The following is a 55,055-nucleotide window of genomic DNA, read 5'->3' on the forward strand; positions in this document are numbered from 1 at the left end:
ATCACGTAGATGTTGTCGCCCCGGTCCTGCATCTCCTTGAGCTCGGCCGCCGTGATGGTCGAGCCGGCCGCGGCCTGCTGGGCCTCGTCGGAGATCGTGCCGCAGAACGCCTCGTAGTCGATCAGCTCGGTGATCGTGGGGTTCTTGCCGCACAGCGGGCACTCCGGATCCTTGCGGACCTTGACGTCGCGGTACTTCATCTCCAGCGCGTCGTAGATCATCAGACGCCCGACGAGCGGCTCGCCGATGCCGGTGATGAGCTTGATGGCCTCGTTGACCTGGATGGAGCCGATCGAGGCGCACAGCACGCCGAGGACGCCGCCCTCAGCGCAGCTGGGAACCATGCCGGGAGGCGGGGGCTCCGGGTAGAGGCAGCGGTAGCAGGGGCCGTGCTCGGACCAGAACACGCTCGCCTGGCCGTCGAAACGGTAGATCGAGCCCCAGACGTACGGCTTGCCGAGGAGGACGGCCGCGTCGTTCACCATGTAGCGGGTGGCGAAGTTGTCCGTCCCGTCCACGATCAGGTCGTAGACGGAGAAGATGTCCATCACGTTGTCCGTGGTGAGGGCCACGTTGTGGATCACCACGTTGACGTTGGGGTTGACCTCGCGGACGCTGGCCGCGGCCGACTCGGCCTTGAGACGGCCGACGTCGGACTGGCCGTGAATGATCTGGCGCTGCAGGTTCGACTCGTCCACGATGTCGAAGTCGACGATGCCGAGGGTTCCCACCCCGGCCGCGGCGAGGTACAGCAGCGCGGGTGAGCCCAGACCGCCCGCGCCCACACACAGGACCTTGGCGTTCTTCAGCCGCTTCTGCCCCGCCATGCCCACGTCAGGGATGATCAGGTGGCGTGAGTAGCGGCGCACCTCGTCGACCGTCAGCTCAGCTGCCGGCTCTACCAGCGGTGGCAACGACACAGTTCCACTCCCGTTTTCGCGCCAATGGTCGCGCTCGGCTCCATGGGCCCATCACAAGCTCTTCTCACAACCTAACCGGGGTATCCCGCATTCCCCAATCATGCTGTCCGAACAGCGGACAGTCGCGGAGCGGCCGTCTCTGCGATGAGCCGGCGCGCCTCCCTGGCGACGGCCTCGGGGAATTCCATCTGCGCGACGTGCGCCGCGTGGGCCAGGGTGACGAGCCTGACGTTCGGGAACGCGCGGCCCGCGCGCACGGCCATCCGGGAGTCGACGAGCCGGTCTCTGCGGCCGTAGATGACCAGCGTGGGGGCCGTGACCTTGGCCGCCTGCCGCCACAGGTTGCCGGGCCCGACGCGGAAGTACTCGTTCACGATCGCCCGGGCGCACCCCACCATCGCAGCCGCCGCGTACGGCAGGCCGTCGCGGCGGCGCAACTCCTCCTCCGCTTCCCGGAGCCGCTGGGGGTGGACCCGGCTCCCGTCGGCGTAACACCAGCTGAGGGTCGCCTGGACCCGCCTGCCGACGGGAACTCCGTTGAGCTTTCTGACCGCGAGCTCGCCCAGGCGCGGAGCGGCCGACATGGCGACCCTGGCCGGGCCGAACCGGGGCAACAGGTCCGGCAGGGCCGGTGAGATCAGCGTCAGCGACCTGACAAGGTCGGGCCGCGTCGCGGCCACCCGGACGGAGATCGCCCCGCCCATGGAGTTGCCGAACAGGTGGACCGGGCCGCCGACCCGCTCGATCAGCCCGGCCACGGCGTTCACGTGGCCGTCCACCGAGTAGTCGCCGTCCGGGGGCTCGGGCGAGTAGCCGGCGCCCGGCAGGTCGACGGCGTATCCCCTGACGTCCGTCGCGAGCTCGCCCATGAGATCGGTCCAATTGGTGGCCGAACCGGCCAGACCGTGGACGAACACCGCGGTCTCGCCGGGCCCCGCGGGAGTGGACCGCACGTGCAGCCGCGCGTCACCCGCCTCGATCAGCTCTCCCGGCCACGACGGAATCGGCTCGACACCCACACGTCCTCCCCTGTTCGCCTCGTGTTTCGACGATAGCCCCCTGCCGTACGGCAAGGCCATGGGTCACGCCTGGCCCGTACGGCCAGGGGAACGCGCCAAATCGGCCGAGACCAAAGCAGTAAATATCGCTCATATCAGGGCATTTCAAATCCGACATAAATGACATTTCAGATGAAAATGATCAGAAATAGTTCAACGTCGTCAATAAAGAGATAAGCAGATGGCAAAAGCCGCCGATCGCCGTTTGTCGCTCGGGCGGCGCGGAAAACAAGACAATGCAGGGATGACCCACCAAGGGTCACCAGAAGCCATTTTCCAAGCTATTTGGAGAATGTCAGCGCATATAGGACGTAAGTCCTTCAAGGGGGAACAGAAATGCCCAACTTCAAGAGCCTCGTCGGGGTCCTCGCCATCAGCACCGCGCTGACCGGCGGGGCCGTCGCCCTCGGCACCGCTGTCACCGCCGGCACCGCGAACGCCACCACCGTCATGGGCTGCGGCGGCGGCTGCGGCGGCGGCGGCTGGGGCCGTGGCCACCGGAACCACAACCGGAACCACAACCGCAACCACCAGTGGCAGCACGAGCGTCAGCACCAGCACCAGCGTCAGCACCTGCTGCGTGACTTCACCCTGGTCGTGACGCCGTTCCAGAAGAGCGACAACGACGCCACCCCGTGGCAGAAGCAGAACAACGACTCCGACGCCAAGGCCGAGGCCGAGCACTACTACGGCCCGGGCGCGGGTGCTGCTCCCGCGCCTAGCACCGTCGGCTAGTACGTCGCCGTATCGCGCGGACGTCCTGACCTGATGGTCGGAACGTGAGTGCCGTAGGAAACCGTGCCCGTGCCCGCCGGCGTCGAGGTTCGCCTTTTTCCGGTGACCATTGAACGCCCGTCGGGCGCGGGCACAGCCGAAAGCGCATCATCACCGGCGGATTCGCCGCCTGAAACAAGGGCGACCGCCGGTTCTCCGCTCACCGCATTCTTGTGACCCCGCCACGACGAACCGCCCACAAAGGCGTGAGGTGTATTCGCGTAGCGGGCCACCGCATTCATCAAGGGGAAACAAAATGTCCAAGCTCGGCAACATCATGGGCGTTCTCGCCGCCAGCGCTGCGCTGACCGGTGGCGCTCTCGTTCTCGGCACTGCCACCGCCGCGAGCGCGTCCGTCGTCATGGGCGGCGTTCCCGCCCCGGCTCCGGCTCCGGTCTCCGTCTCGCGGCCGACGTGCCACAAGACGGTCTGCTTCCGCGAGGGGCGTAACCACAACCGCAACCACAACTGGAGCCACAACCGGCAGCGTCAGCACGCTCGCCAGTTCGAGTTCCAGCGTCAGCACCTGCTGCGTGACTTCACGCTGGTCGTGACGCCGTTCCAGTCGTCCGAGAACGACGCCACCCCGTGGCAGAGGCAGGAAGACGACTCCCAGGCCAAGGCGGAGGCCGAGTGATCTAGGTCCAGGCCTCGATCCAGGTCCGCGAGGGACAGGTGCCCGCGCCGCCCGGCCAAGGGACTTCACCGAAGATGCCGTGCTCGCTGACATCTCGGTTCCCGCGAGGAGCCGCGGTCACTGAGCGAGCACAGGCACCTCCCGGGCGTTACGGGCCGCCCCGTCATCCGTCTCCATACGGAGGGCGGATCGATCGGATCGCTCACCACTTGTGCCGGTCCTCCGGCCCAGTGAGCTCCGCTCGACGCGGAAGCACCGCAGCAACGGATCAGCTTCATCCGAAGGGAAACGAAAATGTCCAAGTTGAGCAACCTCGTGGGGATCCTCGCCGTCAGCACCGCGCTGACCGGTGGGGCCGTCGCCCTCGGCACCGCTGTCACCAGCACCTCCGCCAGCGCCACCACCGTCATGGGCTGCGGCGGCGGCTGCGGCGGCGGCTCCGGCTGGGGTCGCGGGCACCGCAACCACAACCGCAACTGGAACAGGAACCACGAGCGGCAGCACGCGCGTGAGCACCAGCACCAGCGTCAGCACCTGCTGCGTGACTTCTCGCTGATCATCACCCCTTTCCAGAAGTCGGACAACCAGGCGTTCCCGCAGCAGAAGCAGGACACCGACTCAAAGGCGAAGGCCGAGGCCGAGGGCTACTACGGGACGCCCGCTCCGGCCGTCACCACCGTCTCGTAGCCCGGACGTCCGACGCACATCAAGCAGGAAATCGATCCCGCGCCGGCAGGGACATCGTGGTTCTGATGAAGTTCGGCCAGCCGGGACGGGCCAAACCAGGGAGAGGACACGGCGGCCGCCACGGCCGTACGTGACCGCATGGATCTGGAACCGCAATCCAGGTGCCTTCTGTCCGCAGCGCCTTCCTGGCCGCGTCATGCGGTCCAGGGAGTGCATTCCATATTCCGACACGAGCGAGGGCTCCGCGGCATCGTCCGCGGAGCCCTCCTCCGTTTTCCCGCCCCGCCCCACGGCCCGCGGTTTCCGCTGTCGGCCGCCTCCGCGATCCGCTGTATCGGGCCTCCGTCCCCCCCATACTCCTCACACCCGGCCCCTCGTCGCGACTTCAAATCGGACATAAGCGACATTTCCACCGTAATGAGTCTAAGGCCGTTCACAGCCTGCCAATAAGCACTTAAAGGCACCAGATCGTCGTTTGTGGGGTGCCAATGCTGGAAATCTAGACAGCGCAGGACGATAGCCACTTAAGAGGCTGTCAGCGACATTGTTTCTCGTTTCAGAAATTGTCGCAAATAAGGGCAACCGATCCTTTCAAGGGGGACACCCAATGCCCAAGCTCAAGAACGTCATGGCCGGTCTCGCCATCAGCACGGCGCTTGCCGGCGGTGCCATCGCGCTGGGCGCCACCTCCGCGAGCGCTGCCACCACCGGCTGGGACAACGACCGTCACTGCTTCCAGGACGAGGACTTCACCAACTTCACCGTCGGCGCCGGCAAGGCCTTCGTCAACTTCTCGGAGTTCGACAAGGACTGCCACAAGTTCGACAACAACCGGTGGCACCGCTAAGCCGAGCGCGTTCGGGATCAGCTTCGGCGACGGCACTGACGAGCCCGTGAGCGGCACGCCCGTGTTCGCCCGGATCATTTGATATCGATTCACGATATAGCGGTGAAGCGACGGCCTCACTGACGCGGCCTCGCGGAACGGCTTTCAATCGAATATCCGAGCTCGATCTCAGGCACCCAGAGGCGGGGGCTCCGGTGGATTTCGCATCCATCGGAGCCCTCGCTTTTTGGCGTGTGCAGGTTCACCGTGAAGTCGACTCGCCCCCGCGCCTTGAGCGTCCCAGGGAGGCGGAAGGCCGTTCAGCCCTCCCTGGTGCCCGCGAAGCCGTACGAATGGCTCAGCGAGCCACTCAGCCCCGCGAAGCGTGTTCGCCCGCCTTTCCTCTTGATGGATACGGCCCTAATGGATACGGCCCTGATGGACGGCGCGGCCCACGACTCCGAACCCGTTCGACCTGCATAGTCGAATCGGACATTTCGTGACAAAAACGTCATTAACAGTCTATGCTTGGTTATAAAGAGACAATAAGCCATCAAAAGCGCTCAATCGTCGTTTGTAGGGCGAGCTCCCCGGCAATTAACCCATTGCACGAAAGATAGTCCATTAGGGGCTATCAGGGGCATTTTCTGATTCGCATGAAAATGCGCCCATTAAGGGCAATCGAATCCTTTCAAGGGGGACACGCAATGCCCAAGTACAAGAACGTCATCGCAGGGCTCGCGATCAGCACGGCGCTGACCGGTGGGGCCGTCGCGCTCGGCGCCGCCACCACCACCACGACCGCGAGCGCGAGCACTGCCACGATCGCCAGCTGGGGCGGCGGCGGCGGCTGCGGCGGCGGGCGCGGCTTCTGGCGTGGCGGCAACCGCTGCGGCGGCGGCGGCTGCCACCGCGGCTTCTGGCGCTGCGGCCACAACCGGATGCGCATTCACAACAGCAACCACCGCACGTGGAACAACGTCCGCCTGGACCGCAACGCGCGCGGCAACGACGTCGTCATCGGCTGACCGCGCAGCCCGTCGCGATGAGCTCCGCGCCCAGAGCTGAGGGGTGGGGAGACCGGGGCCGCCCGGTAACACGGACACCTGGTCTCATGACGCATCGACCTCTCATGGGCCGCTCCTCAGCGGAACTGGAGGTTGCTCCAGGGGCGTAGAGGCGAGGGCTCCGGTGGATCACTTCCACCGGAGCCCTCACAAACGAGACACGGCACGACGAGAACGCGCAGCACGAGCACACGGCACACCGCACGACAAGGCCCCGCGTCGGACAGCCCCGCGTCGGACAGGGTCACAGCCGGCCGGGAAAGGAGTTCCCGGCTCAGGCCGAGCGGCGGGTCCTCCGCTTCGCGGGCGCCTTCTCCTCGGCGCTCTCGGCGGACTTCTCCCCCGCCTTCCCCGAACCCGACGCCTTCCCCGAACCCGAGCCCTTCCCCGAGGCCGTCTTCTTGGCGGCGGGCGCCTCCCGGCCCGTCTCCCGCTCCTTCTTCGCGGCCTCGACGCTGGCGCGCAGCGCGGCCATCAGGTCGACCGCCGGTCCGGCCTCGGCCGGAGCCTCGGCGGCGACGACCTCCTTGCCCTCGATCTTGGCCTCGATGACCTGCTGGAGCGCCTCCCGATAGGCGTCGTGATACTCATCCGGATCGAAGTCGGCGACCATGGTCTCGATCAGCGACTCGGCCATCTTGAGCTCCTGGGGCCGGACGTCGACGTCCTCCTCCAGGAACGGGAACTCGACCTCGCGCACCTCGTCCGGCCAGAGCATCGTCTCCAGCACGAAGATCCCCTCACGGACCCGGAGCGTCGCGAGAGCCTCCCGCTGGCGCAGCGCCACCTTCACGATGGCCACCTGCCCGGACCGCTCGAGCGCGTCGCGGAGCAGCACGTACGGCTTGGCCCCCTGGGCGTCGGGTTCGAGATAGTAGGACTTGGCGAAGTAGATCGGGTCGATCTGCTCGGCGGGGCTGAACTGCAGCACGTCGATCCGCCGCGAGGTGGACAGCGGCAGGTCGGCGAAGTCCTCGTCGGTCAGCACCACGATCTCGCCCGTGGCCAGCTCGTACCCCTTGGCGATGTCGGAGTACGGCACCTCCTCGCCGTCCACGGTGCAGACCCGCCGGTACTTGATGCGCCCGCCGTCCGTCCGATGCACCTGGTGGAAGGCGACGTCCTTCTGCTCGGTCGCCGAGTACAGCTTCACAGGGATGGTGACCAGTCCGAACGAGATGGCGCCTTTCCAGATGCTGCGCATAACCACATTCTCGTCTCTGTGTTCGAATACCACCATGGGGGATTCAAGGGACTTACCTGATGGGCAGGTACCCACTATGGCAATGCCGTATCCGGTCGAGCCCATGCTCGCGGTCGCCGGCGAACTCCCCCTCGATCGTTCCGCGTACGCCCTGGAAGTGAAGTGGGACGGCATCCGCGCGATCGTCTACGTCGACGGCGGGGTCCGCGCCACCGGCCGCAAGGGCACCGACTGCACCTCCCGATACCCCGAGATCGCACGAGTCGTCGCCCCCCTCGCCGGGCGCAGCGCCGTCCTCGACGGCGAGGTCGTCGCCTTCGACGCCCTCGGTCGGCCCAGCTTCGAACTGCTCCAGCGGCGCATGCACGTGGCCGACCCCGCGGCCGCCGGGCTCCTGTCGCTCGTGCCCGTCACCTACATGCCCTTCGACCTGCTCTATCTGGACGGCCACGCGCTGTTCGACCTGCCCTACCGCGACCGGAGGGAGTTGCTGGACTCGCTCGGCCTCGAGGCCCCGCCGTACCTGCCCTGCGACCCCGACGTGCTGGAGGCCACCCGCCTGCAGGGCCTCGAGGGAGTCGTGGCCAAGCGACTCGACTCGCCGTACCGGCCGGGACGGCGGGCGGAGTGGTGGGTGAAGGTCAAGAACCTCGACACCGCGGACGTCGTCGTCGGCGGCTGGCGGCCGGGCAAGGGCCGCCGCGAGGGCGGCGTCGGCTCACTGCTCCTCGGCATGTACGCGGGACCGTCCCCGGGCCCGAAGCAGTTCCTTTTCGTCGGGCATGTCGGCACGGGGTTCACCGATGCGATGCTGGATGACGTGCACCGGCTGCTGAAGCCTCTCGAAATCGACCGGAACGCCTTCTCCGCGGCGCTTCCCCGGGAGATCAGCAGGGACGCGCGCTGGGTCAGGCCCGAGATCGTCGGCGAGGTCGCCTTCACGATGTGGACGCAGGAGGGGCGCCTGCGCCATCCCGTGTGGCGCGGCGTCAGGGCCGACAGGGTTCCCGCGGACGTACGGCGAGAGGAGCAGGGGTGACGGAGAAGGTGCTGGTGCGGGTCGACGGCCGCGAACTGTCCCTGAGCAACCTGTCCAAGGTCCTCTATCCCGCCGCCGGCTTCACCAAGGCCGAGGTCATCGACTACTACACCCGGATCGCCCCGGTCATGCTCCCCTCCCTGCGCGGCCGGCCGCTCACCGTGAAGCGGTTCCCCAACGGCGTCGAGCGCCCGTCGTTCTTCGAGAAGAACGCCCCCTCGCACACGCCGGCGTGGGTCCGCAGGGTCACCCTGCCCGTCCCTGGCAGCACGAAGAACCGCGAGAAGATCGACTTCGCCGTCGTGGACGACCTGCCGGCGCTCGTCTACTACGCGAACCTGGCGGCCATCGAGTTCCACGTCCCGATGTGGCGGGTGACGGACGAGGGCGACCCGCTGCCGCCCGACACGCTCGTGTTCGACCTGGATCCCGGAGCTCCGGCGACGATCGTCGAATGCTGCCGGGTCGCCGTCCTGATCCGCGATGAGCTCGAGCGGGACGGCCTGGAATGCCTCCCCAAGACCAGCGGCAACAAGGGCATGCAGCTCTACGCGCGCTGGGACCGCGGCCCCGGCACCACCGAATACGCGAAGGCGCTCGCGCAACGCCTCGAGAACGCCCATCCCCTGGTGACGAGCGTGATGGCCCGCAAGGTGCGCCCCGGCCGGGTCTTCATCGACTGGAGCCAGAACAACCCGGCCAAGACCACGGTGGCGCCCTACTCCCTGCGGGCGAACCGGCTGCCCACCGTGTCGGCCCCCCTGCTCTGGGACGAGGTCGACAAATGCGAGGAGCCCGAGCAGTTGGTGTTCACCGCCGCGGAGGCGCTGGCCCGCGTCGACGAGCACGGCGACCTGTTCGGGCCCTCCGAGCCCGCGCCGTAGTGTGGAAACTGCCGCAGCAGACCCCTCTGACGAGAGGACGCGCACATGTCCGAGATGGACTCACTCGACGACGACTCACTCGACGACATCGCCGACGAGCTCTCGATCGAGGCTCCGGAGGCGGACGCCGTGGAGCAGCACCAGGCGGCCCGGTCATCCGGCGACGATCAATGGCCCGAGCACGTCCCCTTCGACGCCGACCCCGCGGACGTCGCGGAACAGCGGCGCGCGGTGGACGTCGGCGACGATGAGGAATATCGCTGACCTGGCTACCCGCCCCGTAGGATGGGACGCTGGGGCGGCGAGGCCCCTCGTATCAAGGAGACTGCCGTGACGACACCCCCGGACGCCAAGCCCCGGGGCACCCGGCTGCCCCGGTTGGCCCGCCGCCGCCAGCTGCTGAGCGCCGCGCAGGAAGTCTTCGTGGAGAACGGCTATCACGCGGCCGCCATGGACGAGATCGCCGAGCGCGCCGGCGTCAGCAAGCCGGTCCTCTACCAGCACTTCCCGGGCAAGCTGGAGCTCTACCTGGCCCTGCTCGACCTCCACGTGGACGACGTGGTGAGCCGCTGTCGCCAGGCCCTCGCCTCCACCACCGACAACAAACAGCGGGTCCAGGCCGCCATCGGCGCGTTCTTCGACTTCGTCTCCAGCCAGGGAGAGGCCTTCCGGCTCGTCTTCGAGTCCGATCTGCGCAACGCGGCCCCCGTGCGCCAGCGCATAGAGAGGTCGCTCAGGGAGAGCGCCGAGGCGATCAGCCAGGTCATCCAGGAGGACACCGGCTGCTCGAGCGACGAGGCCCACCTGCTCGGCGTCGGCCTGGTCGGCATGGCCGAGGTCAGCGCCCGCTACTGGCTGTCCAGCCAGGGCTCGATCCCCAAGGACGCGGCCACCCAGTTGATGGCCCGGCTCGCGTGGCGCGGCATCAGCGGCTTCCCCATGAGCGGCTGACGGCGAAATCCTGTTCGCTTGGCGCGATCAAAGGGCTCACCACGCCGCGAGGCGACGACGATGGGTATCACCAGCCCTCTTGAAAGGGGAGCCCGATGGAAATCAAGATCGGCGTTCAGTCGGTGCACCGAGAGATCATTGTGGAGACCGACCTGTCGGCCGACGCGATCGAGGAGGAGCTCCGCAAGGCGCTCGCCACCGACAAGGGCGTCTTCTCCCTGACCGACACCAAGGGCCGCCGCGTGGTCGTCCCCGTCCAGTCCCTCGGATTCGTCGAGATCGGCGAGGACGAGCAGCGGACGGTCGGCTTCGGCGGAACCCTGTGACCGGCCGGTCCAGGTGACCGGCCGAACCATTTGATCGGCGCGACCGTGTGACTAACGGCCCTCGGCATGGGCGACCATGCGGTCCAGGATGAGGCTCCACCCCGCGGTGTAACTGCCTGGATAGCGGCGGGCGAGGTCGGGCGAGAGGCGTTCCCAGCCACGGTGCTCCAGCTCCACACGGGTCAGTGCGGGGCCGAGCGCCAGGAAGCGCAGCTCGACCTCGGTCACCGCGCCCTCGGGCGACAGCCGTCTTTCCGGCGCCCCGTGCTCGTAGCGGGTGGACTCCCAGGTCATGGCGAACCGTTCCGGCGGTTCCCAGACCAGGATCTTCCCCCAGGAGCACTCCGTGCCGTCCGCGTCGGTCTCGTACACCCGGCCGCCGACATGCCGTTCGACGGTGACGGCCACCACCTCGTCGGCGCCCAGCGAGTGGGACGACGTCGGCCACCACTGCCCGATCTCGCGGACGAACACGTCGAAGACGTGATCACGGTCGCTGCGCACCAGCACCGATCTGTGGACCGGGGGAACGGCCTCGCGCTCAGCCTCTGCCATAACGGCAGCCACGGGGACGGCGGGTGAGGTCGGCGCTGTGAGTGTCACCCCGCCCCTGGCCGACGGTAGGACATCCCTTGCTTCCCCTGCGCAACACCGCACGCGAGGTCCAGCGATTCGGCCCACATCTCGTCAAGGAACTGCCGTAGCGGCGCGAGGCCCTCATGCCACGCACGCTACAACCATTTGGCCGCCGGATCAGCAGACCGGCTCATCTCATCCCGCCTGAGACCGCTGATCGGACACGCCGCGTTCGGCCTCGACGATCCTTCGCGCGAAGTCCAGCGACTCGTCCCACATCTCGTCGAGGAACCGCCGCAGCGGCGCGAGGCCCTCGCGCCGGGCCCGGTACAGCCGTTTGGTGCCCTCCCGCCGTTCGATCAGCAGGCCGGCCTCCTTCAGCACCTGGAGGTGCTGGGAGACCGCGGGCCGGGTCACCTCGAAGTGCTCGGCGATCCGGCCGGCGGGCATCTCCTGGTTCGCGACGAGCCGCAGGATGGCACGGCGGCGCGGCTCCGCTATCGCCCGCAGTGCCTCATCCATCGGCTCGGTCATACGTCGCTCCTGTCAGCGCTTCCAGAGCCCGATCCGGTTGCCCTGGGGGTCGGTGAACTCCGCGAGCGTACCCGTCCCCGGGACCTCGTACGGCGGCACGACGGTCTTGCCGCCGAGCGCCTCGGCCCTGTCGAGGTGTCCCTGCACGTCGTCGACGGCCACCACGATGCTCACACCCCTGGCCGCCCCCTCCCCCGCCGTCCCGATGCCGCCGGGGATGCCGCCCTCGGCGGCGTCGACCATGCCGTACCCCATGGGATTGTCCGCGTCGATGCGCCAGTCGAACAGGTCGGCGTAGAAGCCGAACAGGGACGGCGCGTCCCCGGTCGCGATGTCGAAGAAAACAACAGGCCGAGCCATGGTTGTGCTCCTTTCCTGGAACCGTCTCCAGAAAAGTTAGCCATCACTTTCGTAAGTGTCAACTAACGCTTAGCCGCTCGCGGAGAGGCCGACGGCCGCCATACGCCTGCCGTGCTCCTCGGTCAGCCGGGCGAAGAGCCTGCCGATCTCCGCGAGGTCCTCCCCCTCCTCGCCCACGAGCATCGTGGCCAGATCAGGACGCGCCGCGGCGAGCCGCTGCCCCTGGCTGAGCGCCTCTCCCACCATGCGCCGGGCCCACAGGGCCAGCCGTCCGCTCAACCGGGGGTCGGCCTCGATCGCCGCCCGCACACGCTCGACCGCGAACTCGGATCGGCCCTCGTCGGTCAGCACGTCGTCGACGAGCCGGCGGATGGACTCCTCCGCGTGACGCGCCGCCTCGCGGTAGAAGTCCCCCGCGATGCCCGTGCCGACGTAGGCCTTCACCAGCGCCTCATGCCAGTCCTTCGGCCTGGTCTGCGCGTGCCAGGCGTCGATCGCGTCCACGAACGGGTCCATCGCCTCCTCCGGATCCACCCCGAGCGACGACAGCTTGTCGCGCAGCACCCGGAAGTGGCCGTACTCGGTCGCCGCGACGTCACCCAGAGCGGCCCTGTCGTTCAGGGTCGGCGCCAGCAGGGCGGCGTCCTCAGCCAGCTTGAGGAACGCGGTCAGCTCGGCGTACGCGAGCATGCCCAGAAGGTCCACGACACCCGAGGAGAGTCTGGGAGAGGATTCAGTCATGGGTGCAGCGTACGTGGCCAAGGTCACGTCCCATCAGCACATCGGACACCTCCGGCTCACCGGTGCGATGGAGACGATTGGCCGGAAGAAACAGAAATCGGTTCCCCGTTGTGGTATCGAGTAGACTGCTCAGTGAAAAGTGCGACCGCACTGTGTTGATCCGGGGTTCGGCCCCGGGACCCCCAGTAATTTGGATGTGGCGGTCGCTCATCTCGACGAAGGCGCGATCCGCGAGGACCCGGACCGGGAATGATCTGCCGGCCGGATGGTCAGGAGGCCGCCTTCGCACCGATTTAGGCAGGCCACACTGACAACGACGTTCCGAGACCTGGGAGTGATCCCGGAGATCGCTGATGCCCTCGAGACCGAAGGCATCACTTCACCGTTCCCGATTCAAGAGATGGCGCTCCCGCTGGCACTGGCCGGCCAAGACGTCATCGGACAGGCGCGCACCGGCACGGGCAAGACCTATGCCTTCGGCGTCGCCATGCTGCAACTCGTCGGCAAGCCGAGGAAGAACCGCAAGAAGCCGCGCGGGCTGGTCATCGTGCCGACCCGCGAGCTCGCGCTGCAGGTGACCGAGGACCTGGTCCTCGCGGGGGGCAAGCTCGGCTCGCGGATCCTCACCGTGTACGGCGGGCGCGCGTACGAGCCTCAGATCGAGTCGCTCAAGAACGGCGTCGACGTCGTCGTCGGCACCCCCGGGCGCCTCCTCGACCTCGTCAAGCAGAAGCACCTCGACCTCGGCCAGATCACCATGCTGGTCCTCGACGAGGCCGACCGCATGCTCGATCTCGGCTTCCTGCCGGACATGGAGCGGATCATCAAGCTGGTCCCCGAGCAGCGGCAGACCATGCTGTTCTCGGCCACCATGCCCGGCGAGATCGTGACGCTCTCCCGCCGCTACCTCACCCGGCCCACCCACGTCCGCGCGGAGAACAGCGCCGCCGAGGACGAGGCGCTGCCCAAGACGACCCAGTTCGTCTACCGCACGCACCGCATGGACAAGATCGAGATCCTGGCCCGGCTGCTTCAGAGCACTGGAAACGGTCTCACGATGGTCTTCTGCGAGACCAAGCGCGCGTGCGACATGGTCTCCGAGCAACTGCAGGACAAGGGCTTCGCCGCCGCGGCGGTCCACGGCGACCTCGGCCAGGGACAGCGCGAGCAGGCGCTGCGGGCCTTCCGCAACGGCAAGATCAACGTTCTGGTGGCCACCGACGTGGCCGCGCGCGGCATCGACATCGACGATGTCACCCACGTGGTCAACTACGACTGCCCCCAGGACGAGAAGGCCTACGTCCACCGCATCGGCCGCACCGGCCGGGCCGGTCGCACGGGTGTCGCGGTGACCTTCGTCGAGTGGACCGAGCTGACCCGCTGGAAGGTCATCAACAACGCGCTCGACCTCGACTTCGCCGACCCGGTCGAGACCTACTCCAGCTCGCCGCACCTCTACTCCGACCTGGACATCCCGGAGGGGACCAAGGGCGTGCTGCCGCGCGCCAACCGCTCCCGCGCCGGGCTCGCGGCCGAGGAGATCGAGGACCTGGGCGAGACCGGCCGCGTCCGGACCCGCAAGCAGGGACGAGACCGTGAGCAGGGACGAGACCGTGATCGCGACGACGACGAGCGTCGCAAGCGGCCCACCCGCACCCGCGAACGCCGCCGCACCCGTGGCGGCCGCGCCCAGGCGGAGGCGGACGGCGTGGACGCCGCGGAGACCGCCGTCGGCGCCGAGCCGGTGAGCGCCCCGGCGCCCAGGACCGAGACGGTTCCCACGCTCGAGAGCGCCACGACGACCGAGACCGCTACCACGGCCGAGACCGTCGGCGCGTTCGAGACCGCGACCTCGGTCGAGCAGGCGGGCCTCGTCGAGCAGGCGAGCCCGGTCAAGCCGGTGAAGTCGACCAGGCGGGCGACCTCCGCCAGGCGCGCGGCTGCCGCCGAGGCGACCGCCCCCGTCGAGGCCGCGGTCGAGGCCCCGGTCGAGGCTGCGGTCGAGCCCCTGCCCGCCGTCACCACAGAACCCGCGCGCAGAGCACTGCACGCCGACGTCACCGAGGAGGCGCCGCCCATGCTGCCCCCCGCACAACGTTCCGCCCCTCAGCCCGAGCGGATCGTCCCGGCGAGTCCCTTCGTCGTGGTCTTCCAGTCACCCGACCTCGCGACCGAGGACGACGATCCCGCCCCGTCGGCGGCGACCGAGCGCGCCCACAGCAGGCGCCGGCCGAGCCGTCCGCGGCCTCGCCGTACGACCTGATCGCGGGACGGCCCCGTCCCAGTGGGTATGGACTTCGGCATGAGGCGTGTGCGATGACCAGCCGTAACCTGCATAAGTTTTTCGGCAGTGTCGCGACGAGTTTCGCTCGGTATCGTGATGCCACGTGAGCGAAGCAGCCGACAGGCACAGCAGCCGGTCCCCCGCGGGTAAGCCGTCCCGCCCATCGGTTCCGCGGCTCCTCGGCGGAGCGGAGGAGCCCTCGTGAGCACGCCACGATTCCTCACGCTGCCGCCCGGAGTATCCGTTCTGCAGATCGAGACCGAGTTGGGCTCGTTCACCGCCCTCGAGGCGCTGCCGGTGAGCGGCGTCGCGGAGCGGTGGCCGGCCCTTCTGGTTCCCGGATACACCGGGAGCAAGGAGGACTTCATCGCGGTCCTCCAGACGCTGGCCCAGGCCGGGCGGCGGGTGATCGCGGTCGACATGCGCGGGCAGTACGAGACGCCCGGGCCCGACGACCCCCAGGCCTACACGTGCGCGGCGCTGGGCGCCGACGTCGACGCGATCGCCGCGGTCGTGGGCTCGGGCGAGCCCGTCCACCTTCTCGGCCACTCGTTCGGCGGCCTGGTGACCCGCGAGACGGTGCTGAACGGCTCGACTCAGCTGGCCTCGTTCACACTGATGAGCTCGGGTCCCGCGGGGATCATCGGCCCACGCGAACGGGCGGGGCGGATGATGCTGGCGGAGCTGCCCGAGCACGGTGTGGACTACATGTGGGCCAACCGGATGGAACCCGACGCGCTGCGCGCGGGCGTGCCTGACGACATCGTGGCCTTCCTCCGCAAACGGCTGCTGTCCAACTCTCCCGCCGGCCTGCTGGCGATGGCCGACGAGGTGCTGAACGCCCGCGATCGCGTGGGCGACCTGGCGCGCAGCGGCCTCGACATCCTGGTCCTGTACGGCGAGCACGATGACGGATGGCCGCCCCTCCTGCAGGCCGAGATGGCCAACCGGCTGGAGGCCGACTGCGTGGTCGTCCCCGGCGCCGTCCACAGTCCCGCCGTGGAGGCGCCGGAGACCACCGCCGCCGCCCTGACCAGGTTCTGGAACGCCGCGGAGAGCCGGCTGCTCCAGTACGGCTGAGGCGCGACCGGCATGAGCGGCGCACCCACGGCGCAGCCACCGGAATCGGCCACGTGGCTGGTGCACATCGACAGGTCCATGTGGGTGGGTGGCGTCCGCGGCCTGATGTTGCAGGCGCTCCACCCCATGGCCATGCGCGGGGTCTGGCAGAACTCCAACTTCCAGGAGGACCCGTTCGGGCGGCTGCGCCGTACCGCGGACTTCGTCGGCCGGGTGACCTACGGCAGCCCTGCGGAGGCCGAGGAGATCGGCCGGCGCGTGCGGGGCATCCACCGAGCACTTCGCATCGACGACCCGGAGACGGGGCACCGCCACCGCGTCGACGATCCCGAATTGCTCCTGTGGGTCCACTGCGCCGAGGTGACGTCCTACCTGGAGATCGTCCGCCGGGCCGGGGGGCGGATCTCCGACGACGTGGCCGACCGCTATTTGGACGAGCAGCGGCGGAGCGCGGCCTACGTGGGGCTGCACCCGGAGGACGTGCCCGGCTCGGTCGCCGAGATGGACGCCTACTTCGAACAGATGCGGCCCCGCTTGCGGGCCATCCCCGAGGCGGTGTCGGCGGTGCGGTTCCTGCTGTGGCCCCGCCTGCCGCATGATCTGCGTTTTCTCGCTCCCGGCAAGCCCGTGTACTTCCCGTTCGGTGCGCTGTGCTACTACACGCTGCCCGACTGGGCGCGGCGGATGTACGGCGTGCTGCCCGAGGTGCCGCAGAGTGCGGTCACGGCCGCGCTGAGGGCGTTCCGCACGGTGACGAACTCGCTGCCGGAGTTCGTCCACCAGCGCGCCTTCACCTCTTCGACGCGGGAGATGTTGCAGGGATCGCGCGAACGGCTGGCCGCGGCCGGATATGACGTGAGCAAGGGCCTGCGCGGGCTGGTCGATCCGCGCAGGAGGCCGGGGACGATCGGCTAGAAAGTGTCTGACAAATGCCGCCCGTCGCACAGCAGGGCTTGATTTGTCAGACAGGCCTAGGACGCCGGGGTCGGCGTCGCGGCGTCCGCGCCGGAGTCGACGGCGAGCGCGTCCCACGGAAGGCGGTCGGGAGACGCGGCCCGGCCCTCCGGGCAGTGCCGCCGGAAGTCGCACCACGAGCAGATCGGGCCGGGGTTCGGCCGGAACAGCTCGTCGATCTCGGGCGGCACCTCCGCGGCGCCGCCCGCACGGGCCGGGTCCGTACGGGCCGAGCCCGCTTCAGCCGGGTCCGCACGACCTGGTCCCGTCCGCTTCCGCCCCTCACCGCGGCCCGCCCAGGCCCGGTAGGCCTCATCGGCCGCCGACGCCTCCATGGCGATCTCCTCGGCCCGGCGGAGGTGGCGGGCGAGCGACTCGTCGGTGTGCTCCCACTCGGCCACGGCGCCCGTGGGCAGGTGGTGGAGCTCGACGCGACGGCACGTGCGGTGCATCATGCGCGACGACGCGACGGCGTAGAGGGCCAGGGCGATCGAGGACCGGGCGTCGTCGGCGTCCAGGGGACGGCGGCCGGTCTTGTAGTCGACCACCACGAGTTCGTCGCCCCGCCGGTCGAGACGGTCCACCCGTCCCGACACCGCGATCACGGCCGTGCGCGTGGCCACCGTCCGTTCCACGCCGACCGGGTCGTCCGACGGATCGAGCGTCCTGACGTATCCGGACACCATCTCGCGCGCCCGGTCACGCCATGACGCGGACTGCTCCGCGTCGCGGAAGCCCTCGGTGATCCACCCGTTCGTCACAAGGATGGCCGCCGTCATCGGCGTCCGCCGCTCGTACGGCTCGCGCCACCACGCGGCCAGGGCGTTGTGAACGGACGCGCCGACGCTGTTGTGCGCCCACGGGGGGCCCTTCTGCGGCGCCGGGCGGTCAAGGTAGGTGAAGCGGTACCGGCGGCCGCAGTCGAGCCACGAGTTCAGGCGGGACGGCGTGCACGTGTAGAGCCGCCTCGGCATACCGTCGAGGCCGAGCTGCTCCATGATCCGCTACTCGTCGAGGTCGAGCCTGACACCGGAGACCTTGGTGCCGTCCACGAGGGGCGGCGGCTCCGCGACGTGCTCCTGGGCGGTCAGCGAGCCGGACAGCCACTTGTCGAACTGCGGCTCGAGGTCCCCGATGCTGCTCTCCTCGCCGTGCGCGGGGAGCACCCGGGTCGAGTGCGGGAGCGTGAACAGCCGCTCGCCGATGGAGGTGAGCTGGTCGCTGAGGGCGGGATACTCGCCCGCCAGCTTGCCCGGGCCGTCGATCAGGAGCGTCTTGCCGGTGAACACCGCGTCGAGCTCCTCGGAGTAGAGGGACACGCCGCCGGGCGTCACCCCCGGGGTGGCCAGGACCTCGAGCTCGACGTCGGCGACGGCGAACAGGCCCTCGTCCTCCATCTCGATGTCGGGCCAGGTGTCCTCCCACGTCTGCCGCCACAGGCGCTTGTCCCTGGCGTGCACGGCGATCACGGCCTCGTCGCGCGCGGCCACCTCGATGGCGGCGCCCACGTGGTCGGGCAGGCCGTGGGTGCAGATGACGGCGAGGATCTCGCGATCACCCACCGCCTCCAGGATCTTCTCCGGATCACGCGCGGGGTCGATGACGATCACCTCGTCGTCGTCGCCCACGATCCAGGTGTTGTTCTCGACCTTGTGCTCGACGTCCTCGATCTCGACGAGGCCCGAAGTCACCACTCGTTCGATACGCGCTGTCACAGCTCAGAACCTTACTATCCCTAGCTGATCGTGCCCGCCTTACTGGACGTCGGTGTCCAGCCGGGGCGAGAAGGCGCCGTACGGGAGATCCAGGGCCTGGTCGTGATCGCGTAGATCGCGGAGAGAGAGATCTGCCAGGGCGATGAAGCAGCCGGCGTCCGCGGGCCAGGCGATCGTCCACAACCAGTTGCCGAGGGCCTCGCCGACGTAGGCCGCCCGGTCCTCCGGCACCCGTCCCGCGCACCACAGGGCGGTCGGATGGCCACGGGCGTCGATCTTCACGTGCGGCGGTCCCGCGTCGAACCCGGCGCCGGGATCCGATCCCGGCAGCCCGGCGTAGGCGGCGCCGAGCCCGACCCCCGGCTCCTCGGCGACCAGCAGCAGGTCGGCGGGGCCCGGGGTGATCGAGGGGCCGGAGAGCGCGACGACGCTCGCCCTGATCCCGCTGCGGTCGTCGCCCACTTCCGCGAACCCGGTCACCAGCCAGCCCGGCGGCAGCGGCCACGGGAGCCAGACCGGGACCCGGGAGGCCCCGCGCAGCGCGTCGAGTGCGGCCTGGGAGGGGCGGCGCGGAGGCTGGTAGGGCAGGACGTCGCCGTGCGCGCCGCAGCGCCAGGAGCTCGACCATACGTTCGGCTCGTGCAGCGGCCCGAAACACCGCGGACAGGTGGGCGCGGTTCTCACAATTACTCACGGTGCTGCGGCGTCACGGCTCGCGTCAAGAGTCTGCCTGTTATCCAGCCGTAATCTTGGTCTTGTGCGCCGTGTCAGATGTGTGGGAGCGATCGTGGTGGCCGACGGCAGGCTGCTGCTGGTGCGCCGGGGCCGCCCTCCGGGGCAGGGATTGTGGTCGCTGCCGGGAGGAAGGGTGGAGCCCGGCGAGACCGACGCGGAGGCGCTGCGGCGCGAACTCCTTGAGGAGACCGGGCTGGACGTGATCGCGGGGCCGCTGGCCGGGACCGTGGAGCGGCCCGGGCCCGAGGGCGTCACCTACGAGATCCACGACTACCTGGCGACCTGTGCCCCGGACGGCCGGCTCGTCGCGGGGGACGACGCCGCCGACGCCCGCTGGTGCCGCCCCTCCGATCTCGTACGGCTCCCGCTGACCGACGGCCTCGCCGCTGTGCTGACCGAGTGGGGGGTCATCGACTCCCTGCGGTGAGCGAGCTTCGCCAGATCGTCAGATGATCGTCGGCGTATCCGGTGGACCTGCCGATCGCCAGCACGCGGGTCCCGGAAACGGCCACGGCTCCCAGCCACTGCGTGCCTGCGCCGCCCAGGCCGTCCTGGGTGAGCGCCTGACGGGTCCAGGCGAGGCCGTCCTCGGAGATCCACGCGGCGCTGTCGCCCTCGCCCGCCGGGCCGTGCGAACCGACGGCGACGAGGCCGCCGCCCGCCGCGACGAGGTCGAGCACCACCGCGGTCTCGTCGGCGGGCAGAGTGCCGTACTCCCAGTGGGCGCCGTTGTCGGCCGACACCACGGAGAACGGGCGGACGCCCTCATCGGTGACCGCCGTCCCGATCGCGACGACTCCGGAGCCGGTGGCCACCACCTGCCGCAGTCCGGCCGAACGGGCGCCGTCGGGGATGACCCTGCTCGCCGGCGTCCATCGGAGCCCGTCGGAGGAGACCCAGACGACGCCGGTCTCGAGGTCGGCTCCGCCCGATCCGCCCACGGCCATGAATCCGGACGGCGTGGCGGTGACGGCGGCGAGGCGCACACCCGCTCCCCCGGCAGGCATCCCCGTGGCCGGCACCCGGGTGAACCGCTTGAGATCGGGGCTGAACCAGAGCGCGGGCACCACGCCTGTGGCGCTGCGGTCGTCCCCGGCCAGGACGTATCCCTTGGGCCCGGCCGCGACCAGGCGCGGCGCGACGAGGAAGTGCCCCGCGGGGACCTCGAACTCCGGGCCCGCCTTCCATGACCTGCCGTCGGACGACGTCACCAGCAGCGGCCGGGTGACGGCGGGATCGGTCATCGTGCTGCCGACGGCCAGCCAGCCCTTCGGGCCGTGCGCCACGCTGGTGAGCGCCTGGCGCCCGCGCCCGCCGAGCAGCGCGGAGAGGCGGGCGTCGGTCCAGTTGGCCCCGTTGTTCCCGCTCGTCCAGATGGCGGCGTCGCCGTTGGCCGAGCCGACCGCCACGAACGCGCCGCCGGAGACCGCGACGTCGGCGGTGTCCCTGGCGAGATGGCTGAGCCCGGCGACTGAGCCGAGCGGCACGGACCTGGTGTCCTCGCCGTCCCCCGCCGTCATGAGGACCGGCAGGTTCTCCACGTCGCCGGCGCCGCGTTTGTCCCCGCCCGCGACGACCAGGCCTGCGTCGGTGATCGTCAGCCCGCGCAGCGTGCCGGGGATCTCCCCCAGGTTCGCGGTCTTGGCCCACTTGCGGCCGTCGGCGCCCGTGTAGACGGCGTAGGTCTCCCAGGCGGACTCGACGACGGCCGCGACGCCCGCGGACGATGACGCGAGCCCGCGGACTCCCGTGCCTTCGGAGCCGAGCCCCCCGATGGTGCCGCACTCGCTCCACCGGGTGCCCTCCGGAGAGCAGTAGACGGTCACCTCGCCCGCCGCCGAACGCTGCCGGAGCGGCACGAGGACGAACCCGTCGCCCCCGGTCGCGAGCGCCCCCGGTTCGGGTTGCACACCGGCGAGGGTCGCGGCGGTCCCCGACCACGTCCTGCCTCCGTCGGCCGACCGGAGGATCACAGAACCGGGGTCGCCGGGTCCGGGATCGGCCAGGGCGACGACCTGATCGCCCCGGGCGACGACCGCGCGCATGCCCCGCACCTTGTCGGGCGTGCCGATCTCACCCGCCCTCGTCCAGGTCTTGCCGTCGGGCGACGTCCAGGCGACGGGTCCGATCGTTCCGTTCTTCAGCGCGGCCGAGCCCACGGCGACGAATCCCGCGGTGGTCCTGGCGACGTCCGTGATCCGGTCCTGACCGCCGAATGCCGCGAGTCCCTCGGGGTCCACCGCCGTCCATGCCCGGCCGTCCGCTGAAACCCACATCCCGCGGGCCGCCTGGCCCGCCCAACTCGAGACGTCGGTCCCGACGGCCAGCCAGCGGCCGCCGCCGCCCACGACCCGGCCGACCGCGCCCGCGCCTGCCTCGTAGCCCGCGGGGCCTGCGACGCGTCCAAGGTCCCAGTCGCGGCCGCCGTCCGTGGACACGAGGAACAGGGGGCGCGGCAGCGTGCTCGTGGTGTCGCTGCCCACGGCGACCACGGTCGACCCCACGGAGGCGATCGCGTTGAGTACCTGACTGGAGCCGTTCCCCGGCAGGCCGGGCGCGGCGAAGGCCGCGTCTCCCGACTGGCCGTCGCCGGCGGCGAGGCGCAGCCCGGCGGACTGCGGGGTCCGCGCCCAGTTGACCGCGGCCACTCCGAGCCCCGCGGCCACCAGCAGCACGATCGTCACCACGATCGGGAACACCAGCCTGCCGGGCCCGAAGCGGCGCGGCGGAGTGAGCCGCCGGTGACGGCTGCCGTCTCCGGACCTCGGCGGGCCTATGGCCACCAGCACGTCGGGGCGGGCGGGCCGGCCTCCCGGTGGGCGGCCGATCCGCTCGACCGGCTCCTGAGGGGGCCCGGAGTCCTGCGGATGCGCCGGTTCGGTAACGGGCTGGTACGCGGGTTCGGGACCCGGCTGGTGAACGGGAGGGTCGCCGGGCGACGCGACGGCCTCCGGCTCCGCGGGGATCTCCGGGCCCAGCCGGATGCCGCTCGGAGGAGGAGAGCCGGGGTCGCCCGCCGCCGGGGCGGGGGGCCGGTGCGCGAGAGTGCGGTCGTCCGCCGACGAGTACGGCAGGCGCCGTCCTCTGCGGGGGGCCGCGGCCCCGTCGGGATCTTCGGCGGGGATGTTCGCGCGGGGCGTCCGCGGAGGCCCTGACGCCACCAGTTTGTCGGGGGCGTCCACCAGCCTCCGCCGGGGCGATCCGGCGGGGGCGCCGGGACCGGAACCGCTCCCGGCGCCGACCTCGGACGCCGGACCCGCAGGACCTTCAAAACCGTATGCCGCGCTCGGAGGGCCTTCGGAAGCCGACGCCGCGCTCGCAGGACCTTCGGAACCCGACGCAGCGCTCGCAGGACCTTCGGAGCCCAAGAGGCCGGGAGAGCCGGAGGAATCGGGCATCGGAGCCGTCGGGCCGGAGGGATCGGCGGAATCGGCGGGTGAACCAGACGGGCCTGAGGGGCCCGGCGGCGGCCCCGCCGCCGGGACGGTTCCGAGCGGGTCGGGCCGCGGAGGGGGTTTCTCCTCGGACCGGCGGTCCCCTGTGCGGCTGTGGCGGGGCTGTGCCGGGCCGGACGACGACGAGTAGGGGCGACGCCCGGTTCGCGGCTCCCGCTTGCTCTCAGAGGCCTGTGCGCCGCCCTCCGGAGAGGGTTCCGGCTGCGGCGCCCACAGATTCTGGGCGCTCTCCGGCGGCGGGGCGCCCTCCGGCTCCTCCGCGTCCTCGGGCACGGGGGCGGCGAACGGGGGCATCGCCCAGGGGGAGACGATCGGAGGCGTGTGATGAAGGGCCGGGGCAGGTTCCGGGTGGCCCTCGTCGTGTGCTCTGTCGTCGACGGCATCCTGCCGTGGGCGGCTCTCGTGGGGGCCCGAGGCCACGCTCAGTACCTCCTACCTCTGGCCCGGAGGGATATTAGGGACCGTTCCACCGCTTCTATGGCGAAGCGGACGCGATCCCCTTGATACCCCATCACCGTTCCAGAGCAACACGGGAACGCCGACGCGAACAGACCTCTCTAGTCAGATTTATCGCGAGAGCGTCTGAATTGCCCTCTTTCGGGCGATTATCACGACCGCGAAGCCGTACACGGCGAACTGGACGGCCGTCCCGGCGATCGACTGCCACGGAAGGGCACCCTGGTTCAGCGCGCTCCCGACGTCTCCGGACGCGGCGGTGATGCCGAAGGCCCCCAGGTTGTTCATGACGTGCAGGGCGATGGGCGCCTCGAGACCTCCGGTGGTGATCGCCAGCCATCCCATGAGCACGCCGAACCCGAAGACGTAGGCGATGCCCCAGTCCGTGTAACCGTGCAGGGACGCGAAGGCGGCGGCCCCCAGCAGGATGCCCGGCCACGGGCTCTTCAGGTAGGCGCCGAACGCCTGGATGACCCAGCCCCTGAAGGCGTACTCCTCCGCGGCGGCCTGGAAGGGCACGAGCAGCAGGATCACGATGAGGGGCGGCAGGAACCGGTCCCAGCCGACCCAGCCGAAGCCCGGGCTCTCGCCGCTCAGCAGAAGCGTCCCCGCCTCGGCGAACTGCGCCAGCACGACCGCCACTATCGCGATCAGCAGGCACTGGCCCAGCCACGCCCAGCGGAGGCGGAAGGCCACCGACGAGAGCGTGCCTGGCGGCCGCCGCTGGATCGCCCAGGCGGCCCCGAGAACGAGCGGGATGGACAGGGCGATCACGCCAAGTTGGAATCCCAGATCGGCCACGGGGTCGAGGAAGATGCGCGTGCCGTCCATCGCCATCGGCAGGCCGGCCACGATCGAGAGCAGTCCCGCGGCCAGCCCCAGCCCGATCGACAACACGAGGAACGCGGCCACGATCGCCAGGGTGCCGGCGACGGGCCGCCACCATCGGTGGACCGACGTGCGGGCCAGTCTGTCGTAGCGAATCCCCGGCAGCGGCCGTACGGCCCACGGCACCTGCACCGGCTGCCACGCGTACGGCGCCCCTTGGTAGGGGCCCGGGTAAGGCCACTGGTAGGGCTGCGGTTCGCTCATACCCCCATTGTTCGCGCCGGGTCGCGTCCGCTCGCAGATGCCCCTCGACATTTGCGTAGAAGTCCACAGACAGACGGGGCGCGAGCGGGTTCACTCGAAGCCAGAAGCCGTCGTGGACACCCAGGAGCACGCAATGAGCCGGCTAGGACCCTTCTACACGCTGGCCGCGGGAGCGGTGGTCGCCGTCGCCCTCGGGGCGGCCAGCCTGAAGGCCGCCCCGACCTTCCAGCAGGTGGGGGCGCAGGACACGAACGCCGCCGCGGCGGCCCCTGCGGAGTCGCCGCCCGCGCCGTCCCAGGAGCCGTCGCAGCAGCCCACCGGCGAAGCGACGGAGGCGCCCGACCCCACGCCCAGGAAGGCCGACTACGCGGGAGTCGTCCAGGGCAACGGCGGACTGGTCGCGATCGCCGTACGCGATGGAAAGGCCGTCGCCTACTTCTGCGACGGCCGGATCGAGGCGTGGCTGAAGGGAACCGCCGAGAACGGCACGGTCACGCTTGAAGGGAAGGACGCGCTGATCACCGCGGCTCTGGGCGGCGGGAAGGCCCAGGGCAGGCTCCAGGTCGGCGACGCCAAGTGGCGCTTCACCGCACCGCTGGTCAAGAAGCCGTCGGGCCTCTACCGGGCCAGCGCGGCGGTACGCGGAGCGAAGATCGTCGGCGGCTGGATCGTCCTGCCGAACGGCCAGGAGGTCGGCCGGGTGCAGATCGGCGGCAGCGGCGAGCCCGCCCCCCGCTACGTGCCGGGCACGTCCGTGGACTACTACGGCGTCACGCTGCGGCCGGAGGAGCCCGACGCCTTCATCGACGAACTCGTCCGCTGACCCCACGCCCCCGCAGAGACCCCGCAGAGACCCCGCGAGCCGAGTGCCCGCGCCGAACCCTTCGCCGCCGTCGATCGAGGAGCCCTCCGTGACCCACACCACCGTCCTCACCAAGCGGAGCGTCGTCCCGCTGCTCGTCCCTCTCGGCGTCGGAGCCCTGGTCGCCGTCGCGCTCGGCCTGTACGGCAGGGTGCACGCCCCGACCGGCTTCGCCGTCGGCGTGGCCGGGTTCTCCGGTCCCCTGGCCATGAAGGCCTGGCTGACCACCGGCGCGGCCCTGCTCGCGATCGTGCAGGTCCTGTCGGCAATGGCGATGTGGAGCAAGGCGGGCACGCGGTCCGCCTGGCTCGCCCCGCTGCACCGCTGGTCGGGCCGGATCGCCTTCCTGCTGACGATCCCGGTGGCCTTCCACTGCCTGTACGCGCTGGGCGCCCAGTACGACAGCCCCCGAGTCATGATCCACTCGCTGCTCGGCTGCTTCTTCTACGGCGTCTTCACGGCCAAGATGCTCTCGCTGCCCAGACGGGGCCTGCCCGGCTGGACCCTGCCGGTCCTCGGCGGGCTCGTGTTCACCGCGCTGATCGGGCTCTGGCTGACCTCGTCGTTCTGGTTCTTCACCACACTCGGCGTCCGGCTGTAGGACCCGGACGTCACGACGCGGGAGGAGTGAAGGAGGTCGTGCGGGGAAGGCCGGCCGCGCGGCCCTTGGCCGAGACCACGAGAGCCATCTTCCGTGAGGCCTCGTCGATCATCTCGTCGCCGAGCATCACCGCGCCCCGCTTCTCGACGGTCGTGTAGTACTCGTACGCGTCGAGGATCAACTCCGCGTGGTCGTAGTCCTCCTGAGACGGCGAGAACACCTCGTTGGCGGCCTCCACCTGCGACGGGTGCAGCACCCACTTGCCGTCGAACCCCAGGGCCGCCGCCCTGCGCGCGACCTTGCGGAAGCCGTCCACGTCGCGGATCTGCAGGTAGGGCCCGTCGATGGCCTGGAGGTCGTGGGACCTGGCCGCCATCAGGATCCGCATGAGGATGTAGTGATAGGCGTCGCCCTCGTCGTATCCGGGTGGCTGCCGGCCGACGACGAGGGTCCGCATGCCGATGGACGCCATGAAGTCGGCGGGCCCGAACACCAGCGTCTCCAGGCGTGGCGAGGCTCCCGCGACGTCGTCCACGGCGACCAGTCCCCGGGCGCTCTCGATCTGGGCCTCGATCCCGATCCCGCCCTCCGGCAGGCCGGTGGCTCGCTCGATCTGGCCGAGCAGGGTGTCGAGCCAGGTGACGTGGGAGGCGTCCTCGACCTTCGGCAACATCACGCAGTCGATCCGGTCGCCCGCACCCTCGACGACCTCGATGACGTCGCGGTACGTCCACTCGGTCGTGAGGTCGTTCACTCTGACGACCACGGTCTTGCCCGTCCAGTCGCCGTCGCGCAGGGCGGCGACGATGTTCGAGCGTGCGTCCTTCTTGGCCCCGGGGGTGACCGAGTCCTCCAGATCGAGGAAGACCTCGTCGACGGCCAGTCCCTGTGCCTTCTCCAGGAACCGGGGGTTGCTGCCGGGCACGGCGAGGCAGGAACGTCGAGCGCGCATGGCCCACACCGTAGCGAGAAACGGCCCCGCCGAGCACAGGTGCGGGCGGGCGCGACCACAGCCGTTCGTAGACCTGCTACAACCGGCACGCGCCAGGTGACCGGCTTGTCCGGTGTTGCGGGGGTGGGCAACTGTGCCTTCCGTACAAATCGCTCCACTTGTTCTTGGTGCCGCCCCCGTACGGCTTTCCTCGGCGCTGCCCAAGAATGGACATCGGCAAAGTGATCCTCCGCGCCGGTTCAGCCGGAGGCAACAGTCGAGAGGGAGCCATTCATGGCCAACGCCGCCGCCGGGACCCGCCCCGCCGTACTGTCCGACCTCATCCCGGGCAGGCTCGTCCGCGACATCGCGCTGATCGCGGGCGCGGCCCTGCTCACCGGGCTGTCCGCCAAGGTCAGCTTCCCGGTGCCGGGCACCCCGGTCCCCGTGACCCTGCAGACCTTCGCGGTCCTGCTCTCCGGCGCCGCTCTGGGCCTGCACCGTGCCGCGATCAGCATGGCCCTCTACCTGGTCGCCGGTCTCGCCGGGGTGCCGCTGTTCGCCGCGTCAAGTGACGCGACGCTCGGGTACGTGGTCGGTTTCTTCCTCGCCGCGAGCGTGGTCGGGGCGCTCGCCGGCAGGGGCGGCGACCGCACTCCGTGGCGGACGGTCGGCACCATGGCCGTGGGCACCGTGCTGATCTACGCGATCGGCATGCCGTGGCTCATGGTCTCCACCGGCATCGACCTGCCGACCGCCTTCGCGCAGGGCGTCGTGCCCTTCCTGATCGGCGACGGCCTGAAGGTTCTCATCGCCGCCGGTCTCCTTCCGGCCGCGTGGAAGCTCACCGGCCGGAGCTAGGCTGATCGCATGAGCCTGCCGGTGATCGAGGAAGGCGCCAAGAAGTCGGGCGTCGTGTGGATCGGACGCCGACTGGCCTGGCACGCCTGGCATGACGGCGCGATCTACGTCGTGACCGGTGGCGGCGAGCAGGATCTGCCCGGCCTCACGGAGGCGGACGAGACCGAGGTCACGCTCCGCAGCAAGGACAACGGGGCCGAACTGGTCCGCTTCGCCGCCTCGGTCGAGATCGTCGACCAGGCGGCGGAGCCGGATGCGATCGCGGCGCTCGCCAAGGAGCGTCTCAACGCCCCCGACGCCTCCGGCCTGACCGCCCGCTGGGCCGCGCACTCCACGGTCGTACGGCTGACGCCCCGCTGAGGAACGGCCTGCGCGCCCCTGGGGGCGTCGTTCACACCCGTACGGCCTCGGCGGCCTCCGGCGTCTCCGGCGCGAGCCGTACGGTCGCCGACTGGGCGAGCAGCGCCCCTGCGAGCACGATCAGGCCGCCCACGATCTGGGCGGCGCCCAGGTGCTCACCGAGCAGGATCCAGGCGATGACCGCGCCGGCGATCACCTCCAGTGAGGCGACGGTGGCGCCGACGGCGGCGGACAGGCGGCGGACCGCCGTCACCCCGGTGAAGTACGCGATGACCGTGGCGACCAGCACGAGCCACAGAACGGCACCCGCCACCGGGAGGGAGTGGCCGCCGAGTGCGACGGTGGTGCCGAACGCCTCCCACGGGATGTTCCAGGGCTGCGAGATCGGCAGCAGGACGACCGCCGAGCCGGCCATCCCCCAGGCGATGAGGCCGAACGTGTCCACGTCATCGGAGAATGAATCACTCATCAGGAAATATCCGGCGCAGCACGCGCCCGCGACGAGGGCGATCGCAAGCCCCAGCGCGTCGAGCCGCAGGCCCTCCCAGACCTGGACCACGATCGCCAGTCCGACGACGGCGATCAGCGCGCCGAGGTAGGCCGCCCGCGGCAGCCGTACCCGCCGGACGAATCGCACCCACAACACGACGATGACGGGAGAGGTGTACTCGATGAGCAGCGCGATGCCGACCGGCAGCCGCGTGATGGCCAGGAAGAACAGGGTCTGGACCGCCGCGACCGCGACGACCGCGTATGCGACCAAGAACGGCAGGCGCGCACGGGGGATGCGCAACGCCCGTGGCCGGACGATCGCGAGGGCCAGGATCAGGAGCACCCCGGATCCGGCCATGCGCACCCAGACGGATTCCAGTGGTGTGAGACCGGCGGCTCCGAGGTATTTGGCCATCGGGCCGGAGAACCCGAAACAGACGGCCGAAACGAACGCGATCGCCAGGCTCACAGCCCGCATGCCCACCTGCCCATGTAATTACTGTTAGGTGCTCTTGATGCTGTCATATCGGTATCTTGCTCGCATCTACGCGTAGCCTGAACAGCGTGGATCGGATCTTCGTGGCACGACTGGCGGGCCTCGCCGTGTTCGATCCGGCCGGGGACCAGATCGGCCGGATCCGCGACGTCGTGGTCTCCCTCCGCGGCCCCCTTCCGCCACGGGTCCACGGCTTCGTCGTCGAGGTACAGCCGCGCCGCCGGGTGTTCCTGCCGATCACCCGCATCACCAGCATCGAGTCGGGCGCGGTCATCTTCACCGGCAAGCTCAACGTGCGCCGCTTCGAACGCAGGAACGCCGAGACGCTGGCCATCGGCGAGATGCTCGACCTCGGCGTGCAGTACAAGGGCGAGCCGGTCACCGTCCTCGATCTCGCCATGGAGCAGACACGGCCGTCCGACTGGCAGATCGTGAAGGTGGCGATCCGCAAGGGCACCCGCAGGCGGGGCGAGACCTTCGTCGTCGACTGGGACGAGGTCACCGGCTTCGGGATCACGCAGCGGGACCAGGGCGCGGCCAACCTGCTCGCGGCGTTCGAGTCCCTGCGCCCGGCCGATCTGGCCAACATGCTCCACGAGTTGCCCGGCAAGCGGATGGCCGAGGTGGCGGCCGCCCTCGACGACGACCGGCTCGCCGACGTGCTCGAGGAGCTGCCCGAGCGCGACCAGGTGGTCGTGCTGAGCCAGCTCCGCAAGGAACGGGCCGCCGACGTGCTGGAGGAGATGGGCCCCGACGACGCCGCCGACCTGCTGCAGGAGCTGCCGTCCGACCAGGCGGAGACGCTGCTGCGGCTGATGGTCCCCGAGGAGGCCGCCCCCGTCCGGCGGCTGCTGACCTACCCGGAGGACACCGCCGGCGGAATGATGACGTCCGAGCCGGTCGTGCTCCCGCCGAACGCCACGGTGGCCGAGGCGCTCGCGCACATCCGCCAGCGGGAGCTGACCCCCGCCGTCGCCGCCGAGGTGTACGTGACCCGGCCGCCCACCGAGACGCCGACCGGCAGGTTCCTCGGCGTGGCGCACTTCCAGCGGCTGCTCAGAGAGCCGCCGTCCACCCTGCTCGGCGCCATGATAGACATCACCCTGGACCCGATCAGGCCGGAGTTCAGCCTCCGGGAGGTGGCCTCCTACCTGGCCACCTACAACCTGGTCGCGATCCCCGTCGTCGACGAGCTCGGGCGCCTGCTCGGCGCGGTGACCGTGGACGACGTGCTCGACCACATGCTGCCCGAGGACTGGCGGGAAAGGCACGACTGAGCGACATGACCGAACGCCTCGACCAGCCCCGCGACCTGGCCCCCCGGGTCCGGCTCTACTACGACCCCGAGGCCTTCGGACGCCTCTCCGAACGCATCGCCAGGTTCCTCGGCACCGCGCGCTTCATCGTCTACATGACCGTGTTCGTCTCGGTCTGGCTGGCGTGGAACGCGTTCACGCCCTTCGCTTTCGACCCCTATCCGTTCATCTTCCTGACGCTCATGCTCTCCCTCCAGGCGTCGTACGCCGCCCCCCTGATCCTGCTCGCGCAGAACCGGCAGGCCGACCGGGACCGGATCCAGTACGAGCAGGACAGGATCACGGCCGACCGCAACCAGGCGGAGATCGAATACCTCACCAGGGAGATCGCCGGCCTGCGGATCGCCGTCGGCGAGGTCGCCACCAGGGACTACCTGCGGGCCGAACTCCAGCGGCTTCAGGACGAGCTGTCCGGCCGGGCCTCCTGACCGTCCTCCCCGCCCGCACCGGCCTCCCCGTTCTTTCCGCCCGCACCGGCCTCCCCGTACGGCCCGCCGTGCCAGTCCGGCAGCGGCGCGCGCCCGACGGCCACGTCGAAGGCCGCCCTGGCGAGCAGGCGGGTCGAGTCCAGCGTCGGAAGCGGGGAGACGTCCGGCGTCACGAGGAGAGGAATCTCCGTGCACACGAGGGCCACCGCGTCGCAGCCCCGCTCCGCGAGCCGCCCGATGACGCGCGCGTACTCTCGCCGTCCCCGCTCGGAGACCACACCGGCCAGCAGTTCCTCGAAGATGACCTCGTTGACGATCTCCCTGTCCCCCGCGTCCGGCACCTCGGCCGCGATTCCCCGCCTTTCGAACGCCGCGGGATAGAGCGGGCCGTCCATGAGATACCGGGTGCCCAGCACCCCGACCCGCGTACGGCCGTCGCGGGCGGCACGGTCGGCCACGACGTCGGCGATGTGCAGGCCCGGCAGCGCCAGATCCGCTCCGGGCAGTTCCAGCGCCATGTGGGCGGTGTTGTCGGGGCAGACGAAGAAGTCCGCCCCCGCCCTCGCGAGCCTCGCCACGCTCACCGCCAGCGTGTCCCTGATCGAGGCGTGGTCCCCCGCGTCCCAGGCGGGCATGCTGCGCGCGAGTGCGATGCAGTCCATGGTCACGTCCGGGTGCTCATGCGGGCCGAGGGCGGCGAATCCCTCCTGGCAGAAGGACAGGAAACACAGGGCGGCGCCTTCGGTGCTGTGAGCGAGGATCCCGAGATGCCTCATCGCTACTTCAGCCCTTTCCTTAAGCCGGTTCCCATTGGTCTCCTGTTGGCACAAATCCTCGTGGACGCAGGCACACCCGCGTTCGTCGGACCGCGCGAGAGTCCATAGCATGGATTCATGGCACCATCCCCAGAATTGGTAACGGCCGCCCTGGCGACGGTCAACGACCCTGAGATTCGTCGGCCGATCACCGACCTCGACATGGTCAAGAGCGTGGATATCTCCCCGGACGGGGTGGTGCGCGTCGGCATCTTCCTCACGGTCTCCGGCTGCCCCATGAGGGACACCATCACCCGCGACGTCACCGCCGCCGTCTCCAAGCTCGACGGCGTCGCCCGTGTCCACGTGGACATGGACGTCATGAGCACCGAACAGCGCAAGACCCTGCAGACCAAGCTGCGCGGCGACCGGGGGCCGGAGAAGGAGATCCCCTTCGCCAGGCCCGGCTCGCTGACCCGCGTGTTCGCCGTGGCCAGCGGCAAGGGCGGTGTGGGCAAGTCGTCCGTCACCGTCAACCTGGCCGCCGCGATGGCCGCCTCCGGTCTCAAGGTCGGCATCGTCGACGCCGACATCTACGGCCACTCCGTGCCGCGGATGCTCGGGGTGAGCGACCGGCCCACCAAGGTCGAAGACATGATCATGCCGCCCGTGGCGCATGACATCAAGGTCATCTCGGTCGGCATGTTCAAGCCCGAGGGCAACACGCCGGTGGTCTGGCGCGGGCCGATGCTCGACCGCGCCCTCCACCAGTTCCTCGCGGACGTCTTCTGGGGCGACCTCGACGTGCTGCTGATGGACCTGCCGCCCGGCACCGGCGACATCGCGATCTCCGTGGCCCAGCGGATGCCCACGGCCGAGCTCCTCATCGTCACCACCCCACAGCAGGCGGCCGCCGAGGTCGCCGAGCGCGCGGGATCCATCGCTGCGCAGACCCACCAGCAGATCGCGGGCGTCATCGAGAACATGGCCTGGCTGCCGTGCCCGCACTGCGACGAGCGCATCGCGGTCTTCGGCGAGGGCGGCGGTCAAACGGTCGCCGACGCGCTCACCCGCACGCTGGGCTCCCAGGTGCCGCTGCTCGGCCAGGTGCCGATCGATCTGCGCCTGCGTGAGGGCGGCGACGAGGGCAAGCCTCTCGTACTGACCGATCCCGACGCGCCGGCGTCCGCCGAACTGCGCAGGATCGCCGCCGGTCTGGGCAAGAAGTCCACCAGCCTCAAGGGCCTCAAGCTGGACATCTCACCCACCAAACGCTGACCGCGGGGCCTACGTGGCCTCGTTGTCGTAGGGCGGGATCTCCCCGAAACCGAGTTCCGGCTCGGCGGCCTCGACCGGCTGGGGAGCGGCGTCAGGCGTGCCGTTCCAGTCGTTCTCGATGTCGTCGAGCAGGTGCTTGCGCACGAAGGTCTTCGGGTTGAGGTCGGCCGGGTCGAAGTTGGAGAACTCCGGGCCGAGGTTGGCCTGGAGGTCCGCCTTGGCGTTGTTGGCCATCGCGCGAAGCTGCCGCAACGTCTTGCCGGCCTGAGAGGCAGCCTGGGGCAGCTTGTCCGGGCCGAACACGAGCAGGCCGATCACCACGAGCGCCAGGATCTCCCACCAGCCGAGTCCGAACACGGTGATCTCCTCAATTAGCAACGAACTGGGTTCAGCCTAATACCCCCCCTTCCGGCCCTGGACCGGGCCTCAGGAAGGCCGCACCGCCGGGACGGGTGCTGCGCCGACAGTTACGGTGGCCGTCTTCGTCTGGCCTTCGTGCTGGAACCTGATCGTCACCTTGTCCCCGGGCGCCTTGCTCCGGATGGTGACCACCAACTCGCGGCTGCCCCCCACCGGCTTGCCGTCGACCTCCAGGATGACGTCCCCCGGCGCCAGGCCTGCTTCAGCCGCGGGGCCGCCGGGGGTCACGGGGGGCTCCCCGGACTCGGTGCCCGTCGCGATCCGCACGCCCTCGCCCTGGTAGGCCTGGTCGATGGTGATGCCGATCCGCGAGGTCCTGGCGACGCCGGTGGTGATGAGTTCCTGGGTGATCCTGCGCACATGGTTGACCGGGATCGCGAAGCCGAGGCCGATGCTGCCGGTCTGCTGGCCCAGGGCCGGAGAGCCGCCGACCGCGGCGATCGCCGAGTTCACGCCGATCACCTCCCCCGCGGCGTTGACCAGGGGGCCGCCCGAGTTGCCGGGGTTGATGGCCGCGTCGGTCTGGATCGCGTTGATGAGGGCGTAGTCGGAACCGGTCGAGCCGCCCGCCTCCACCGGCCGGTTGAGCGAGCTGACGATGCCGGTGGTCACGGTGCCGGCGAGGCCGAGAGGCGAGCCGATGGCGATGACGGGATCTCCGACGACCACACTGTCGGAGTTGCCGAGAGGCAGTTCTGGAGCCGTGACCTTGCCGTCCGGCTTGACCACGGCGAGGTCGGAGTTGGGATCGCGGCCGACGATCCTGGCGCTCGACGAGTTGCCGTCGTTGAACCGGATCTTGATCTCGCCGCCCTGCCCGCTGACCGCGGCCACGTGGTTGTTGGTCACGATGTAGCCGCCCTTGATGACGAACCCCGAGCCGGTGCCCGCCTCGCTGTTGCCCCTGACCTCCAGGGAGACGACGCTGGGCAGCACCTTGGCCGCGACCCCGGCCACGGTGTCGGGCGGACGGGCGGTCGAACCGGCCGCGGGGAGGGTCAGGGAGTATCCGGGATCGGTGCCCGTGGGCGGCCGGGTCAGCAGCCAGGTGCCCACGCTCGCCACCCCGCCCGCGATCAGCGCGATGACCAGGGCCAGCAGGGCCGGCAATCCGGCCCGCGCCCGGGGCGGCGCCATCGGGCCGGCCGACGGCGGACCGCCCGGCAGGAGGCCTGGATACGGCGTGGGAGGCGCCCAGCCCTGACCGGCCCCATGGACGCCCAGCGGAGGCTGGGGCCCGCTGGGAGGACCCCAGCCGGGCTCCCCGCCCACGGGGAGGAACTCAGGCCGGTCCGACGCGCTGGAGGAACGCGTGTGATCGGTCATCTGGGCAGCCACTCCTCACGCGACGACGGCAACGCCTGATGCTATGCCGTATCCCGTGGTCAGCGGGACAACCGCGGGCTGGCACTGCCTGACGGAGTCGGCGAGACCCTCACGAAGGGCGCCGGGTCCTGCGCCGGATGTACGAACAGCACTTCGGGGCCGGGGTCCTGGTGGGCGCCGGAACCCCCGACCATGAACATCGTCCCGAGGGCCACCGCCGCGGAGGCGACGCCCACGGCGACATATCCGGCACGCCTGGCCCGGTTCGGCCGTCTCCCCGGCCCGGACATCCCGCCGGGACGCCCCGGCCGGTTGTCGAGCGGGGCGATGCCGTGCATCCCCGGCAGGCCGGTGGACCCGAACGCCGGGTGGTCGGGAAAGGGGCGCATCCGCGGCGGGAGCGGCCCTCCCGGCTCCGACATCCTCAGCAGGGACATCGTCAGGTCGGCCGGCATGGCCGGCGGCTCCATGGAGCGAAGGCGGCTCTTCAGCGCCCGCAGCGCGTCGACCTCCGCGCGGCAGTCCGCGCAGAACGTCAGGTGGCCGAGCGCCCGCTCACGCTCGCTGTGGCCGAGTTCGCCGTCGATGAGCGCGGAGACGCGCTCGCCAAGGTGATTCACAGTCCCTCCCTGCTGAATGACGGGGGGAACTGATCGCCGCTTCTGTCCGTGGAAGGCGCGCGGTGTTCCAGAGCCTCCCGGAGTTGCGCCCGGGCCCGGTGGATGCGGCTGCGGACGGTTCCGAGCTTCACGCCGAGCGTCGCGGCGATCTCCTCGTAGGAAAGTCCTTCGATGTCGCACAGCACGACCGCGGCCCGGAACTCGGGCGCCAGGGCGTCGAGCGCCGCCTGGATGTCGGGTTCCAGGTGCGCGTCGTCGTAGGCCTGGGCGGGCGAGGGCTCCCGGCCGCGCAGCCGCTCGGCGGCGTCGTCGGCGAGGCCCTCGAACCGGATGCGCTGCCTGCGGCGCGCCATGTCGAGGAAGAGGTTCGTCGTGATCCGGTGCAGCCAGCCCTCGAACGTCCCCGGCGTGTAACTCGAGAGGGAACGGAACACGCGGACGAAGACCTCCTGGGTGAGGTCCTCCGCATCGTGCACGTTGCCCGTCAGCCGGAAAGCCAGGCGGTACACCCGCGCGGAATGCGTTCGGACGACCTCCTCCCAGGTGGGAGGCGTCCAGCCGGACACCGAAGTCTCCGCCTGGTGGTCGTGCTCGTCCACCGGCATTCCTCTCTGCAGGATCGTCGCTACAGCCATAGTGCCTGGTTTCGCCCCTTCCCGCGCACCGCGAGCCGAACGGCCTTGAACAAAGACCGTCCAAAGCGTGCAACGTCACCGTTGTGGCGTGAGTTCCCGTTCCGGTCCGACTCCCCTAGGCTGCGGACCAACATGAACCAGGGGAAGGAGAGGCCGATGGCGACTCCGGCCAGCCTGGAGTACGCGGAGGACTTCGTCCCAGAGGACGAGATCCTCCAGGAGGCACGCCGACGCGGCATCGAGGTGGGAGCGACCCCGGTCCTGCCCGGGTGCGGGGCGGCCTTGTGCTTCCTCGCGACCGTCGCCGGTGCCCGATCAGTGGTCGAGGTCGGCACCGGATGCGGCGTCTCCGGATTGTGGCTCCTGCGCGGGATGCGACCGGACGGCACGCTGACCAGCGTGGACGTCGAGCCGGAGCATCAGCGCATGGCCAGGCAGACGTTCGCTGAGGCCGGATATTCCGGCAGCAGGATCCGCCTCATCGGAGGCCGCGCCCTCGACGTGCTGCCCCGCCTGGCCGACGGCGGCTACGACATGGTCTTCTGTGACGCGGCGAAGCAGGAGTACCTCGACTATCTGGACGAGTCCGTCCGGCTGCTGCGCCCCGGCGGCATCGTGGCCTTCGCGAACGCCCTCTGGCGCGACCAGGTGGCCGACCCCACCCGGCGCGACCCGGACACCGTCGCCGTCCGGGAACTCGGCCGGATGGTCCGAGAGGATGAGCGGCTGCGCCCGCTCATGCTCCCCCTGGGCGACGGTCTCCTGGTCGCGGTGAAGCTGCCCGCCTAGTCGGCCAGGTAGCTAAGCAACATCCGGACGCCGAAGCCGGTCGCGCCCTTGGTGAGGTGGCCCTCATCCGCGGTCGACCGCGCGGGCCCGGCGATGTCCAGATGCGCCCACGGCCGCTTGCCGATGAACTCCCGCAGGTACAGCGCCGCGATGACCGACCCGGCGGCGCCGGACATCTTGCGGTCGACGTTGGTCAGGTCGGCGACGTCCGAGTCCAGGTCGGACCGGTAGTCCTCGACCAGGGGCATGCGCCAGAACCGATCTCCGCCGACCTCGCCCGCACGGAGCAGGGAGTCGGCCAGCGACTCGTCGGTGGCGTAGAGCGCACCGATGGAGGGGCCGAGCGCCACCTTCGCCGCACCGGTGAGCGTGGCGATGTCGATCATCGCGTCGGGGTCCAGTTCGGCGTCCGCGTACGCCAGGGCGTCGGCCAGCACCAGCCGGCCCTCGGCGTCGGTGTTGAGCACCTCGACCGTGCGCCCGCCGTACTGTGTGATGACGTCGCTCGGCCGCTGGGCCGAGCCTGAGATGGCGTTCTCCGCGCAGGCGATCAGACCCGTCACCCGGACCGGCACGTCGAAGGCGGTCAGGGCGCTCATCACGGCCATCACGGCGGCGCCGCCCGCCATGTCGCTCTTCATGGTCTTCATGCCCTCGGTGGGCTTGAGGGACAGACCGCCCGTGTCGAACGTGATGCCCTTGCCCGCCAGGACCACGTGCGGCGTGCCGTCTCCGGCGTTCTCCGGCGTGTACTGGAGCTGGACGAACCTGGGCGGGTGGATCGACCCCTGGCCGACCGCCCTGATGCCTCCGAAGGGGCCGAGGTCCTCGCCCGCCCAGACCCGTACGGCCAGGCCGTGGTCGGCGGCGATCAGCCGGGCCTGGTCGGCCAGCCATTCGGGGGTCGCCACGTCGGCCGGGGTGTTGGTCAGGTCGCGGGCGAGAGCGGTGGCGCGGGCGGCGACCTCGCCGCGGCGCACGGCCTGCTCGTCGGCGCCCGTGAAGACGATCTCCTCCACCGCGCGCGTGCGGGTCTCGCCGATCCTGAACGTGTAGGAGGCGAGCAGGGCGCCCTCCACGAGAGCGCTCACGTCATCGCTTGGGGGGACCAGCACGGAAAGGGAGTGCCGTCCCTTGGCCTTCCGCGCCACGGCCGCGCCCGCCTTGCGCAGAGCGGGGGCGGTGTTGTCGCCCATGCCGTAGAGCAGGACCCGGCCGACGCCGTCCCCACGGACCACGGGAACCTCGAAGACCTCGCCAGGCTCGCCCTTGGCTTCGTGGTGGGACAGAAGGGCGGTCACCGGCACGGGCAGCTCGACGGGGGGAGCGAGGTCCGCCCCGAAGGGCACCGCGGTCAGCTCCGCGTCGTCGGCGAGCCGGTCAACAACGGTCAACGTGGTCTCAATTGGCACGAACGCCTCCAATAGGGCGGCCCCGGCGCGGGGGGATCCCGTCACCAGGGCCGAAAAGTCGAACAGGTCGGCTGGAACCTCAGCCGACCACGGTCTTCAGCGCGTCTCCGAGGGCGCCGGCCTCGTCCGCCGAGAGCTCGACGACGAGTCGACCGCCACCCTCGAGAGGGACCCGCATGACGATGCCCCGTCCTTCCTTGGTGACCTCCAGCGGACCGTCGCCAGTCCGTGGCTTCATCGCCGCCATGCGTGTATCCCTTCCCGCGTAGTCGGCCACCCCGAAGGGTGACCGGCGCATTCACGTTTCTGTGATGTTCTATTATCCCGCCTCCGAGCTCAAAAAGGTAACGGCCCGGCTCCGGTCAGTCGATCAATAAGGCCTCAGACGCATTGTCGGAGAGCGATCCAGACCCTCAAACTGAGAGGGATGAACGCCCGAGCCGCACTCTTCGACCTCTACGGCGACCACCTCCGCACACGTCACGGACGTGCCTCGGTGGCCGCCCTCGTCAGGCTGCTCGCGCCCCTCGACGTCGCCGCCCCCGCCGTACGGACCGCGATCTCCCGCATGGTCCGGCAGGGGTGGCTCGACCCGGTACGGCTGCCGCAGGGGCCGGGGTATGCGGTCACGCCGAAATGCGAGCGGCGGCTCGACGAGACCGCCACGCGGGTCTACCGGGCGGGCGCTGCAGAATGGCGGGGACGGTGGCACGTGCTGGTGCTCGAACCGGTCAAGGAACGGGCGAGGCGGGAGCGGATCCGGGCCGATCTGGCCTTCCTCGGCTACGCCCCGCTGTCGGAGACCACCTGGGTCGGGCCGTGGGCCTCACCCGAGTTGGACGCGCTGCGGCTGCCCGCCCACCGTTTCGACGCCGCGCTCGAGGGCGACCCTCGCGAACTCGTCGCCCAGGCGTGGGATCTGGACGGCATCGCCGGAGCGTACGAGGATTGGCTCGCCGGCGCCGTGGATCTCGTGGGATCGCTGCCGGGGAACCCCCCGGACCACCAGGTCTTCGCGGTCCGGAGCAGGTTGGTGCACGGCTGGCGCAACTTCCTGTTCCGCGACCCCGGCCTGCCGGCGGAACTGCTGCCTCCGGGATGGCCGGGCGACAAGGCCCGCGCCTTCTTCGAGCAGGAGGCGGCCCGGCTGCTTCCCGCGGCGGCGGCCTTCGTCGACCGCAACCTGGATGGGGGATCGTGAGATGAGTGTCGGCTACGAGGTCGAGCAGGCGGTCGCGACGGTCACCCTGGACCGCCCCGACGCGATGAACTCGCTGACCGCGGCCATGAAGGGCGAGCTGCTCGCGGCGCTGCGGCGGGCCGCGGGGGACGCGTCCGTGCGCGCCGTCCTGCTGACAGGGGCGGGGCGGGCCTTCTGCGCGGGACAGGATCTGCGCGAGCACGCGGACAACCTGGACGCCGGCCTCGGGCTCGCGAACACGGTGCGCGAACACTACAACCCGATCGTGCTCACGATCACCTCGATGGACAAGCCGGTGGTGGCCGCCGTCAACGGCGTGGCCGCGGGAGCCGGGGCGTCGCTGGCCTTCGCGTGCGACTTCCGCATCGCCGCCGAGAGGGCGAAGTTCGCCATGGCGTTCACCGGGATCGGCCTCGCGCCCGACTCCGGCGCCTCCTGGACCCTTCAGCGCCTCGTGGGGCCGGCCGTGGCCAGGGAGATGCTGCTCCTCGGCGAAACCGTCGACGCCGCGCGTGCGCTGGAGCTCGGCCTGGTGACCAAGGTCGTGCCGGGCGAGGACGTGGTGTCCACGGCCCGCGAGCTGGCGCTGCGCCTGGCGCAGGGGCCCACCCTGGCCTACGCCGCGACCAGGCGGGCGCTCGACTTCGCCGCCTCCCATCCGCTCGCCGACGCGCTCGACCGCGAGGCCGGCCTGCAGGACGAGTGCGCGGCCACGGCCGATCATCTGGCCGCGACGAAGGCCTTCCTCAACAGGGAGACCCCGCGGTTCGAAGGGCGTTGACCTCCTCGCGCACCCAGCAGTCGATCACGTGGTCGTTGACCAGGCCGATCGCCTGCATCAGCGCGTAGGCCGTCGTCGGGCCGACGAACCGGAACCCGTGCCTCTTGAGCTCCTTGGCCAGCGCCTTCGACGCCGCGGTCTGCGCGGGCACGTCGCCGAGGCCGGCCGGCGTGGGCGAGGACGGGTCCGCGAACTTCCAGACCAGCCGGCACAGGCCGTCCGGCAGGTCCGCCGCCGCCCTGGCGTTGGCGATCGCCGCGTCGACCTTGGCCCGGTTCCTGACGATGCCGGCGTCGTTCATCAGGCGCTCGACGTCGGACTCGCCGAACGCGGCGACCGCGTGGATCGAGAACCCGGCGAAGGCCCTCCGGAAGTTCTCCCGCTTGCGCAGGATGGTCAGCCACGACAGGCCGGACTGGAACGCCTCCAGCGTGATCCGCTCGTAGACCCGGTCGTCGCCGTGGACCGGACGCCCCCACTCGTCGTCGTGGTAGGCGATGTAGTCCGGGGCCGAGGTGGCCCACCCGCACCGGTTCACCATGACTCTTCCGCGTCCGTGCGGTCGTCCTCCCAGGCGCCCGCCGCGGTCTTGGAGGGCACCTCAGGCGTCTTCGCGGGCACCTCAGGTGTCTTCGCGGGGATCTCGGGGATCTTGGCGGGGATCTCGGGCCTGTGCTCGGCGGCGGCCGGCGCGGGCGGCCGTGCGAAGGCCTCCTGCCGCGAATGGAGCCGGTCGGCCAGCAGATCCGCCACGCGCTGCTCCAGCACCGCGATCCGGGTGTCCCGCTCGCCGAGCGCGGTCGACAACCGGTAGAGGGCCTCGTCCACGACCTGGGTGTGATAGCCGACCAGGCTGAGGGGGAGCTGCAGGCTCATGAGATCGGCGGCGGTCACGTGACCGGCGTCGGGCAGCTCGGTCGGAGGCGTGTCCGGGTGGAATACGGCCAGCTCACCGCCGTGGCCGAGCGACACCATCCACACGCAGAAGAGGACGGCGAGACCGGCTAAGACGAGTACGACCAGCACATACGAATCGTGCCACAAGTCGCATGCGTGCGAGCATTGAAGGCATGACCATTGTGATCCGTCCGGCCGACCCGGCCGACCCGGCCTGGGTGGCCGCGGCCTCGCTGTCCGAGGTCTCCGCCCTGGCCCAGGCCGGCCGTACGGTCGTGGTGACGTTGCCGGAGGACGAGACGGAGGCGATCGCGGCGGCCGCCGCGTTCGCGTGGGCGGGCGCGACGGTGTTCCGCACCTCCCACCAGGTACGGCAGGCGCTCGACATGACCGAGGTCCTGCTGGGCAACCGGCCTCCCGCACTCACCCGGCGCGGCCTCGCCTGACCTAGGACTCGCCGAGCTCCTCGGCCGTGGGCCGCAGTTGCGGGGTGGGCCGTTCCAGCAGGTCGAAAGCCTCCTCGACGGTGGTCGTCCAGGAGATCGCGTCGAAGACGTTGGGGCGGGTGAATCCCTGCTCGTACATGCCGTCGACGAGCAGGCGCAGCGGCGCGTAGAGCCCCCAGGGGTCCAGCACCACCAGCGGCCTGTCGTGGACGCCGAGCACCCGCGAGGTCCAGATCTCGAACAGCTCCTCCAGCGTGCCGATCCCACCGGGCAGCACGAGGAAGGCGTCCGACCTGGCGTCCATCATGCCCTTGCGCTCGCGCATGTCGGCGGTGACGATCAGCTCGCCCGAGTCGGTGTCCGCGATCTCGATGTCGACGAGCACCTGGGGCATCACCCCCACCGTGTGACCGCCGCCCTCCCGCACGGCCCGGGCGACCTCTCCCATGCAGGAGACGATCGCGCCTCCGCTGACGAGGCCGTGCCCGCGCCTGGCGAGCTCCGCGCCCACGTCGTGGGCGAGGTCGAGGTACTTGCGGTCGATCTTCTGGCTGGACGCGCAGAACACGCAGATGAACACCCCGTCACGCTCCCGTGCGGTGCCGGTCGGCCTCGAGGATGATCTGGACGGCCTCGTCGGGGTCGTCGGTGACCCGCAGGAGGTCGACGTCCGACGGCGAGATCTTGCCGGTCTTCGCCAGGGTCGTACGGACCCAGTCGACCAGCGGCGCCCAGAACTCCGACCCCATGAGGATCACGGGGAAGGAGGTGACCTTGTGGGTCTGGACCAGGGTGAGCGCCTCGAACAGTTCGTCGAGCGTGCCGAACCCGCCCGGCAGGGCGATGAAGCCGCTGGAGTACTTGACGAACATCGTCTTGCGGACGAAGAAGTAGCGGAACTCGACGCCGAGGTCGACGTATTCGTTCAGGCGCTGCTCGTGCGGAAGCTCGATCCCGAGGCCGACCGAGACGCCGTCGGCCTCTAACGCCCCCTTGTTGGCCGCCTCCATGACGCCGGGGCCGCCGCCGGTGATGACGGCGTAGCCCACCTTGGCCAGCGCGTGACCCACGCGGACGCCCAATTCGTATTCGGCGCTGTCCCGGGGGGTGCGGGCGGATCCGAAGACGGTCACCGCCGCGGGGAGGTTGGCCAGGGAGCCGAATCCCTCGACGAACTCCGACTGGATGCGCAGGACCCGCCACGGGTCCATGTGGAGCCAGTCCGTCGGGCCCTTGCGGTCGAGCAGACGCTGGTCATATGTCGAATCGGGGACGAGATCGCCGCGGAGCACCGAGGATCCCTGACGGCGTTCGGGCCGGTCGTGGTTCATGCGTTCACGCTAGCGGGCGCCGGACAGTGCGGGTGTTCCATCCAAGATGGTCACAAATGTCGCATTATTCCCGGCTGTGCACGGGGGTTCACTACTATCACAGCTCGTGAACGAGTCACCTCCTCAGGACACCGCCGTGTTCGTGGACCAGAGCGGTCGTCGCGGCCGGATTCTCACGGTGACTGCGATCGGTTCCGGAGCCGTCGTCGTGACTCTCCTGGCCTTCGTGGTCACCGGAATGCTGGGTGGCACCGAACTGCCCGGGCTGGGATGGCCCGGCAAGGCCCAACAAGGACCGACCGTCGGGGGAACCGCCTCCCGGTCGCCCGACGTCCGGCCCACGCGGACGCCACAGGTCAGCCCGTCCGCGACGACGGTCCCGCAGGTCCCCTCACCGACGGCATCGCGTCGCGCGCCGCAGCCGACCCCTGAGACCACGCCCTCGGCCGGCAGGCCGGGCAATACGCCGCCGCCCGACGCGCAGGGTTCCGTGGCGGGCAATCCCGGCCACGGCGGCACCCCGCCGGGACAGGCAGAAAAGACGCACGGGCCGAAATGAGCACGCCGCTGAACAAGCGAAGCGACCCGCGGGCCCACTGGTTCCTGGTCTGCCTGGCCGCCGTCCTGACCTGCGGGGGGCTCTTCCTGAACGGCTACGTCCACAACGTGGTCGGCGAGACGCGCCCGCCCGCGGACGACACCGGAGATTCGGCGACGCTCGACCGCGTGCGCGCGGGCGGCCCCGTGGTGAACATGTCGGGACCACGACCGGAGGCGCTGCGCGTCGCACGGCGCACGGCTGCGCTCACCTTCGACGACGGGCCCGATCCGCGCTGGACACCCCAGGTGCTCGACGTGCTTCGCAGGCACGGCGCCACCGCGACCTTCTTCGTCGTCGGGGCGCACGTCGCCGAGAATCCCGACCTCGTACGCCGCATGGTCGCCCAGGGCAATGAGATCGGCGACCACACGTACACGCACGCCGACGTGACGACGGCGCCGGGCTGGCGAACCCGGCTGGAGTTGTCCCTCACGCAGAAGGCGCTGGCGGGAACCGCGGGCATCCACACCCGCCTGGTCCGCATGCCGTACTCCTCGTCTCCGGAGGCCGTCGGAGACAAGCAGTTCGCGGCGATGCGGCTGCTCGCGTCGGAGGGCTATCTCACCGTCCTGACCGATCTCGACTCCAAGGACTGGAGCCGGCCGGGGGTGGACCAGATCGTCAGGGCGTCCCTGCCGCCGCGCGACACCGGCGCCGTGATCATGTTCCACGACGCGGGAGGAGATCGTTCGCAGACCGTGGCGGCGGTCGACCGGTTGCTGACCACCCTGGACAAGCGGGGCTACACGGCCACCACCCTCACCCGGGCGGCCGGGCTTCCCTCCGCGCACACGCCCGCCTCCACGAGCGACAAGTGGCTCGGCGAGGCCCTGATCCTTCTCCAGCGGGCCTCCTCCGCGTTCACCGGATCACTCGGCTGGATCCTCGCCGCCGCCGGTCTGCTGACCCTCCTCAGGCTCGCGCTGTTCGTCGTTCTCGCCTGGGTCCACGCGCGCAGGGCGAAGCGGCAGAGACGGCGCAGGGACGCCGGGCACCGCCGTGGCACCACGCGATGGCCCGCTCCCCCTCCCGTCACCGTGATCGTCCCCGCCTACAACGAGGAGGCGGGCATCGAAGCCACCGTCCGCTCGCTCGTCGCGACCGACTACCCGGGGCACGTGGAGATCATCGTCGTCGACGACGGCTCCACGGACCGCACCGCTGAGATCGCGGCCTCGCTGGGTCTGCCCGGCGTACGGGTGATCCGCCGGCAGAACGGCGGCAAGCCGTCCGCGCTGAACACCGGGATCGCGCAGGCGGCGCACGACATCCTGATCATGGTCGACGGGGACACGGTGTTCGAACCCTCGACGATCGGCAACCTGATCCAGCCGCTGGCCGACCCGTCCGTCGGCGCCGTCAGCGGCAACACGAAGGTCGGCAACCGGCGCGGCATGATCGGCCGCTGGCAGCACATCGAGTACGTCATCGGGTTCAACCTCGACCGGAGGGCGTTCGACCTCCTCGGCTGCATGGCCACCGTCCCCGGCGCCATCGGCGCCTTCCGCAGGTCCGCGCTGACGTCGGTCGGCGGCGTCAGCCTGGACACCCTCGCCGAGGACACCGACCTCACCATGGCGATCCGCCGTGCCGGCTGGCGCGTCGTCTACGAGGAGCACGCCCGGGCGTGGACCGAGGCGCCCACGTCCCTCGGTCAGCTCTGGCGGCAGCGTTACCGGTGGTGCTACGGCACGCTGCAGGCGATGTGGAAGCACCGCGGGGCGGTCCTCGAACGCGACCCCTTCGGCCGCCGTTGCCTGGGCTATCTCACGCTCTTCCAGGTGATCCTGCCGCTGCTGGCCCCCGTCGTGGACATCATGGCGGTGTACAGCCTGGCCGTCGCCGATCCCCTGCCCGTGGTGGCCGTGTGGGCCGGCTTCGTCACCGCTCAGGCGCTCAGCGGGTGGTACGCGCTGCGACTCGACGGCGAGCCCGCCTCCGTGTTGTGGGTGCTTCCGCTGCAGCAGTTCGTCTATCGGCAGCTGATGTACCTGGTGGTGATCCATTCGGTGGCGACGGCCGTGCTGGGAGCGCGCCTGCGCTGGCACACCATCCGCAGGGAGGGCACCTTCGCCCCGGAACCGGCGCTCCCCGAGGTCACGACCGGCCGCTGACGGGCGTGTTCAGCGCGGGGCGCTCAGCCAGTCGAGCATCCGCCGCTCGGTCTCCGCGATCATCGCCAGGCTCACGTGCTCGCCGCTGGTGTGGGCCAGGTTGGGGTTGCCGGGACCGCAGTTGACGGCGGGCATGCCGAGAGCGGAGAACCTGGCGACGTCGGTCCAGCCGAGCTTGGCGCGCGGCGTGCCGCCGACGGCGGCGGCGAAGGCCGCGGCCACGGGGTGCGTGAGCCCGGGCCTGGCTCCCGGCGCGCCGTCCCTGAGCCGCACCTCGAAGCCGTCGAACACCTCGGTGACGTGGTCGAAGGCCTGCTCCACGGTGAGGTCGGGGGCGAAGCGGTAGTTGACGGTCACCACGCACTCGTCGGGGATCACGTTTCCGGCGACGCCACCGTGGATGCCGACGGCGTTGAGGCCCTCGTGGTAGCGCAGGCCGTCGACCACGGGGCGCCTGGCCTCGTAGGCGCCGAGGATGTCGATGACCGGCTTGATCCCGTGGATGGCGTTGACGCCCTCCCAGGACCGGGCGCTGTGGGCCCTGGCGCCCCGAACGACCACCTCGGCCCGCAGCGTCCCCTGACAGCCGCCCTCGATCAGGCCGTCGGTCGGCTCCATGACGACGGCGAAGTCGCCGGCGAGCCACTCGGGATGCTCCCGGGTGAGGCGCAGCAGGCCGCTGCGCTCCGCCTCGATCTCCTCGCAGTCGTAGAAAACGAAGGTCAGGTCTCTGTTGGGGTCGTCCAGCAGGGCCAGTTTGAGCTGGACGGCCACGCCGCTCTTCATGTCCGAGGTGCCGCAGCCGTAGAGCAGGTCGCCGTCGACGCGGCTGGGCAGGTTGGCGGCGACGGGGACGGTGTCGATGTGGCCGGCGATCACGACGCGCTCGGCGCGCCCGAGCGACGTGCGGGCCACGATGTTCTGCCCGTCGCGGTCCACGGTGAGATGCCCGAGCGGGGTCAGCGCCTCCTCGATCGCGTCGGCGATGGCCTTCTCACCGCCGCTGACCGACTCGATGTCCACAAGGCGCGCCGTCAGCGCTCCGACGTCCTGTCCAAGGTCCAGCCGCATGGCCCCTGAGCCTAGGCGATGCGCACGGCCCCGGACGCCTTGGCCTCGCCCTTCAGCCAGCCGTCGTGCCCCGCCTCGGCGGTCCAGGTCATCCCGCCGTAGTTCACCTCGCGCAGGCCGTACTTCTGCGCGTTGGAGACGTACCACTCGGCGATCAGCCAGCCGTGCCTGGCCGAGGAGTCGTCGCCCAGCGCCCTCACGAGCTGCTTGCGCGCCTCGTCGGGCCGGGGCGTGACGGGCTTGTCCGCCGGGGGGTACCAGCAGTGGACGGCCTTGGGCACGCGACCGGCGAAGGCGGCCGTGAGGATCTTGGCGGACTCCTCGTGCTGCGCGTACGCGGAGCCGTCGGCCGAGCGCTGGACGGCCTGCGCCGCCTCATGGAGGGGCAGGGACTTGTAGTGCTTGACCTTCTCCAGCGCGGCGAAGAACTTCCTGGTCGCGTAGACGGGGTCGGTGAGCTGCTCGGGTGTGCCCCATCCCTGCGAGGGCCGCTGCTGGAAGACCCCCACCGAGTCCCGGTCGCCGAACGGCAGGTTGGCCAGCTTCGACTCCTGGATGGCGGTCACGTAGGCGATCTGCAGAGCGCGCTCCGGCAGCTTCCGCCGGGCCGCGACCGCCGCGATCGTGGCGGCGATCTGGGCCTGCTCGATGTCGAGATCCAGCGTGCCGTCCGAGGTCGTGACCAGGCAGTGTTCGCCTAAGGCGAACGGCTGGGCCTTCTTCATCAGGTGGTAGACGCCGTAACCGGCGCCTCCGACGACCAGGACGGCGATGATCAGTACGGTCAGGCCTACGCGGGAACGACGCCGAGTCACCCTCCAGAAACTACCGGCCGATCAAGGTAGGCGTTCCACTCGGATGGAACCCGGCGTCAGCGGGCGGGTGTAGAAGGACGACCACTGACCGCCCTGGACGCGCTCGAACGACAGCAGCCGGCCGTCGACGGCCCGGTAGTGGGCGAAGTCGAGGAGCCCCCGGTCCGGGTGGCCCGTCATCCCCTCGGAGCGGAACGCCACCGTGCCGCGGTCGATGGGGAAGAACTCCACGCCTTCCATGATCAGCATGTGCTTGGCCGGGACCATCCCCTGGGTCGGCACCTGGGTCCACAACATGACCTCGAGGTGGAGGGGCTCGCCCTCCGCGGAGCCGCGCCGCTCCTCGACCGACAGCCACTGATAGCGCCGGACGCCCTCGTCGAGGAGGTACTCCGTCCACTGGTCGCCCTGCCGCGACAGGTGCAGAGCGCCGATGGCACGGGACTTCACGCCCTGGATGTGGACGGTGTCCCCGACCTTGATCGTCCTGGGGTCGAAGTAGTCGGCCGCCGGGGCCGGAACGCGGACGGGCGCGATCTCCGGCGTCTCGGGCGGCAGCGGCGGCATGGGCGCGGGAACCCTGCCCTGCCGGGCCGTCGCGACGAACGCGCCCAGGACGACGACCAGTGTGGCGACACCCAACACGAGCACGACCGCTGCCGTCATGCCGCGCGATCCTACTGGAGGCGGCGCACCACCGCATCGATCCTTTCATCGGTTGCCGTAAGGGCGATCCGCACATGCGCACGACCTGCGACTCCGTAAAAGTCGCCCGGCGCCACCAAAATGCCTTTTTCGGCCAGCACGCGTACCTGGTCCCAGCAGCCGGTGCCGTCGGTGGCCCACAGATAGAGGCCCGCCGTGGAGTGGTCGATCCGCCAGCCCGCCCGCTCCAGCGCGGGACGCAGCACCTCCCGGCGCCGCGCGTACCGCTCCCGCTGCTCGTCCGCGTGCTCGTCGTCGTCGAGGACGGCGGCCATCGCGGCCTGGACCGGGGAGGAGACCATCATCCCCGCGTGCTTGCGCACCTCCAGGAGCCGCTTCACCAGGACGGGGTCTCCGGATACGAATCCGGCGCGGTAGCCCGCGAGGTTGGATCGCTTGGACAACGAGTGGACCGCGAGGAGCCCCTCGTGGGAGCCCCCGCAGACGTCGGGGTGCAGCACGGAGACCGGGTGGTCCTCCCAGCCGAGCTCGAGGTAGCACTCGTCGGAGGCCACCACCGCGCCGCGCTCGCGCGCCCAGGCGACGACCTTGCGCAGGTGTTCGGCGGGCAGCACCCTGCCCGTCGGGTTGGACGGCGAGTTGACCCAGACGAGCGGCACCCGCTCGGGGCCCACGGCGAGGAGGCCGTCCACCGCGTACGGCTCGGCGCCCGCGAGGCGGGCGCCGACGTCGTAGGTGGGATACGCCAACTCGGGGATGACGACACGGTCCCCGCGCCCCGCGCCCAGAAGCGTCGGCAGCCAGGCGACCAGTTCCTTGGAGCCGATCGTCGGCAGCACGTCGGCCGGGTCGACCGTGACCCCGTGCCGGCGCCGCAGCCATCCCGCGGCCGCCTCACGCAGCCGCGCCGTGCCGTACGTCTGGGGATACCCGGGACTGTCGGCGGCCGCGGCGAGCGCCTTGCGCGCGACCGGGGGCACCGGGTCGACGGGCGTGCCGATGGACAGGTCGGCGATCCCGTCCGCGTGAGCCTGGGCCAGCTCCTTGTACGGCGCGAGCCGGTCCCACGGGAAGTCGGGCAACTCGATCAACGGATCACCCCGGTCAGCGGACGGGCCCGCACTCAGTGGTCCTCGGCCTGCGGGGGGAGCGCGGCGACGACGGCGTGGTCCTTGTCGATCTTCCCCACCTTCGACGCGCCGCCGGGCGACCCGAGCTCGTCGAAGAACTCCACGTTGGCCTTGTAGAAGTCCTTCCACTGGTCGGGAAGGTCATCCTCGTAGAAGATCGCCTCTACCGGGCACACCGGCTCACACGCCCCGCAGTCCACGCACTCGTCGGGGTGGATGTAGAGCATGCGCTCGCCCTCATAGATGCAATCGACGGGGCACTCCTCGATGCACGCCTTGTCCAGGACATCCACGCAAGGCTGCGCGATGACGTACGTCACCTCGGGCTCCTTCTGGTTGCACGGCTCGGCCGCGGTTTGCTACGCCCTAGTATTGCGTTGCCTGTCGAGTAGCCGGAACAGGAGGGGGCCAATCATCGTGAGCCCTCAGTTCGGAGCCAGGCTGGTCGTGGCCATCACCCCCGAAGACGTGGGGCGACGGGTGACCGTGCGACGTGTCGACACCGGTGGTTTCCGTGACGCGGTCGGCGTGTTGGAATCGTGGACCGGCGGCGTCCTCACCCTGCGCAGACGCGACGGCTCGACGGTCGAGATCGCAGAGGCCTCCATGGTGGCGGCCAAGATCGTGAACCCTCCCCCGCGTGCCTCCTCGACCGGCGGCTGACCAGCACCGATCATACGTAGCGTGACCATACGTGCCAGTGCTGTAGTGGTGATGCTCGTCTCGGTGGCCGCGGCGTGCTCGACGCCGTCGTCGAAGGGCGACAAGGAGCTCCCGCCGGTGAACCCGATGGCGACGAGCATGAAGAACGGGTTCTCCACCATGGACAGGCTGGTGGAGGCCGCCAAGCGGGAGGGCACGCTGACCGTCGTGGGGCTGCCGCGCGCCTGGGTGAACTACGCGGAGATCATCGACCGCTTCTCCGACAAGTACGGCATCAAGGTCATCGGGATCTCCCCCGAGGCGAACAGCCAGCAGGAGATCGACGCGGCGACCCGGCTGCGCGGGACCAAGGACGCGCCCGACGTCTTCGACCTGAGCCTGGACGTCGCGGTCGCGAACGCCAAGCGCTTCGCCCCTTACAAGGTCGCCGGCTGGGGCGACGTCCCCGACCGGCTGAAGGACGCCAAGGGCCTCTGGTACGGCGCGTACGGCGGCTACATGTCGATCGGCTACGACCCCAGGAAGCTCTCGGCCCCGGCGTCCTACGCGGCGCTGGCCAAGCCGGGCGTCTCCGTGGCGCTGCCCGGCGACCCCCTGCGGATCGCCTCCGCCTTCGGCGGCGTCATGGCCGCCTCGCTCGACGGCGGCAAGGTCGACGCCGCACGCGGCGTTGACCTGTTCGCCCGGATCAAGCGCGCCGGGATGCTCAGCCAGCCCGACCGCGCCGCCTCCGTGCTCGACTGGGACTTCCTCAACACCGCGAGGGCCGAGGCCTCCGCCAGGGACGGCAAGCCCGCCTGGCAGGTGACGATCCCGCGTGACGCGGTCCTCGCGTCCTACTACGTGCAGGCGATCAACAAGGACGCCCCGCATCCGGCCGCAGCGCGGCTGTGGGAGGAGTTCCTGCTGTCCGACGAGGGCCAGAACCTGTACCTCAAGGCCTACGCCCGGCCGGCCAGGATGGAGGCGATGGAGATGCGCGGGACGCTCGACAAGACCGCGGCCGCCAAGCTCCCCGCCGCGACGGGAACTCCCGTCGTCCTCACCATCCCGGAGCAGGATGAGGCCAAGTCCTACCTCAAGACACATTGGTCACAAGCGGTGGGCTAAGCGTGCACAACTCGCAGGGGCACCCGAAGCCGTAAAGTGTGTCGCTATCTGAATGACTCAGAATGCGAGCTGATCTTGCGGTACGAAACCCCCTATCTCACGAGATGGAATGCTCGTGCGTATGACAGCTCCTTCGGCTACGTCTCCGCGCACGGAGCGCCGCTCGTGGAGCTGCTCGATCCCCAGCCGGGCGAGCGGGTACTCGACCTCGGCTGCGGGACCGGCGTGCTCACGGCCGACCTCGCCGCCCGCGGCGCCGAGGTCCTGGGGATCGACGGCTCGCACTCGATGATCGAGACGGCCATCGCCCAGCATCCCGGTCTGGACTTCATCGTCGGCGACGGTCACGATTTCACGGTGGCCCAGCCGTACGACGCGGTCTTCTCCAACGCCGCGCTGCACTGGATGAGCCGTGACCCCGAGGCGGTGATCGCATGTGTGCGCATGGCCCTGCGCCCTGGCGGACGGTTCGTGGCGGAACTCGGCGGCGCGGGCAACTGCGCGGCGCTCACGTCCGCCATGCTGACCGCCTGGCGGGAGCACGGCCTGCGCGAGCCCGAGCTTCCCTGGTACTTTCCCAGCCCGGCCGAGTACGCCCGTCGCCTGGAGCAGGGGGGCTTCACCGTCCGGATCCTGGAATACTTCGATCGACCGACACCGCTCGACGACTGCCCGAACGGCGCCGCCGACTGGGTGCGGCTGTTCGCGGGCTCCCTGCTGGACGGCGTGCCGCCGGCGACCGTGGAGCCGCTGCTGCTGCGGGTCAACGAGCTCGCCGCCCCCGCCCTTCGCCGGGAGTCCGGGTGGATGGCCGACTACGTCCGGCTGCGGTTCGCCGCCGTTCGTCCCTGACGCAGGGGCCCTGCGAATGGGGATTTGTCAGACTATGGTCTGGTCCGACGGAGTGATGGGGAAAGCATGAACTTCTGCCTGAGTGACCTCGTGCCACCGCTGCGCTGGAGTGACGCCTCCCGCATCGGAATCCTGCACGAGCAGGGCGAACTGCCGGACGCCTGGTGGCGCAGCCTGCCCATGGAGCGGGTGCTCGGTGTCATGGACCCCGAGGACCTCGGCGAGCTGATCACCGACCTGGCGCTCGAGCACTGGCCGGCCGCCGCCGTTGGCGACGTCCTGCCGGCCCTCTACGTGCTCGACCCGGACGAGGCCGACGACCCCCAGGTCGCGATCGCGCTCGACCGCGCCGGGTCCTGGCCCGGGCTGCTCACCCTCTCCGGCCGCGAGCTCACCGACCAGCCCTTCATCAAGGCGCGGCCTGTGCTGACCGCCCTTTTCACCGCCGTGTTCGCGCGGCTGGCGCCGTCCCTGAGCGAGGAGGCCGAGCCGGCCGCCGCCAGGACGCGCCTGGCGGAGAGCCCGGCCAGGCACCTCAAGTCGGTGCCCGAGGTGCCCGCCCCGAGGCGCCCGCAGAACGAGGTCGACTTCCCCGCCCTGATCGACGCGGCGTTCTCCGACATGGACGACAGGACCTGGATGGTCGCGCAGAACCGGGTCTTCACTGACGCGCCGTCCGCCGTCGAGGAGCTGGCCAAGCTCCTCGCCGTCTCCTCCGACGTCATCCACGCGCTGGAGACCACTCTGCGCGTCTGGCTGGCCGAGTGGCTCGGCAAACCGGAGGCCGCGCCGTACAAGGCGCACCTGGCGTGGCTCGCCGACGAGCTGGGGGTCGCCGCGCCGAAGAACCGGCTGATCACGGCGGCCGACTGGCACGAGCACGAGTTGCGCTCGCTCGACGTGCCCGCCTGGCACTTCGTGGCGGCGACCCTGCCCGGCTACCACGTGGCGGGCGACTGGGTGGTGGCGGGAGACCTCGCCGAGCTGCACGAGCGCACACGTGGCCTGATCGTCAACGCCGAGCGGCCGCCGACCGTGGCCCGGGCACTGGAGCTGGTCTCCTCCCTCGGCATCCACCCGGACGTGGCCAAGGAGTGGCTGGAGAACGTCCCGCAGCTGCGCATCCAGAGCAGCAGCAAGGCCAACGGCGCGCGGCGCGCCGCGAACGGCGCGGCGGCCGACAAGCCGGTGGGCCAGCTCAAGGACGTGTCCCTCACGCGAAGGTGCTTCCGCCAGCCTGACGGGCGCTGGTGGCTGCGGGTGGACGTCACCGACGAGCATCTGCGGGGCGCCGAGGTGCCCATGCCGACCGGTTTCGCGGCCTATCTCGGTCTCACGCCGGGCGAGAACCGGCCCGCGCGGAGCGCCGCGGGAGACGTGGAGCTCACCTGGATATCGCGGCCCGGCTTCGGCTCGCTGCAGCGGATCCTCAGCGAGGTGGCCGCCAAGGAGGGCAGCCACGTCTTCCTGACCATGTCAGACGAGGGCATGTTGCGGGTGCGGCACCTGGCGGCGGCCAACGGCGGCGACGCGACCTCCCAGGCGCTGCGCCTGGTCGGGTACACGGCCCCAGGGGGCACCCCCGACCAGGCCGTACGCGTGATCGCGACGAGGATCGGCCTCACCGGGCCGGCGGGGCGGCCGGAGCTCATCACCCGGCTCCGCGAACGAGGCGACCGCGACCTCATCTCCTTACTGGACTAGGGCGATGCCCCGGCTCGCGATCTCCCCGGAGTTCACCAGGGAACTCGGTTCCCTGGCCCGGCCGGTCCGCCGGGACGCCGTGGTCGCGGTCCGCCGGTTCCTCGGCAACTCTCCGTCGGCGCCGCATCCGGAGCGGGTGCGCAACGGCCGCGACCACCGGGTGACCACGCTTCGCCTGGCCGACCGCCACCGGGCCGTCGCCCTGCGCCAGGGCGACACCTACTGGCTGGTCACGGTGCTCCCGGACGCGGCGGCGTGGTCGTACGCACAGCGCCACAGGTTCGGGGTCAACCCGGCCATCGGAGTGATCGAGACCTGGGACGCGGAGGCGCTGGAGCGCGTAGAGCCGGCGTTGCGCAGGTCGGCCCAGCGGTCGGAGCAGCGGCTGTTCGCCCGGTTCTGCGACACCGACCTGCTGGAGATCGGCGTCGACGGGGAACTGCTCCCGCTCCTGCGGCTGATGACCGCCGAGTCGCACTTCGAGGTGCTGGAACCCCTGCTTCCGGAGAGCCAGTTCGCCCCCCTGGCCGCGCTGGCCCACGGCGGCACCCTCGCGGACGCCTGGCGCGAGCTCGACGCCTGCCGCTCCTCCGAACCCGGCGTCGTCGACACCGGCGACCTGGCCGCCGCTCTGCGGCGCAGCCCCCACCTGGCCGCCTTCGCGTCCGATCTCGACGAGCTCGACCGGATCATGACCCTGCCCCACTGGTGCACCTTCCTGCAGCCCCCGCAGCACACGTACGCGAACTGGGCCGGTTACGACGAGCCGGTGCTGGTGACCGGGGGCGCGGGCACCGGAAAGACGCTCATCGCCCTGCACCGGGCCGCCCACCTCGCCCGCGCGGGCGCCGGCCCCGTCATGCTCGTGACGTTCTCCCAGGGCCTGGCCACCGAACTGTCCTCACGGCTCGACCTGATCATCGACGACGAGGTCGTGCGCAAGCGGGTCGAGGTCGGCAACGTGGACCGGCTCGCCCACCGGATCGTCACGGAGGCGGAGGGACGGCCGCCCGCCGTCGTCGGCGCCGACGACCTGGCCGGCCTCTGGGAGGAGGCGGCGAGCGGCCGTTTCGGCACCGCGTTCCTGCTGCGCGAGTGGGAGCAGGTCATCCTCGCCCAGAACCTCCGCACGCTGGAGGAGTACCAGAGCGCGGGCCGCCCGGGCCGGAGCGTCGAGCTGGAGCCGCAGAGCCGGGCCGAGGTGTGGGAGGCGGTCGGGCACGTCGTCGACCGGCTGAGGGAGTCGGGGCGCCGCACGCTCCTCCAGCTCGCCTCCGAGGCGGCGGCGCTGCTCGGGGAGTCGACGGGCGACCTCCTCGGCGAGGAGGCGCCGGGGCGGGAGCCGTACCGGCACATCGTGGTGGACGAGGCGCAGGACCTGCACCCCGCGCAGTGGCGGCTGCTGCGGGCGGCCGTCCCCGTCGCGCCGGACGACCTTTTCATCGTGGGCGACCCCCACCAGCGCATGTTCGACACCCGGATCGCGCTGGCGAACGTCGGCATCCCCGCCCGCCGATTCCATCTGAAGATCTCCTATCGTCTATCGCGGGAGATCCTTTCCTGGGGCGTACGGCTCCGGGGAGGAGGGCCGGCCGACGGCCTCGTCGAGGGCATCGCCGACCTGTACGGCTTCCGCGCCGTCAGGAACGGGGCACGCCCGACGGTCCTGGAGTACGTCAGCCCCGAGGCGGAAACGGCCGGTCTGATCGCGCATGTGTCCGAGTGGATGGAGGAAG

Annotated in this window: 62 protein-coding genes (2 of these 62 cut by a window edge); 32 read left to right on the forward strand and 30 right to left on the reverse strand. The window is 70.4% G+C overall.

Annotated features, from left to right (window positions below; translation table 11 throughout):
- Both moeZ and Pka01_RS16095 read right to left on the reverse strand, forming a co-directional pair.
- A protein-coding gene (moeZ, locus tag Pka01_RS16090; RefSeq protein ID WP_203883563.1) for an adenylyltransferase/sulfurtransferase MoeZ crosses the window boundary here: on the reverse strand, positions 1-920 show its 5' portion. Its footprint begins 259 nt before the window's first position; only the first 920 of its 1,179 coding nucleotides appear in the window; its start codon is at positions 918-920; the stop codon falls past the left edge of the window.
- 98 nt (positions 921-1,018) lie between these two features.
- Positions 1,019-1,939 (reverse strand): alpha/beta fold hydrolase, encoded by a 921-nt coding sequence (locus tag Pka01_RS16095; protein WP_239115036.1) that lies wholly within the window; start codon positions 1,937-1,939, stop codon positions 1,019-1,021.
- A gap of 375 nt (positions 1,940-2,314) precedes the next feature.
- Between Pka01_RS16095 and Pka01_RS16100 the strand changes: the two genes are divergently transcribed.
- From Pka01_RS16100 to Pka01_RS16120, 5 genes are all read left to right on the forward strand, one after another.
- Entirely contained in the window at positions 2,315-2,713 is a 399-nt protein-coding gene (locus Pka01_RS16100) for a hypothetical protein (protein WP_203883565.1), read from the forward strand.
- Between the two features lie 295 nt (positions 2,714-3,008).
- Positions 3,009-3,389 (forward strand): hypothetical protein, encoded by a 381-nt coding sequence (locus Pka01_RS16105; protein WP_203883566.1) that lies wholly within the window; start codon positions 3,009-3,011, stop codon positions 3,387-3,389.
- A gap of 294 nt (positions 3,390-3,683) precedes the next feature.
- The gene (locus tag Pka01_RS16110; RefSeq protein WP_203883567.1) at positions 3,684-4,076 is read left to right on the forward strand and encodes a hypothetical protein; all 393 of its coding nucleotides are present in this window, start codon (positions 3,684-3,686) and stop codon (positions 4,074-4,076) included.
- A 607-nt stretch (positions 4,077-4,683) separates the two neighbouring features.
- Positions 4,684-4,923 (forward strand): hypothetical protein, encoded by a 240-nt coding sequence (locus Pka01_RS16115; protein WP_203883568.1) that lies wholly within the window; start codon positions 4,684-4,686, stop codon positions 4,921-4,923.
- 686 nt (positions 4,924-5,609) lie between these two features.
- Positions 5,610-5,930 carry a hypothetical protein gene (locus Pka01_RS16120; RefSeq protein WP_203883569.1) on the forward strand — a complete coding sequence of 107 codons (321 nt, stop codon included), beginning with the start codon at positions 5,610-5,612 and terminating at the stop codon, positions 5,928-5,930.
- Positions 5,931-6,243: 313 nt separating this feature from the next.
- Here Pka01_RS16120 and ku read toward each other — a convergent pair whose 3' ends face one another.
- Complete coding sequence (gene ku / locus Pka01_RS16125) at positions 6,244-7,173, reverse strand: non-homologous end joining protein Ku (protein ID WP_203883570.1); 930 nt, start codon at positions 7,171-7,173, stop codon at positions 6,244-6,246.
- Between the two features lie 76 nt (positions 7,174-7,249).
- Between ku and ligD (Pka01_RS16130) the strand changes: the two genes are divergently transcribed.
- From ligD (Pka01_RS16130) to Pka01_RS16150, 5 genes are all read left to right on the forward strand, one after another.
- A complete protein-coding gene (gene ligD, locus Pka01_RS16130) occupies positions 7,250-8,212 on the forward strand; it encodes a non-homologous end-joining DNA ligase (protein ID WP_203883571.1) in 963 nt (320 codons plus the stop codon).
- Positions 8,209-9,096, forward strand: a complete 888-nt coding sequence (ligD, locus tag Pka01_RS16135; RefSeq protein ID WP_203883572.1) for a non-homologous end-joining DNA ligase — start codon at positions 8,209-8,211, stop codon at positions 9,094-9,096. The genes ligD (Pka01_RS16130) and ligD (Pka01_RS16135) overlap by 4 nt, the downstream gene beginning before the upstream one ends.
- 45 nt (positions 9,097-9,141) lie before the next feature.
- Positions 9,142-9,360, forward strand: coding sequence for an Rv3202a family protein (locus tag Pka01_RS16140; protein WP_203883573.1), 219 nt, complete (start codon positions 9,142-9,144; stop codon positions 9,358-9,360).
- A 66-nt stretch (positions 9,361-9,426) separates the two neighbouring features.
- The gene (locus Pka01_RS16145) at positions 9,427-10,047 is read left to right on the forward strand and encodes a TetR/AcrR family transcriptional regulator (RefSeq protein ID WP_239115037.1); all 621 of its coding nucleotides are present in this window, start codon (positions 9,427-9,429) and stop codon (positions 10,045-10,047) included.
- Positions 10,048-10,142: 95 nt separating this feature from the next.
- Positions 10,143-10,373 carry a DUF3107 domain-containing protein gene (locus tag Pka01_RS16150; protein ID WP_203883575.1) on the forward strand — a complete coding sequence of 77 codons (231 nt, stop codon included), beginning with the start codon at positions 10,143-10,145 and terminating at the stop codon, positions 10,371-10,373.
- A 51-nt stretch (positions 10,374-10,424) separates the two neighbouring features.
- Here the strand turns inward: Pka01_RS16150 and Pka01_RS16155 are convergent, their stop codons facing one another.
- The 4 genes from Pka01_RS16155 to Pka01_RS16170 form a co-directional block, all read right to left on the reverse strand.
- On the reverse strand, positions 10,425-10,928 hold the full coding sequence (locus Pka01_RS16155) for an SRPBCC family protein (RefSeq protein WP_203883576.1): 504 nt from the start codon (positions 10,926-10,928) through the stop codon (positions 10,425-10,427).
- A gap of 216 nt (positions 10,929-11,144) precedes the next feature.
- Positions 11,145-11,483, reverse strand: coding sequence for an ArsR/SmtB family transcription factor (locus tag Pka01_RS16160; protein WP_239115038.1), 339 nt, complete (start codon positions 11,481-11,483; stop codon positions 11,145-11,147).
- 12 nt (positions 11,484-11,495) lie between these two features.
- Positions 11,496-11,843 (reverse strand): VOC family protein, encoded by a 348-nt coding sequence (locus Pka01_RS16165; RefSeq protein WP_203883577.1) that lies wholly within the window; start codon positions 11,841-11,843, stop codon positions 11,496-11,498.
- Between the two features lie 69 nt (positions 11,844-11,912).
- Positions 11,913-12,584, reverse strand: a complete 672-nt coding sequence (locus Pka01_RS16170) for a ferritin-like fold-containing protein (protein WP_203883578.1) — start codon at positions 12,582-12,584, stop codon at positions 11,913-11,915.
- 400 nt (positions 12,585-12,984) lie between these two features.
- Here Pka01_RS16170 and Pka01_RS16175 point away from each other — a divergent pair, with 400 nt between their 5' ends.
- The 3 genes from Pka01_RS16175 to Pka01_RS16185 all read left to right on the forward strand — a co-directional run bounded on the left by Pka01_RS16175 (position 12,985) and on the right by Pka01_RS16185 (position 16,863).
- On the forward strand, positions 12,985-14,847 hold the full coding sequence (locus tag Pka01_RS16175) for a DEAD/DEAH box helicase (RefSeq protein ID WP_239115039.1): 1,863 nt from the start codon (positions 12,985-12,987) through the stop codon (positions 14,845-14,847).
- Positions 14,848-15,069: 222 nt separating this feature from the next.
- Positions 15,070-15,948: an alpha/beta fold hydrolase gene (locus Pka01_RS16180; RefSeq protein WP_203883580.1), complete on the forward strand. Its 879-nt coding sequence runs from the start codon at positions 15,070-15,072 to the stop codon at positions 15,946-15,948.
- A 12-nt stretch (positions 15,949-15,960) separates the two neighbouring features.
- Positions 15,961-16,863 (forward strand): oxygenase MpaB family protein, encoded by a 903-nt coding sequence (locus Pka01_RS16185; RefSeq protein WP_203883581.1) that lies wholly within the window; start codon positions 15,961-15,963, stop codon positions 16,861-16,863.
- Positions 16,864-16,919: 56 nt separating this feature from the next.
- Here Pka01_RS16185 and Pka01_RS16190 read toward each other — a convergent pair whose 3' ends face one another.
- From Pka01_RS16190 to Pka01_RS16200, 3 genes are read right to left on the reverse strand one after another with little or no spacing between them, the layout of a single operon-like run.
- Positions 16,920-17,900 carry a RecB family exonuclease gene (locus Pka01_RS16190; protein ID WP_203883582.1) on the reverse strand — a complete coding sequence of 327 codons (981 nt, stop codon included), beginning with the start codon at positions 17,898-17,900 and terminating at the stop codon, positions 16,920-16,922.
- 6 nt (positions 17,901-17,906) lie between these two features.
- A complete protein-coding gene (locus Pka01_RS16195) occupies positions 17,907-18,617 on the reverse strand; it encodes an MBL fold metallo-hydrolase (protein WP_203883583.1) in 711 nt (236 codons plus the stop codon).
- A gap of 39 nt (positions 18,618-18,656) precedes the next feature.
- Complete coding sequence (locus Pka01_RS16200) at positions 18,657-19,301, reverse strand: DUF6758 family protein (RefSeq protein ID WP_203883584.1); 645 nt, start codon at positions 19,299-19,301, stop codon at positions 18,657-18,659.
- A gap of 73 nt (positions 19,302-19,374) precedes the next feature.
- Here Pka01_RS16200 and Pka01_RS16205 point away from each other — a divergent pair, with 73 nt between their 5' ends.
- Positions 19,375-19,779, forward strand: coding sequence for an NUDIX hydrolase (locus Pka01_RS16205; protein ID WP_239115040.1), 405 nt, complete (start codon positions 19,375-19,377; stop codon positions 19,777-19,779).
- Here the strand turns inward: Pka01_RS16205 and Pka01_RS16210 are convergent.
- Together Pka01_RS16210 and Pka01_RS16215 are read right to left on the reverse strand one after the other, a co-directional pair.
- The gene (locus Pka01_RS16210) at positions 19,760-22,534 is read right to left on the reverse strand and encodes a beta propeller repeat protein (protein ID WP_203883585.1); all 2,775 of its coding nucleotides are present in this window, start codon (positions 22,532-22,534) and stop codon (positions 19,760-19,762) included. The two genes, Pka01_RS16205 and Pka01_RS16210, sit on opposite strands and share 20 nt — an antisense overlap.
- A gap of 840 nt (positions 22,535-23,374) precedes the next feature.
- Positions 23,375-24,355 (reverse strand): CPBP family intramembrane glutamic endopeptidase, encoded by a 981-nt coding sequence (locus Pka01_RS16215; protein ID WP_203883586.1) that lies wholly within the window; start codon positions 24,353-24,355, stop codon positions 23,375-23,377.
- Positions 24,356-24,488: 133 nt separating this feature from the next.
- On the opposite strand from Pka01_RS16215, the gene Pka01_RS16220 reads away from it, so the two are divergent.
- Positions 24,489-25,178 carry a hypothetical protein gene (locus Pka01_RS16220; RefSeq protein WP_203883587.1) on the forward strand — a complete coding sequence of 230 codons (690 nt, stop codon included), beginning with the start codon at positions 24,489-24,491 and terminating at the stop codon, positions 25,176-25,178.
- A gap of 88 nt (positions 25,179-25,266) precedes the next feature.
- Positions 25,267-25,818 carry a DUF6529 family protein gene (locus tag Pka01_RS16225; RefSeq protein ID WP_203883588.1) on the forward strand — a complete coding sequence of 184 codons (552 nt, stop codon included), beginning with the start codon at positions 25,267-25,269 and terminating at the stop codon, positions 25,816-25,818.
- Positions 25,819-25,828: 10 nt separating this feature from the next.
- On the opposite strand, the gene Pka01_RS16230 is transcribed toward Pka01_RS16225, so the two are convergent.
- Positions 25,829-26,770, reverse strand: coding sequence for an HpcH/HpaI aldolase/citrate lyase family protein (locus Pka01_RS16230; protein ID WP_203883589.1), 942 nt, complete (start codon positions 26,768-26,770; stop codon positions 25,829-25,831).
- A 273-nt stretch (positions 26,771-27,043) separates the two neighbouring features.
- Between Pka01_RS16230 and Pka01_RS16235 the strand changes: the two genes are divergently transcribed.
- Positions 27,044-27,610: a biotin transporter BioY gene (locus tag Pka01_RS16235; RefSeq protein WP_203883590.1), complete on the forward strand. Its 567-nt coding sequence runs from the start codon at positions 27,044-27,046 to the stop codon at positions 27,608-27,610.
- 9 nt (positions 27,611-27,619) lie between these two features.
- The gene (locus Pka01_RS16240) at positions 27,620-27,970 is read left to right on the forward strand and encodes a hypothetical protein (RefSeq protein ID WP_239115041.1); all 351 of its coding nucleotides are present in this window, start codon (positions 27,620-27,622) and stop codon (positions 27,968-27,970) included.
- 31 nt (positions 27,971-28,001) lie between these two features.
- Here the strand turns inward: Pka01_RS16240 and Pka01_RS16245 are convergent, their stop codons facing one another.
- Entirely contained in the window at positions 28,002-28,940 is a 939-nt protein-coding gene (locus tag Pka01_RS16245; RefSeq protein WP_203883591.1) for an EamA family transporter, read from the reverse strand.
- A gap of 86 nt (positions 28,941-29,026) precedes the next feature.
- Here Pka01_RS16245 and Pka01_RS16250 point away from each other — a divergent pair, with 86 nt between their 5' ends.
- Both Pka01_RS16250 and Pka01_RS16255 read left to right on the forward strand, forming a co-directional pair.
- A complete protein-coding gene (locus tag Pka01_RS16250) occupies positions 29,027-30,235 on the forward strand; it encodes a magnesium transporter MgtE N-terminal domain-containing protein (protein WP_239115042.1) in 1,209 nt (402 codons plus the stop codon).
- Between the two features lie 5 nt (positions 30,236-30,240).
- Complete coding sequence (locus Pka01_RS16255; protein ID WP_203883592.1) at positions 30,241-30,702, forward strand: DUF1003 domain-containing protein; 462 nt, start codon at positions 30,241-30,243, stop codon at positions 30,700-30,702.
- Here Pka01_RS16255 and Pka01_RS16260 read toward each other — a convergent pair.
- A complete protein-coding gene (locus tag Pka01_RS16260; protein WP_203883593.1) occupies positions 30,672-31,478 on the reverse strand; it encodes an aspartate/glutamate racemase family protein in 807 nt (268 codons plus the stop codon). The genes Pka01_RS16255 and Pka01_RS16260 overlap by 31 nt on opposite strands.
- A 117-nt stretch (positions 31,479-31,595) precedes the next feature.
- Between Pka01_RS16260 and Pka01_RS16265 the strand changes: the two genes are divergently transcribed.
- Positions 31,596-32,735, forward strand: coding sequence for an Mrp/NBP35 family ATP-binding protein (locus tag Pka01_RS16265; RefSeq protein WP_203883594.1), 1,140 nt, complete (start codon positions 31,596-31,598; stop codon positions 32,733-32,735).
- A gap of 9 nt (positions 32,736-32,744) precedes the next feature.
- On the opposite strand, the gene Pka01_RS16270 is transcribed toward Pka01_RS16265, so the two are convergent.
- The 4 genes from Pka01_RS16270 to sigE all read right to left on the reverse strand — a co-directional run bounded on the left by Pka01_RS16270 (position 32,745) and on the right by sigE (position 35,706).
- Positions 32,745-33,092 carry a sec-independent translocase gene (locus Pka01_RS16270; protein ID WP_203883595.1) on the reverse strand — a complete coding sequence of 116 codons (348 nt, stop codon included), beginning with the start codon at positions 33,090-33,092 and terminating at the stop codon, positions 32,745-32,747.
- A 69-nt stretch (positions 33,093-33,161) separates the two neighbouring features.
- Complete coding sequence (locus tag Pka01_RS16275) at positions 33,162-34,481, reverse strand: S1C family serine protease (RefSeq protein ID WP_203883596.1); 1,320 nt, start codon at positions 34,479-34,481, stop codon at positions 33,162-33,164.
- A gap of 59 nt (positions 34,482-34,540) precedes the next feature.
- The gene (locus Pka01_RS16280) at positions 34,541-35,101 is read right to left on the reverse strand and encodes an anti-sigma factor family protein (protein WP_203883597.1); all 561 of its coding nucleotides are present in this window, start codon (positions 35,099-35,101) and stop codon (positions 34,541-34,543) included.
- A complete protein-coding gene (gene sigE / locus Pka01_RS16285; RefSeq protein ID WP_203883742.1) occupies positions 35,098-35,706 on the reverse strand; it encodes an RNA polymerase sigma factor SigE in 609 nt (202 codons plus the stop codon). Before sigE ends, Pka01_RS16280 begins: the two co-directional genes overlap by 4 nt.
- Before the next feature lie 186 nt (positions 35,707-35,892).
- Between sigE and Pka01_RS16290 the strand changes: the two genes are divergently transcribed.
- Entirely contained in the window at positions 35,893-36,525 is a 633-nt protein-coding gene (locus Pka01_RS16290; protein WP_239115043.1) for an O-methyltransferase, read from the forward strand.
- Here the strand turns inward: Pka01_RS16290 and Pka01_RS16295 are convergent.
- On the reverse strand, positions 36,522-37,937 hold the full coding sequence (locus tag Pka01_RS16295; RefSeq protein ID WP_203883599.1) for a leucyl aminopeptidase: 1,416 nt from the start codon (positions 37,935-37,937) through the stop codon (positions 36,522-36,524). The two genes, Pka01_RS16290 and Pka01_RS16295, sit on opposite strands and share 4 nt — an antisense overlap.
- A gap of 79 nt (positions 37,938-38,016) precedes the next feature.
- Positions 38,017-38,184, reverse strand: a complete 168-nt coding sequence (locus Pka01_RS16300) for a DUF3117 domain-containing protein (protein ID WP_203883600.1) — start codon at positions 38,182-38,184, stop codon at positions 38,017-38,019.
- Between the two features lie 180 nt (positions 38,185-38,364).
- On the opposite strand from Pka01_RS16300, the gene Pka01_RS16305 reads away from it, so the two are divergent.
- Together Pka01_RS16305 and Pka01_RS16310 are read left to right on the forward strand one after the other, a co-directional pair.
- Entirely contained in the window at positions 38,365-39,138 is a 774-nt protein-coding gene (locus Pka01_RS16305; RefSeq protein WP_203883601.1) for a PaaX family transcriptional regulator, read from the forward strand.
- Between the two features lies 1 nt (position 39,139).
- The gene (locus Pka01_RS16310; protein WP_239115044.1) at positions 39,140-39,919 is read left to right on the forward strand and encodes an enoyl-CoA hydratase-related protein; all 780 of its coding nucleotides are present in this window, start codon (positions 39,140-39,142) and stop codon (positions 39,917-39,919) included.
- On the opposite strand, the gene Pka01_RS16315 is transcribed toward Pka01_RS16310, so the two are convergent.
- A complete protein-coding gene (locus Pka01_RS16315; protein WP_203883603.1) occupies positions 39,885-40,460 on the reverse strand; it encodes a DNA-3-methyladenine glycosylase I in 576 nt (191 codons plus the stop codon). The genes Pka01_RS16310 and Pka01_RS16315 overlap by 35 nt on opposite strands.
- Positions 40,454-40,945 carry a hypothetical protein gene (locus Pka01_RS16320; RefSeq protein ID WP_203883604.1) on the reverse strand — a complete coding sequence of 164 codons (492 nt, stop codon included), beginning with the start codon at positions 40,943-40,945 and terminating at the stop codon, positions 40,454-40,456. Before Pka01_RS16320 ends, Pka01_RS16315 begins: the two co-directional genes overlap by 7 nt.
- A 44-nt stretch (positions 40,946-40,989) precedes the next feature.
- On the opposite strand from Pka01_RS16320, the gene Pka01_RS16325 reads away from it, so the two are divergent.
- On the forward strand, positions 40,990-41,262 hold the full coding sequence (locus Pka01_RS16325; protein WP_203883605.1) for a hypothetical protein: 273 nt from the start codon (positions 40,990-40,992) through the stop codon (positions 41,260-41,262).
- Position 41,263: 1 nt separating this feature from the next.
- Here the strand turns inward: Pka01_RS16325 and Pka01_RS16330 are convergent, their stop codons facing one another.
- Both Pka01_RS16330 and Pka01_RS16335 read right to left on the reverse strand, forming a co-directional pair.
- The gene (locus Pka01_RS16330) at positions 41,264-41,842 is read right to left on the reverse strand and encodes an LOG family protein (RefSeq protein ID WP_203883606.1); all 579 of its coding nucleotides are present in this window, start codon (positions 41,840-41,842) and stop codon (positions 41,264-41,266) included.
- A 4-nt stretch (positions 41,843-41,846) separates the two neighbouring features.
- On the reverse strand, positions 41,847-42,593 hold the full coding sequence (locus tag Pka01_RS16335; protein WP_203883607.1) for an LOG family protein: 747 nt from the start codon (positions 42,591-42,593) through the stop codon (positions 41,847-41,849).
- Between the two features lie 106 nt (positions 42,594-42,699).
- On the opposite strand from Pka01_RS16335, the gene Pka01_RS16340 reads away from it, so the two are divergent.
- Positions 42,700-43,152: a hypothetical protein gene (locus Pka01_RS16340; protein WP_203883608.1), complete on the forward strand. Its 453-nt coding sequence runs from the start codon at positions 42,700-42,702 to the stop codon at positions 43,150-43,152.
- Entirely contained in the window at positions 43,149-45,308 is a 2,160-nt protein-coding gene (locus Pka01_RS16345) for a bifunctional polysaccharide deacetylase/glycosyltransferase family 2 protein (RefSeq protein ID WP_203883609.1), read from the forward strand. The genes Pka01_RS16340 and Pka01_RS16345 overlap by 4 nt, the downstream gene beginning before the upstream one ends.
- 9 nt (positions 45,309-45,317) lie before the next feature.
- Here the strand turns inward: Pka01_RS16345 and dapE are convergent, their stop codons facing one another.
- Genes dapE through fdxA form a run of 5 tightly spaced genes read right to left on the reverse strand, consistent with a single transcriptional unit; the run spans position 45,318 to position 49,310 of the window.
- Positions 45,318-46,379: a succinyl-diaminopimelate desuccinylase gene (gene dapE / locus Pka01_RS16350; protein WP_203883610.1), complete on the reverse strand. Its 1,062-nt coding sequence runs from the start codon at positions 46,377-46,379 to the stop codon at positions 45,318-45,320.
- A gap of 11 nt (positions 46,380-46,390) precedes the next feature.
- Positions 46,391-47,194: a hypothetical protein gene (locus Pka01_RS16355; RefSeq protein ID WP_239115045.1), complete on the reverse strand. Its 804-nt coding sequence runs from the start codon at positions 47,192-47,194 to the stop codon at positions 46,391-46,393.
- 21 nt (positions 47,195-47,215) lie between these two features.
- On the reverse strand, positions 47,216-47,860 hold the full coding sequence (locus Pka01_RS16360; RefSeq protein ID WP_203883611.1) for a DUF4178 domain-containing protein: 645 nt from the start codon (positions 47,858-47,860) through the stop codon (positions 47,216-47,218).
- 11 nt (positions 47,861-47,871) lie between these two features.
- Positions 47,872-48,951, reverse strand: a complete 1,080-nt coding sequence (dapC, locus tag Pka01_RS16365) for a succinyldiaminopimelate transaminase (protein WP_203883612.1) — start codon at positions 48,949-48,951, stop codon at positions 47,872-47,874.
- A 32-nt stretch (positions 48,952-48,983) separates the two neighbouring features.
- Positions 48,984-49,310 (reverse strand): ferredoxin, encoded by a 327-nt coding sequence (gene fdxA / locus Pka01_RS16370; RefSeq protein ID WP_203883613.1) that lies wholly within the window; start codon positions 49,308-49,310, stop codon positions 48,984-48,986.
- 97 nt (positions 49,311-49,407) lie between these two features.
- On the opposite strand from fdxA, the gene Pka01_RS16375 reads away from it, so the two are divergent.
- The 5 genes from Pka01_RS16375 to Pka01_RS16395 form a co-directional block, all read left to right on the forward strand.
- Positions 49,408-49,653: a hypothetical protein gene (locus Pka01_RS16375; RefSeq protein WP_203883614.1), complete on the forward strand. Its 246-nt coding sequence runs from the start codon at positions 49,408-49,410 to the stop codon at positions 49,651-49,653.
- A gap of 21 nt (positions 49,654-49,674) precedes the next feature.
- Positions 49,675-50,763 carry an ABC transporter substrate-binding protein gene (locus tag Pka01_RS16380; protein ID WP_239115046.1) on the forward strand — a complete coding sequence of 363 codons (1,089 nt, stop codon included), beginning with the start codon at positions 49,675-49,677 and terminating at the stop codon, positions 50,761-50,763.
- Between the two features lie 75 nt (positions 50,764-50,838).
- Positions 50,839-51,615 carry a class I SAM-dependent methyltransferase gene (locus tag Pka01_RS16385; RefSeq protein WP_203883615.1) on the forward strand — a complete coding sequence of 259 codons (777 nt, stop codon included), beginning with the start codon at positions 50,839-50,841 and terminating at the stop codon, positions 51,613-51,615.
- A 66-nt stretch (positions 51,616-51,681) separates the two neighbouring features.
- Positions 51,682-53,319: a hypothetical protein gene (locus tag Pka01_RS16390; RefSeq protein ID WP_203883616.1), complete on the forward strand. Its 1,638-nt coding sequence runs from the start codon at positions 51,682-51,684 to the stop codon at positions 53,317-53,319.
- A 4-nt stretch (positions 53,320-53,323) separates the two neighbouring features.
- Positions 53,324-55,055: the 5' portion of a UvrD-helicase domain-containing protein gene (locus Pka01_RS16395; protein WP_203883617.1), read on the forward strand. Its footprint extends 329 nt past the window's final position; the window shows 1,732 of its 2,061 coding nt (coding positions 1-1,732); it begins with the start codon at positions 53,324-53,326; its stop codon lies off the right edge, out of view.

Origin of the sequence: Planotetraspora kaengkrachanensis, from assembly GCF_016862895.1 — a bacterium.
Lineage (GTDB): Bacteria > Actinomycetota > Actinomycetes > Streptosporangiales > Streptosporangiaceae > Planotetraspora > Planotetraspora kaengkrachanensis.

Coding starts and splice junctions, on each gene's coding strand:
- Pka01_RS16100 (WP_203883565.1), top strand. CDS start 2,315: ATGCCCAACTTCAAGAGCCTCGTCGGGGTCCTCGCCATCAGCACCGCG.
- Pka01_RS16105 (WP_203883566.1), top strand. CDS start 3,009: ATGTCCAAGCTCGGCAACATCATGGGCGTTCTCGCCGCCAGCGCTGCG.
- Pka01_RS16110 (WP_203883567.1), top strand. CDS start 3,684: ATGTCCAAGTTGAGCAACCTCGTGGGGATCCTCGCCGTCAGCACCGCG.
- Pka01_RS16115 (WP_203883568.1), top strand. CDS start 4,684: ATGCCCAAGCTCAAGAACGTCATGGCCGGTCTCGCCATCAGCACGGCG.
- Pka01_RS16120 (WP_203883569.1), top strand. CDS start 5,610: ATGCCCAAGTACAAGAACGTCATCGCAGGGCTCGCGATCAGCACGGCG.
- ku (WP_203883570.1), bottom strand. CDS start 7,173: ATGCGCAGCATCTGGAAAGGCGCCATCTCGTTCGGACTGGTCACCATC.
- ligD (WP_203883571.1), top strand. CDS start 7,250: ATGGCAATGCCGTATCCGGTCGAGCCCATGCTCGCGGTCGCCGGCGAA.
- Pka01_RS16140 (WP_203883573.1), top strand. CDS start 9,142: ATGTCCGAGATGGACTCACTCGACGACGACTCACTCGACGACATCGCC.
- Pka01_RS16150 (WP_203883575.1), top strand. CDS start 10,143: ATGGAAATCAAGATCGGCGTTCAGTCGGTGCACCGAGAGATCATTGTG.
- Pka01_RS16155 (WP_203883576.1), bottom strand. CDS start 10,928: ATGGCAGAGGCTGAGCGCGAGGCCGTTCCCCCGGTCCACAGATCGGTG.
- Pka01_RS16160 (WP_239115038.1), bottom strand. CDS start 11,483: ATGACCGAGCCGATGGATGAGGCACTGCGGGCGATAGCGGAGCCGCGC.
- Pka01_RS16165 (WP_203883577.1), bottom strand. CDS start 11,843: ATGGCTCGGCCTGTTGTTTTCTTCGACATCGCGACCGGGGACGCGCCG.
- Pka01_RS16170 (WP_203883578.1), bottom strand. CDS start 12,584: ATGACTGAATCCTCTCCCAGACTCTCCTCGGGTGTCGTGGACCTTCTG.
- Pka01_RS16175 (WP_239115039.1), top strand. CDS start 12,985: ATGGCGCTCCCGCTGGCACTGGCCGGCCAAGACGTCATCGGACAGGCG.
- Pka01_RS16185 (WP_203883581.1), top strand. CDS start 15,961: ATGAGCGGCGCACCCACGGCGCAGCCACCGGAATCGGCCACGTGGCTG.
- Pka01_RS16190 (WP_203883582.1), bottom strand. CDS start 17,900: ATGGAGCAGCTCGGCCTCGACGGTATGCCGAGGCGGCTCTACACGTGC.
- Pka01_RS16215 (WP_203883586.1), bottom strand. CDS start 24,355: ATGAGCGAACCGCAGCCCTACCAGTGGCCTTACCCGGGCCCCTACCAA.
- Pka01_RS16220 (WP_203883587.1), top strand. CDS start 24,489: ATGAGCCGGCTAGGACCCTTCTACACGCTGGCCGCGGGAGCGGTGGTC.
- Pka01_RS16230 (WP_203883589.1), bottom strand. CDS start 26,770: ATGCGCGCTCGACGTTCCTGCCTCGCCGTGCCCGGCAGCAACCCCCGG.
- Pka01_RS16235 (WP_203883590.1), top strand. CDS start 27,044: ATGGCCAACGCCGCCGCCGGGACCCGCCCCGCCGTACTGTCCGACCTC.
- Pka01_RS16240 (WP_239115041.1), top strand. CDS start 27,620: ATGAGCCTGCCGGTGATCGAGGAAGGCGCCAAGAAGTCGGGCGTCGTG.
- Pka01_RS16245 (WP_203883591.1), bottom strand. CDS start 28,940: ATGCGGGCTGTGAGCCTGGCGATCGCGTTCGTTTCGGCCGTCTGTTTC.
- Pka01_RS16255 (WP_203883592.1), top strand. CDS start 30,241: ATGACCGAACGCCTCGACCAGCCCCGCGACCTGGCCCCCCGGGTCCGG.
- Pka01_RS16260 (WP_203883593.1), bottom strand. CDS start 31,478: ATGAGGCATCTCGGGATCCTCGCTCACAGCACCGAAGGCGCCGCCCTG.
- Pka01_RS16265 (WP_203883594.1), top strand. CDS start 31,596: ATGGCACCATCCCCAGAATTGGTAACGGCCGCCCTGGCGACGGTCAAC.
- Pka01_RS16275 (WP_203883596.1), bottom strand. CDS start 34,481: ATGACCGATCACACGCGTTCCTCCAGCGCGTCGGACCGGCCTGAGTTC.
- sigE (WP_203883742.1), bottom strand. CDS start 35,706: ATGCCGGTGGACGAGCACGACCACCAGGCGGAGACTTCGGTGTCCGGC.
- Pka01_RS16290 (WP_239115043.1), top strand. CDS start 35,893: ATGGCGACTCCGGCCAGCCTGGAGTACGCGGAGGACTTCGTCCCAGAG.
- Pka01_RS16300 (WP_203883600.1), bottom strand. CDS start 38,184: ATGGCGGCGATGAAGCCACGGACTGGCGACGGTCCGCTGGAGGTCACC.
- Pka01_RS16305 (WP_203883601.1), top strand. CDS start 38,365: ATGAACGCCCGAGCCGCACTCTTCGACCTCTACGGCGACCACCTCCGC.
- Pka01_RS16310 (WP_239115044.1), top strand. CDS start 39,140: ATGAGTGTCGGCTACGAGGTCGAGCAGGCGGTCGCGACGGTCACCCTG.
- Pka01_RS16315 (WP_203883603.1), bottom strand. CDS start 40,460: ATGGTGAACCGGTGCGGGTGGGCCACCTCGGCCCCGGACTACATCGCC.
- Pka01_RS16325 (WP_203883605.1), top strand. CDS start 40,990: ATGACCATTGTGATCCGTCCGGCCGACCCGGCCGACCCGGCCTGGGTG.
- Pka01_RS16335 (WP_203883607.1), bottom strand. CDS start 42,593: ATGAACCACGACCGGCCCGAACGCCGTCAGGGATCCTCGGTGCTCCGC.
- Pka01_RS16345 (WP_203883609.1), top strand. CDS start 43,149: ATGAGCACGCCGCTGAACAAGCGAAGCGACCCGCGGGCCCACTGGTTC.
- dapE (WP_203883610.1), bottom strand. CDS start 46,379: ATGCGGCTGGACCTTGGACAGGACGTCGGAGCGCTGACGGCGCGCCTT.
- Pka01_RS16360 (WP_203883611.1), bottom strand. CDS start 47,860: ATGACGGCAGCGGTCGTGCTCGTGTTGGGTGTCGCCACACTGGTCGTC.
- Pka01_RS16390 (WP_203883616.1), top strand. CDS start 51,682: ATGAACTTCTGCCTGAGTGACCTCGTGCCACCGCTGCGCTGGAGTGAC.